This window comes from Bacillus massiliglaciei (assembly GCF_900098925.1).
Taxonomy (GTDB): domain Bacteria; phylum Bacillota; class Bacilli; order Bacillales; family DSM-1321; genus Peribacillus; species Peribacillus massiliglaciei.
The window spans coordinates 1-57,671 of sequence record NZ_LT622344.1 but is presented as its reverse complement, the minus strand read 5'-3'; the positions used below and the strand labels follow the sequence as shown (position 1 = coordinate 57,671).

The window sequence follows — 57,671 nt, the reverse complement described above, 5'->3', positions numbered from 1 at the left end:
TCTCCGTCTCTCCGGGTCCGGACAGTCAGCGGCAGGCTGACCAGCTGGGCGGGTATATCGAAAGAATCATTGCCTCCGGTATTGGGGCTTTCTTCTTTCATATAGTGTGCTTTAATTTTATATCCATTCGGAAGAAAAGTCTCACCGGGTATTTGTATACTTAGGGAATATTTCAGGGGTTGTTGTCTGGAAAATCGAAAAATGCAAGTTTGATAAGATTTTCCTGCAATTAACCCTTCCGGAAGATGCAATTCAGCAGATGGTTGAGGATTAATAAATAAAGCAGCTAGCTGTTCAATATGAATTGCTGAAAGTGATGAAGGTCTCTTAGGATAAAGATAGTTTAATATTAGTTGAATCGCCCGTCTTTGTAAAGGCTTTGGCATCTCCAGAAGGGCATCAATCTTAACACTGGAAACGTCAGGGCTTTTTTCTAACCAAATTCCTTCCATCTTTTTAGCGGCGGCTTCCTGCAGGTAATCCTCATCCTCCTGCAGTTCCTCGCTGAAACGCTGAAAATGCTCATGAACTCTTCTGTTTTCCTGTTTCAGAAAAGGGAGAACCTCATGTCGGAAGCGGTTCCTCATATAATCGTTCTTTTCATTGCTGGGATCCAGCCTTGGCGTTAAATGATGCTGCCTGTTATAGGCTTCAATATCCTGTTTCGTTACAGCAAGAAATGGACGGATAATCTGCCCAGAATGAAAAGGTCTCTTCAGCGGAATGCCGGCTCTTGCTTTGCCCGATGCCCCTCTTGTCAGGCGCATGAGAATTGTTTCGATTTGATCATCTCCATGGTGGCCGAGGACCAGTGTATCCATTTCGTACTCATCCATGAGCTCCTTATAGAAGTCATATCGGACTTTCCTCGCTGCCGTCTGGCTGCTCATCCCAGTCTGCTCCATATACGCAGGAACATCTGCTCTTCTCGCACTAAACGGAATTCCCCATTTCTCACAGATTTTTTCTGCAAATATAAGATCTTGATAGGATTCCTCACCGCGAAACATATGATCAACATGGGCTGCATGCAGCTCATATTGAAAAATCGGCTGCACTTCCTTAAGGAAATGCAGGAGAGCCAGTGAATCAGGCCCGCCAGAAACGCCGACGAGCAGCCTGGAATGGCCTTTGATCAATCCATGGCCCTCAATAATCCGGAGAACGGTTTCTTTTAACATATCGCTTCATTCTTTCTTTGTTTATGTCAGGCTGTCTTTTCTGTTTTTTACATTAGCCCATACTCTTATCATAACAGTTGTTCATAAATATAAAAAACATATAACAGCGAGATCACAGCCACGACAACAAAAGTTTCTGCAAAACTGCCTTTCCTTGTTGTTTTTTGATGAGTCTGAGCGTGCCGGCTTTGCCTTGTTTGGGGGGACTTTGCCGAAGTGCCCGCCTTGCTCACCGTCTGCCTGGCTGTTTTTTTATCACTTATAATTCCCGCCAGCTCAGTCTGCATATCAGCAGCAGACTGATAGGCACCCCGCAGAGCATTTTCCAGCAGCTTTTGATATGGATCCAGGGTACTCGCTGCATGAATTTTATCGCTAATTTGCTTATACCCCTCCCCGTTTTTGGAAAAACGTGCCGGATAGGCTGAATTTACAATAATCATCGCTAAAGCAAACAGGTCATACTGCGGGTCTGCTTTCCTTGAACCAAGTCCCCAATAACCTCGGTCAAAAAACTCCGTATACTCCTTAACCGACCTCCCGATTAAAGTAGTTCCTCCCACATCGACACAGCGGATCTTATATTCAGGGAGCGTAACGATCAGGTTATCTGGCTTTAAGTCCCCGAAAACCCACCCGTGGGAGTGAAGATCAGCCAGGCTGCCCAGCAGCTGAAGCATCAGCACGCCGATCCAGGCTTCCCCTTTTTTTCGGAGAAAATCTACAAGACTCTCTCCTTTTATGTATTCCATCACATAGAAAGGAAACGTACTCCCCCCAGCCGTATAATCATCTGCTTCCAAAAAAGAAGGTCCAAGGGCAGACCCCTGGACCTTGGAAAAGGATTTAAGAATGTTCATTTCCGAAATGATCGATGTCCCATTGTCACTGAGCTTCAAGGCATATTGCCGATGCATGTGCTCGACAAGATAGACAATGCCGTTCGCGCCATATCCCAATTCCTTCACCATTCTGTACTGGTTTCCGTTCCATTTTCCAGTTATTAAAGTGCCGGGGGCAATCTTACATTGATTCCTCAAAGTATTGTTCATCATCGTTTGATAACAATCCCTTCAAAGAGCGATTTTTCTTGAATGCACTCAGAGCTTCCCGTAATGCAGGCCCGGTTGGAGTTAATCCCCCGGTCGTCAGTTTCGGGAAAATTTTTGTCAAGGCTTCAAGTTTCGGGGTCCAATCCAGGATTTTTTCCACTTCGTTTCTTTTCCCGGGAAATACAAAAACAGAAAATTGATTGTCCCCCATTCTCGCATTCATGCTCAGGGAAAGATCAAGCAAGGAGTCCTTTACGGTAGGGAGCTTTTGTGTCATGCTTGCACTGCAGTCCACTAAAACCAGGATTTCAAGTCTGCTGACTTCGCTGATTTCGTCAACCACCTCCATTACTTCCCCCCGTTTGTCAGGCGGAAGATCCTCCATTGTTTTGGCATCGCCTAATATTTGCTGTAGCTCACGATTGATAACGCCCTGTATCGTTTGGGTCATGGCTTTTTGGGTAACCATCTGGACAGTTTGAGAAAGCTGCTGTGCATAGACGATTTGGCTGACGCCTCCGCCGGATACCGCAATCGCTTCAATTTCCTTCAGTCCCCTTTCATCAATCGTATCGTTTTCCATAACGCCGATGACATTAACGGAAATCCCCTGTTCTCGCGCAAGGGCCGCCATGGCAGCCGGATCCTCTCCGTGATTGGAGCAGCCATCTGTTATTAGTAAAATCTGACGTAAAGTTCCTGCCTTCATTTAGATGTCTCCCTTCCTTTCAATCTGTTACCATCGTTGACTGAAAGGAAGGATTTTATACGTTCCTTTGTCTTCTCTCCTCTCCGTTTACTGGGCCTTTCTCTGTCTTGGCTTAACCGGGATCGAAGCCCATTTCGGCATATTATGATCAATTTTCGCTGTTACGATCGTCATATCGTCATCAATGGCACCGCGAGCCCTGACCGCCTCTTCTAAGATCAGATCTGAAATCTCCTGCGGATCATCGGTCTGCAGCTCCTTAATCTTTCGTTTTAACCAAAATTCTATATTTTCAACATGGCCCGGGCCATCGAAAATTCCATCACTCATCATGATCAAGATATCACCCGCTCTGAGTTCTTCCGATACAACATCGACATCGAAATCATTTATGATGCCCATCGGCAGGTTGCTTGATTCGATTTTAATAATCTTATCTCCTCTCTTTATAAAACTTGGGATAGAACAAATTTTTAAAAACTTGGCCTTTGCATCCTGGAGATCTATCATCACTAAATCAAGGGTAGAGAAGATTTCATCCGTCGTTCGGAGCGACAAAACGGAATTGACCGATTTAATGGCGATCTTTTCTTCAATCCCTGATTGTAGGAACTTTTTCAACAGTTTTAGCGTTTCCGTGCTTTCAAAATGGGCTCTTTCCCCATTTCCCATGCCGTCACTGATGGCGATGGCGTACTTGCCGCACCCAATCTCCATCGTTGTATAACTGTCTCCTGAAACAAGCCCTCCTCCTTTTGCCGCGTGGGCGACACCCGTCTCCACAACAAATTTCTTTGCCGACCGGAAAGTCACCTCACATGGTCCGTCCGGAAAGTCAGATCCTTCCTCTGAATGGACAATAACCGATTCGCCCAGGATGTCTGAGAGCATCGGAGCAATTAATTTTTCACATTCTCCGCTCCCTCTCGCATAGGGAACGGTCATCTCGATATCTACACTCCCCTGCTCCAGACTGTAAATTTCTACATTTCCAATTTGGAGACCGAACTCCTGGATTGCTTCCATGATCATTTCCTCATGCTGGTGATGGCTTTGGCGTTCCCGCTGTATTTCTTTTGCAAAATCATCCATAACAGCTGAAACGCCTTTTAACTGATCGGCTACTAATTTCCTGCTTTCTTTCACTTGCTTTTTCAGTTTTTTATTCGCTTCAAAGTAAGTCAGTTCCTGATTCATAGCGTTTACGACTTGTTGAGAACGGGTGCAATATTTCCCCCACTCTCTTGCCGTGCTTTGGGAGAGCTGTCCATTATGATCGCTTAGTTCCACCATCAAATCCTGCATGCCTTCATAGGTCGTATGAAAGTTCTTTGCCCAGCATTGTTCTTTCTTAAAGCAAAGCTGGCATGTCTTTTCTGTTACGTTGCTGAGGAAATAGTCAAATTCCTTTTCCTCCTCCTCCATCCTTCCTCTTTCATCCATTTGGGCAAAGCTATTGGATAAGGCCTGAAAGACTGTGGAAAATTGCTCTACCCTTTGTGCTGTAATATCCCGTACCTTACGGGCATACTGCTGCTGCTCATCGGAATATTCAGCTGTCCCCGGAATATGCTTCGCCACTTTTAAAATAATAGAGGTGGGCGTCAGCAAGAACAGAATAACCGCAGCCAGTGATTCATATATTGTAATGGAGATATTTGATGTACCCTCTCCATAAAGGCCAATTAAAAGAGTCGCAATGAGCAGGCCAACCGCCACGCCCACTTTCTTCCCTTCTTTAAGCAGCCCTCCAAGCAGGCCGGCAAAAGCAAGCAGACTCATTTGATAGAGGCTTGTAATACTCGCCAAACTGAAAATCAGCCCGGTGACAACCCCCACCGTGGAGCCAATGGCCGCACCGCCCGCCAATCCAAACAGCAGGACAAGATAACGGGAAAAGATATGGTCAACGGATAAATCGTAGACCACCCATCCAATTGTGCCTGTCATCACAGACGCCAACAATATAATCATACTGACAATTTCTTCAGTGCTTAACACCTGCGTTTTTTTCCTGACCGTCAGAATCGGAATGGATTGGATAAATATAAGTGTTAAAATCATGGCTAAACCTGATTCAACCCCGAACATCATCAGATCATACAGCTGAATTGAACGAAAAATCATATATTGTTCGGCGAGATTTACCAAGAACATGGAGGCAAATACATAGACGGCCATCACTTTAAATTGAGCTTCCGGACTCGGCCTTTTAATCTTATGAAATAACAGGAACAAAAACGCAGTGGCAAAAACGGTAATGCTATTCGAATAATGAATGGTAAAGCTCCCTGCAACCACTCCAAGCAAAGCAAGCGGTGCCCGGTCGCGTTTCATCAGGAATACAGCGGCGAAAAACGGCAAAGCAAACGGAGACAGCTGGGAAAGAATCAAGGCTCTTCCTAGTAAAAAGCCAATAAGCGCCAAAGCCAGGCCTTTTTTCAAGAAAAGAGTCTCTGCTTTCATCTGTAATAGGTTAAACCAGTCAAGGGCTTCAGTTTTCGCTTCCCTCAATTGGACTTCAGCAATCGGATCATATAGATTTCCTTCCATCTTTCCCATTTCAACACTCCCCATCCAATATTGATGAGTTTTATTATAGACAAGCTTTAATCAATAATTTGTCAGAATTTTATAAAAACAAAAAGAAAAGTTCGACGGAATTCCTTGTAAATATTCATACACATACAGAATCCTGTTCTCAAAAATCAAAAATGAAACGTATGTGCTGTCTTTAAAGAGAAAATCACTGGTTTTTTAGCTTTTTTTCGCAATAAATAAAGTGAATAGATGTAAAATAAAAAAGAAACGACATTTCCCGATATTTGTATTGACAAAAAATCGCCCGCTGGGTATGATATATCTTGTGCTTGAAATAGTAATTATGGCGGTGTAGCTCAGCTGGCTAGAGCGTACGGTTCATACCCGTGAGGTCGGGGGTTCGATCCCCTCCGCCGCTACCATTTTTACGGCCCATTGGTCAAGCGGTTAAGACACCGCCCTTTCACGGCGGTAACACGGGTTCGAATCCCGTATGGGTCATTATACATGTGTAAGGTTGCTTACACCGAAAAAAGAATCCCCTCTGGAAGTTTTATACTTCAGGAGGGGATTTTTCTTTTTGAAATTTGGGCAAAGGCCGCTGGGACTTGGAATCGTCTTTCATTCCAACGCTCTTTTGTCAAAAACCTCATACAAAAAGACAGGCTTATACAGCCTGCCTATCTATATCATTATGAATGATTTCACAGAATATATTGCTAGAAAAGAGTCTTTCAGCAGCAGTTATCCGCGTCTTCCTCCTCTGCCTCCCCGTTTTGTTTCGGTATTGCGTTTGAGGGAAGTTAAGCGGTCTTCACTATCTTTCAAGAAACGAGCCATTTTTTGTTCAAAATTCTCTTTGGGTTTGAAAGAATCTTTTGAACGGAAGTCTTTGGAACGGTTATCGTTTCCTCTTCCTTGGCGCGGGCGCTGAGAATAGGATGATTGTCCTTCAGGACGGTCTTTCGCTTTCTTAATGGATAAGCCGATCTTGCCATCTTTCTCTACATTGATGACCTTTACTTCAACGGAATCTCCGACCTTCAGGTGATCGTTGATATCTTTGACATAGTTGTCGGCTACCTCACTAATATGAACAAGACCAGTCGATCCTTCCGGCAATTCTACAAACGCACCAAAATTAGTAATGCCTGTTACTTTACCCTGTAACTTGCTGCCTACTTCGATTGACATAAAAAAAATGTTCCTCCTTAGAAATGTTAAAAATCACTTCACTCTATATTATAACGAAAGTAAAAAAACAGTGTCAATATTAGTCACTGCCTTCTTTATCACTTTTAGGAAGATTAAAGATGATCTCCCCGTCTTCGGACAGAAAATAATCTCTCCGCGCCAGCTTCGCAATATAGTCATCATCGTTCAGCATAACGATTTCTTCCCGCAAGAGCGTCTCTTTCTTTTGCAGCTCCGAAAGCTTTGTTTCCATCTTGGCCTTTTCCTTTTGTTTCGCCTCTAGGGCTGAATGCTGCGCCAGAATTGTAGAGACTGACAAGATAGCAAAAAGGAGGGCGCAGGCTGCATACAAAGTCAGCCGGCGTACTAAAGCACGCTTCTTCTTATCATAACGTTCTGCTTTGGCTTCTTGCTGTTCTACAAAAGGATTTTCCATTTTTGCAACATTCTTTTTCCGCAGGCTTCCCATAATTATCACCCCTTACTCCTTTTTCTTTCTCCATTTCAGCAACAGACTCTTAATACTTTTCTGGACTCGTTGGATAATACCTTTGATTTTATTATAAAACTTCTCGACATATTTAGTAATAGGTTCCGGTGTTTTTTTCCATATATTGATAAACAGCCACCCAAACGGTTTCCATAGGATACGCAAAATCGAGAAAATCAGTTTCGCACACCATTTAATGATCAGGTACAGACCCTTCAGCAAGCCAAAGGAAATAGAAAACAAACTGATCGCTATCCATTTTATCGGGTGAAAAACAAGAATCTTAATGGATTTGCTAATAAATTGCAACAAATGGACAACAAATGAAATCAGCCATTCTAAAATCTTCAGATACAGGCCTTTAAAAAGAGCCTGGTAGGCCGCGAAACCGCAGAAGAGGGCTAAAAATAAATACAACCTGAACTCCCCTTCATTAACGAGGAATAACACATAAAAAATGACAAGGCCCTGCAAAACCCAAAATAGGAAATCATGGATGAAAACAATCCAGCGCCGCCGCTTCGAACGCATCAGAAAACGATTATACGTATCGAGGGCAGCACCGAAGCAGCTGCCCATCCCGATCATCGATATCAGCGTATAAAATTGGACTGTCAGTGTCATTTAAACAGCTTGCCAAAGAATCCTTTAGCTTTCTCCCCTGATTGCTGATCCAAATAGACAAGATCAAAAATCTTACCCTTGATGGAGACAATGCCCTTATCGACATCCAAATTCTTCATCTGCAGATTTTGTCCTCGGATCGAAAGGAAGCCCATCACGGTTTCTAGAAGGAATTCCTCATTATCAAAACTTTCTACATGCTTGACGCCGCTGATATCCAAAAGCCGGCGCCCTCTCATGGTTACATCGTGTTCCTGACTGGGGCCTTTATTATAAGCTGAATTCGGGTCAACATATTGGCTCATTTTCATCCCTCACAATAACACTATTTTGATATCAGTGTATGTCCATGTTCAGGATATTAGAACAAGCCCCGCCTCGTTCTTATTGATCAGAGACCTTCTCTTCCTTCAGAATCGTATACATTTCTGCAGCCGCATCCTTCTTTGTCGTCTCTTGGATTTTATCAATTCGGACTGTGACGATCTTCTGGCCGAATTGGACAGCAAGTTCGTCCCCTTCCTTTACATTAGAGCTTGCTTTTGCCTGAAGGCCGTTTATCGTGATCCTTCCTTTATCGGCAACCTCTTTCGCCAAGGTCCGGCGTTTAATCAATCTGGAAACCTTCAGAAATTTATCCAATCTCATTGACATCATGCATCCCCCTCTTACAATCCTTTTTCTTTTGCTTCATTCCAAAAGCGGTCAAGCTCTTCCAGGGAATAATCGGAAAACTTCTTATTCTCCTTTTTTACGCAATCCTCAATGTATGTAAACCGGCGATAGAACTTTTCGTTTGCCCCGTATACCGCTTCTTCCGGAGGAATGCCGTAGAATCTGGCAATATTAACAACTGCAATAAACAGATCGCCAAGCTCCGATTTCATCCGTTCCAGATCAAAATCTGGGTGCTTCATTTCCTCTTCGACTTCTTGTATTTCTTCTTTAACCTTAATCCACGCCTCGGAAACTTCTTCCCAGTCAAAACCTGCTTTAGCTGCCCGTTTTTGATATTCTTCAGCGCGCATTAATTGAGGAAATGAGGCTTCTACACCGTCAAGCAGCGAGCTTTTTTCATCACAGCCGCCCCTTTCCTCTTCCTTGATTTTCTGCCAATTGACGAGAACTTCTTCTTCTCCTTCTACCTGTGCGTTTCCGAACACATGAGGATGACGCCGGACCATTTTAGCTGAGATCGATTCGATAACATCATCAATCGAAAACATCCCTTCATCCTCGCCGATTTGCGCATGAAGCATAACCTGGAGCAGCACGTCCCCTAATTCTGCTGTCATTTCATCTTCATCCTGCCGGTCTATTGCATCAATTAATTCATAGGCTTCTTCAATGACATACTTTTTCAGACTCTCATGCGTCTGTTTTTTATCCCACGGACAGCCATCCGGCCCCCGAAGCACGCGGATAATTTCCCGCAGTTTGGAAAACTCCTTATACAATAGTTCGTCTTCCAAGACAGGCGGTACATAAACACTGGTCAGATTGCTCAATTCCATCTGTCTGTCCAGCTCATAAAGCGGAACTTTCTTTACCGTCTCTTCCCTGCTGCCTGCAGCGGTTACAATATATACTGCATAATCATCCGGCAGCTTCTCCATCAAGGTCAGCTTCACATCGGAAGCAACCATTGAATCATACACCTGGCCGATAAATACATGCTGCCTGATCTGTATATCCTCCAGGTTCAAAGCCGTACCGTCCAATAGCTGGAACCCGTCAATTGGATCAATCCGGACAGCCTGGAATAAGGCATCCAGGAAACTCTGCCCTCCCTCAAGGTGAATCTCTATGTTTTGTGCAGGTGCTTTTTCTAACAGCAGCTGAACGGTCTTTTCTGCTACCATCGGATGTCCGGGCACTGCATATAGGATCGATTCTGCCTGAGCCTTTTCCAACAGAACATTGGATATTTCCTCATATACGGCATCAAATTGATCATGTTTTTCGTAAACAGCATCAAAACTGGTAAATTCGATGCCTTCTCCCGCTAATTCCCCGATGACGGGATGATCCATCGTCCTGACGTAACAGGAAGATACCTGCTTCAATTTACGATAGATCCCAAATGGAAGCTGGTCCAGATCTCCCGCCCCAAGACCAATAATAGTAATGTTATTTGCCATATTTTCTATTGCTCCTATCCATGAAGAGTACTAATTTATGCGCATAGGGAACAGCGCCCAGCTCTTCTTTATTGAATAACCCTGCCTTTAAAACAAAAAGGAGATATGCCCCAGCGCCAATAGCGACACCGAACAGCGCCTGAAAGCTTGCTGCCAGACGGCTCTCTGTCTCAAAAAAGAATAAATTCAAACCATTCCAGACACACAGAGAAAGCCCCATTAACAGATTGCCGGCTAGTATGACAGACAGGCTCTTCCAACGAATCAAAGGCTCCCCGATCTCCCTGTGCAGCACAGTATAAAATAAAACGCAGATAACCAGCAGCGCCAGTACCGTCGACAGACTTGCCCCAGTGATGCCGAACAGCGGAACGAAATGTTCATTCAGCATCCACTTCACCCAAATACCGATCATGATAATAGATATTGTCCAAACAGGATGCCCAAGGCTCTGAACAACAGCGGCCAACACCATAATCAGGGAAGCAAAAACGATAGCCATGGAAAAAACGGCCAAAGCGACAGACCCCTTTTCATCCGTAAAAAGCATCCGGTTCACAGGCCTGATCAGAAAGATCAGTCCCGCTGCGGCCGCCGTTCCGATCATTAGGCTTACCCGAACTGCCAACTCCGTCTTTTTGTACAGGGCTTTTTTATTTTTCACTTTGATATAACCTGTAATAAATGGCACGAGAGAAAGTGCCAAGGAACCCGCAATCGTGGTTCCTAGCTGCAAAAGCGGCTGGCCGCGGTCATAGACTCCTTTCCATGCCTTTGCATCTGTATCGCCCATCCCTCCCTGCATCAGCAGAGAAAATACATTCCAGGAATCCACAAACTGAAGAAGGACAAGGAACAGGCTCGTTATACAAAAGACAAGGCCTTGAAATAAGACCGTTTTCGCCGCCTTCGCCATGTTTCGCATCCGGAGTCCGGTCAGCTCCTGATGCAGGTTCTCCTTCCGGACAAACCAAAAGACCAGCAGCATGAGGGCCCCTGCGAATCCGCCGGTGAGCGAGCCAAAAACCGCCCCTTTCCCTGCGCCATACAAAGAATGTCCTGTATTCAGGAGATAAAAAGTCAGTAATAAAATGGTCGCCACCCGGATAAACTGTTCAGCCAGCTGGGAGGCCGCACTGGGCACCATATCATTTTTCCCGTGAAAATATCCTCTCCATACAGAAGTCAGCGGCATGATCAAATAGGAAAACGCGATGATTCTCAACAATCCGGCAAGACCGGGATCTTTCATTTTTTCAGCTATCCAGTCTGCACTGAAGAATAGGCCAAAAAACAGGAACAGCCCGATAAATCCCAGTGTCAGAGCCGAAGCAGCGAGGACTTCCTTTAGTTCTCTCTCATTGCCGGCTTCCTTTTTCTCGGCAACAAGCTTCGAAATAATAAGCGGGAACCCCGCTGTCGAAAGAATCAATGCCACCCCATAAAAGGGATAGACCTGCTGATAGATATAAAATCCGATATCTCCGGCAATATTTTGAAAAGGGATGCGGTACACCGCGCTTAATATTTTGACAATGATCGCTGCCATGCTCAGAACGAGGACTCCCTTTAAAAACTCCCCATTCCCTTTTTTAGGCCTTTCGACCATGTGATTCCCCTCTTTGCTGTATACTTGATAGTCATTATAGCATATTTTAAAAGCCAAAAAGAAAAGGGCAGCGACCCGCTGCCCCTTTGTTGATTCTACGGTGAAAATTTTTCTGGTTACTGCTCCATTTGGCGTGCAAGAAAGCTCGCAGCCGTTTCGACTGATTTCTGCTCCACATCGCCTAAGCTTCCTTCTTTTGAGAAAATAATGACTGCACCGATTGGGTCTCCATTTGCAATAATCGGAGCTCCGGCATAAGAATTGACTTCTTCCTCGTTGGAATCGACAAAGCTGATTGAACCATTCGGAGATTCCAGAACGGAATTACGGTCCTCCATCATCTTTTCTACCAGATCACTGATACTTTTATTCAAGTATTCCTTTTTCGAACCGCCGGCAACCGCAATATACGTATCCCGGTCACAAATCAGAACCGGATTGCCCAGACTGTCATAGATCGCTTCCGCGTACTCTTTTGCAAAGTCGCTTAATTCACTGATTGGAGAGTATTTCTTCAGAATAACTTCTCCATCTCGGTCCACAAAGATTTCCAGCGGATCTCCTTCACGGATACGAAGAGTCCTTCTAATTTCTTTCGGAATAACAACCCTTCCTAAATCATCAATTCGGCGAACAATACCCGTTGCTTTCATCTTATGTTGCCTCACTTTCATCTAAATAGATTTTGATAAAACCTTTTAGCTAAAAATCTTGAATTATTCCCGCTATTGCACTTAGTATTTTTTTTAATGGAAAGTTCTATGCACAATGAACAAATTTTTCTTCAAAATCCTTCACAAATGTCAAATGCGGGTAGAGGCTGCCCTGCAATTACTTTGTCACCTGAATATCCTTTTGGACATTCTGAAGTCCTTTGACCATCTCGAATAAAATATTCAGCCACTTGGATTGATCTGTGCCCTTCGTATGAAGGACCAGCTTCATCTGATTTCCGTCCATTCCGAAACCGATCATACGTCCGTAGCTCGAGCCAAGCTTAAACACTTTCTGGCCATCGATATTGCTGCTGACCTTTTCCGAGAGCAGGATTGTGATATCCTGCTTCAATTGCTTAATGCTCGCAGCTCCTGCTTTCATGCCGTACACTTTCATTTCGGCAATGAGGAAGAGACGGGAAACTTCGTCCGGATATTCCCCAAAACGATCCAGCATCTCATCTTGCAGCTCTTCAACTTCTTCCAGTGATGTAATGCCTCTGAATCGTTTATACATTTCAATCTTCTGGTGGCCGTCTGCAATATAGGCATCCGGTATATAAGCATCCACCTCAAGATCTATTTCCAATGATGGTTTTTCTTCTGCCGGCTGGTCACTGCGTTTAGCTTCTACTGCTTCTTTCAGCATTTGCGAATACAGATCAAAACCGACAGAGTCGATAAATCCATGCTGCTGCGCTCCAAGAAGGTTGCCTGCTCCCCTAATCGACAGGTCGCGCATCGCAATTTTGAAGCCCGATCCCAGTTCGGTAAATTCCTTGATTGATTGAAGCCGCTTTTCCGCGACCTCAGTCAGCACTTTATCCTTCCGATACGTAAAGAAAGCATAGGCGACCCGATTTGATCTCCCCACACGGCCGCGGAGCTGATAAAGCTGAGACAGTCCCATCTTGTCAGCGTCATGTACAATCAAGGTATTGACGTTCGGGATATCAACGCCTGTCTCAATGATGGTTGTACTTACCAGCACATCGTATTCGCCATCAAGGAAACCGAACATGACGGATTCCAATTCTTGCTCCGTCATTTTGCCGTGTGCAAACGTTACTCGTGCATCCGGTACTAAAATGGAAATTTCTTCTGCCATTCTTGCTATATCCTCTACCCGGTTGTATAGGAAATAAACCTGGCCGTCCCTTGCCAGTTCCCTTTCAATGGCCTCTTTCACCAATCCGCCATTATACTCCATTACATATGTTTGGATTGGAAAGCGATTTTCTGGGGGTGTTTCAATAACTGACAAATCCCTGACCCCGAGCATCGACATATGGAGCGTCCGCGGAATTGGCGTTGCCGTCAGCGTCAGCACGTCAACATTGGTCTTCAATTGCTTGATTTTCTCTTTATGCGTCACGCCAAAGCGCTGCTCTTCATCAATGATAAGCAGGCCCAGATCACGATATTGAATATCTTTGGACAAAATCCTGTGTGTGCCGACCACAATATCGACCGTACCTGCTTTTAAGCCTTTAAGCGTTTCTGTCTGCTGCTTTTTTGTCCGGAACCGGCTCATTAAGCCAATGGAAATCGGATAATCTTGGAATCGCTCCCTCAGCGTTTCATAATGCTGCTGCGCCAAAATGGTCGTCGGTACTAAAAAAGCCACCTGCTTTCCATCCATGATTGCTTTGAATGCGGCACGGATAGCCACTTCTGTTTTTCCATATCCTACATCTCCGCACAATAGCCGGTCCATCGGCCTTTCCTTTTCCATATCTTTTTTAATTTCAACAATGGATCGAATCTGGTCCTCTGTCTCGTTATAAGGAAACGATAGTTCGAACTCCCTCTGCATATCACCGTCAGGCGAAAAGGCATAGCCTTTGGCCGCTTCCCGTTCCGCATACAGCTTGATTAAATCATCGGCTATGTTTTGAACAGAAGATTGGACCTTATTCTTAACCCTCTTCCACTCTGTTCCGCCGAGTTTGTATAATTTTGGTTCTTTTCCTTCAGAACCGACATACTTCTGCACTAAATCGATCTGATCCACTGGTACGTACAGCTTATCGTCTGCCTGATAGCGGATATGAAGATAGTCTTTATGCACTCCATTGATGGTAAGCGTCTCAATGCCCATATACTTACCGATACCATGATTGACATGAACGACATAATCGCCCGTTTTAAGCTCAGAATAGCTCTTAATTCTTTCAGCATTGGACAGTTTTTGCCTGCGTATAGATTTCTTCGCTTTCTTGTTGAACAGTTCTGTTTCCGTGATCACAGCAAATTTCTGCATCGGCAGTTCAAATCCGCTGTTCAGGCCGCCCCTTATAATCTGTACCTTTCCAGGCAGAAACTTTTTCGAATCTTTCACCTCAGGGGCTTCTATGTCATAGTCAGCAAGCACGCCGTGGAGCTTCTTCACCCGCTCCTCATCCGCCGCCAATATGAACACCGTAAACCGGCCCTTTTTCCACCTCTCCAGCTCAGCTTTGAACAAATTCATCTGCCCATGGAAATTCTGCATCTGCTTCGATGTGAAATTGAGGATATTCTGCGGATTTGTATGAGGGACATGCCGCAGGAACAGATTCAAGTAGATGAACGGTTTTTTCGAACCGGAAATTAAATCAGGAAGACGGTGAGCGAGCTGGATATCATGGATAATCTGCCCGCTGCTAAGCAAGTCTGTGTACCACTCGGCCTCTTCCTTTTCAAGCGATTCATTCAGCTCCTGGATCCTGCTGATCTCGTCCAGAACAACCAGCCCATTGGCCGGAAGATAATCTATCAGACTAGCTGGCTGATCATAAGCAAGGCTTAAATACTTAAAAATCTGGTCAGGTCTTTCTCCTGCCTTCAGCAGTTCAAGTTCTGCTCCCACTGACTGCAGAAGCCGCTCCTTGGCATTTTCGTCTTTAAGCTTCTTTAAACTTTTGCTTAAACCCGCCTCAAGACGTTCAATCATCCGTTGTATATGTTCGGGCTCCAGCAGCGCCTCACTGACAGGCCCTATGGTCACTGTCTTCAATTTATCGATCGAGCGCTGATCTTCAATGGAAAAGGAACGGATGGAATCTACCTCCGTATCAAACAGTTCAATCCGGACCGGGTCATTTTCTGTTATTGGATAGACATCGATAATCCCGCCCCGAATGCTGAATTCACCTGGAGATGACACCATATCAGCACGGTGGTATCCCATGGATACGAAATGATTCAGTGTCTGTCCTAAATCAATATCATTCCCCAATTTAAATGTAAGCTGGAAATTCTTCCAAACTTTCTTAGGGGGCAGTAATTTACGCATACCCGCAATCGGTACAATGACGATTCCCTTTTTTCCGCTTGCCCAATAATTCAGGACTTCCACCCTTTGGGCCCTTAATTCAGGACTGGCAACGCTCAGTTCAGCTGCCATCAATTCATTTGCCGGATAAATGAATAAATCCTCTTCCGGCACCAGGCCCGCCAAATCTTCCTGGAATTTTTGCGCATGCAAAAGGTTATGCGTCACTAATAGTATAGGACGCTTTGCTTTCTCATAGACAGATGCCAGCAGCATCGATCTTGAAGAGCCCGTCAATCCGGATACTAGCTGCTCCCGCAATCCTTCGTCAATTCCCGATAATAGGGATTGAATATCATCATGTTCCGAAAATATTTTCTTCAGCCCTTCCACAGCCGGCTCCTCCTCTCTCCAACTTCACTGTAAAATTTATCTATCTTTCTGTTTCCCTAAAAGTCAAACAAACGGAAAAATGCCTTGGATTTTTCCAAAGCCTTCCGCTCAATGAATAATATAATCATTTTGATACAGTTCCGGATTCCTCTGCAGCGATTCATGGCAGTCTTCGCAAATAGCCTTCACATGAATATCGCCTGAAGAATCGTATTCGATCATTTCCTGCCGATCGGTGTCAGTGAGCTGATGGAACCCGAGCTCTTCCGAACTGAGCCGCTGATCTTCAAGCGTCCCGAGTTTGGTCCCGCAGTGCCGGCAATGATAATGGAGAGCCATATCATAACCCCCTCTTGTAAGATATCACTAGTATAAGCAAATAGAGAGGAGGTTTATTCATGTCATAAAGAAGATTGTTTCAATTTACCGGATTATGACTGATTATATTCATTCATCACTTGTAAATAGGGCTTATCCAGCCACGCTTCGCATGCAGCTGCGCTTTTTTGGACCGCCTGCGCAATTTCTTTCCATTCCTCTGCTGTAAAACGGCCCAGTACATAATCCGTGATAGGTATCCTGCCGGCAGGACGCCCAATGCCAATCCTAATACGGTTAAAATCTGATGTGCCAAGATGGGCAATGGTCGACTTGATTCCGTTATGACCGCCGGCACTTCCTTTTTGGCGCAAACGAATCTTTCCTGTTGGCAAATCAAGGTCATCGTATAATACGACAACATCTTCAATCTCTGCTTTGTAAAAATCCATCACAGCAGCAATCGATTCGCCCGACAGGTTCATATATGTGAGGGGCTTCAGCAAAATCACTTTTTCACCGTTTACCACCCCGGTGCCGTAAATCCCTTTATGTTTGGCCTGATCCAAAGAAATGGACCATTTTTGAGCCAATTCATCTATCACTTCGAAGCCTACATTATGTCTGGTTTTTTCATATTGTTTACCAGGGTTCCCTAACCCTATGATTATCTTCATGCTTACACTCCGCCATTCATTTAATATTTCCTGGATTACTCAAAGACGAAGATTCTCTGGATTTTTTACAAATCCTAGAAAATATTATCTCATTTGTCAAATACCATCTCAAGCGGCTCTAGACCTATTTCCAACAAACTCTTCAAACAGGACCGCCGGATGTTCTCAAAATAAATGGACGTAACCCATATAAGTTACGTCCATTATATCATGTATGAATCGTTCTTTTCACTTAATGGTTAAAGCCTGATCAGCTTGTCACTCTTCTGGGGCCTCTGTCTCTCTGCCTTCCACATTTTCTGGGATTCCGCCATCCTGCTGTTCTCCTGTACTGATTTCTTCTTCAACACGCGGAGCCAGAACGGAGGCAACAACTTCTTCCCCTTCATGTTCAACCGTAATGCTTCCTGACAGTTTCAGATCAGATACATAGAGTGTATCGCCCACTTGAAGTTCTGTGATATCTACATCGATCACTTCTGGGATATCGTTAGGTTTTGCACTCACTGTTACTTCATGCAGCGATTGCTGAATCACACCGCCGTCTTTTACGCCTTTAGAATCACCAACAAGGTTAATTCGAACCTGCGCCTGCAATTCTGTATCCATATTTACAACTAAAAAATCTACATGATAAATATCCCGTTTTAACGGATCCACCTGATAGTCGGTCAGCATCACATTTTTCGCAGAACCATTTACATCTAACGAGATAATGCCATTTCGCCCTACTTCTTTGATGGTCCGGATTAATTCTCCATTATTGACGGTAATGGACTGAGTCCCATTTTGATTTCCGTATACAACGGCCGGAATTTCCCCTCTTTCACGTAAAGCTCTCAAAGTAGAATTCTTAAATTCTGATCTTTCTTTTGCAGCTAGTACATTACTCATATCTATCTTCCGCCTTTCTACAGAAAAATGAACATCTATTTTCTTTTATAGTTTTCCCTTCTTGAATCTTATATAAACGTTAAAATTCGCATATTACGGATATTCCTGGAGCAGATTCACTTTGACTGTCCGCTGCCCCTGAATGCGCCAGCAGTCCTTAGTTTGTTTGAAAGGACCGCCCCCTTCCATTTCCAATATCCGTCTCAACACGGTGAATATAAACGGTTTCTTATAAAATTTCACAAAAGGTTATACCGGGAAAAGACTATAAAAATGACAGCAGGCATATGCCTGCTGTCTTTGTAAACTGCCTGCGGAATATAACGGAATCAGTCGAATAATGTGCTGACAGATTGTTCTTCATGAACACGGATAATTGCTTCTGCAATCAATGGTGCTACAGACAATTCCGTAATTTTGTCGATTTTCTTCTCTTCAGCCAGATCAATGGAATTGGTTACCACCAATTCTCTGATCTTAGAATTTTGGATTCTTTCAATAGCCGGACCTGAAAGAACAGGGTGAGAACAGCAAGCATACACTTCTGTTGCCCCATTTTCTACTAAAGCATTGGCAGCAAGTGTAATTGTTCCCGCTGTATCAATGATGTCATCAATCAGGATAGCTGTTTTTCCTTCAATATTCCCGATAATATTCATAACTTCCGCCACATTCGGTCTTGGACGGCGTTTGTCGATAATGGCAATCGGCGCTTTTAGACGGTCAGCCATCTTACGGGCGCGGGTTACACCGCCATGGTCAGGAGATACAATGACAATATCATTCAAATTCTTGCCTTTGAAGTAATCAGCCAAAATCGGAACAGCGACAAGATGGTCAATCAAGATATCGAAGAAACCTTGAATTTGCGGAGCATGCAAATCCAACGTAATGACCCGGTCTGCTCCCGCTGTTTCAAGCAAATTCGCTACAAGCTTAGCTGTAATTGGCTCACGGGCGCGGGCTTTACGATCTTGCCGAGCATATCCATAATACGGCATAACGATATTGATTGTTTTGGCAGAAGCACGCTTCAGCGCATCAATCATAATTAAAAGTTCCATAAGGTTCTCGTTAACCGGCTGGCTTGTTGACTGGATCACAAACACATCGCAGCCCCTGATGCTTTCTTCGATATTAATTTGGATTTCTCCGTCACTGAAGCTAGTTACCGTACACTTTCCCAGTTCCACACCGATAGCCCCTGCAATCTCTTTTGCTAAGCCAAGGTTCGAATTCAAAGAAAAGACTTTTAAATTAGGATCTAAATACTGATTTGACATGATGACCTCCAAAGGTTAATTGTTAAATTTTAATTTTTTGACGTAATCCTCTTTATTCACTTGTCTGGCACGTGCAACGGATAATGCTTCGGCTGGTACATCCTGGGTGATGGTTGAGCCGGCTGCAACATATGCCCCTTTGGCGATCGTAACAGGCGCTACTAAATTAGAATTACATCCGATAAAGACATCATCTTCTATTTTCGTCAAATGCTTCTTCTTGCCGTCATAATTCACCGTAATTGATCCGCAGCCGATATTTACATTTTGTCCCACTTCCGCGTCCCCGATGTAACTTAGATGGGAAGCTTTACTTCCTTTTCCGAATACAGCCTTTTTAATTTCGACAAAGTTGCCGATTTTCACTTCATCCTGAATATCTGACTCAGGACGGATATGGGCGAATGGCCCTATTTGCACATCGCTGCCAATCTGGCTGTCATAAGCAGCAGACTGGCGGATCGCCGTTCCTGATCCTATTTCACAGCTGCTTATTTCCGTATTGGGTCCTATCAGGCAATCTTCGCCGATCACACTCTGGCCTTTTATCATAGATCCCGGCTGAATGATTGAATCCCGGCCGATGATCACATCCGCCTCAATATAAGTAGATGAAGGGTCGATGATTGTTACCCCGTTTCTCATATGCGCTTCATTGATGCGTTTCTTCATGATTTGTTCCGCCTGGGATAAAGCAACACGGTCATTCACGCCTAATGTTTCTTCAAAATCCTCCGTTTGGAACGCTGTCACGATTTCTCCTTCAGCTTTCAAAATCTCAATCACATCAGGAAGATAATATTCATTTTGGGCATTTTCATTCGATACCTTTTTCAGCGCAGCAAATAAAGCCTCATTATCAAAACAATACGTGCCTGTATTGATTTCTTTTACAGCTCTTTCTTCAGCACTTGCATCCTTATGCTCAACAATTTTCTCCACATTGCCCTGTTCGTTTCTCAGCACCCGGCCGTACCCGGCAGGATTTTCTGCATGTGCTGTTAAGATCGTTGCCTTCGCCTTGCTGTCCTCGTGAAGCGAGAGAAGCGCTTCCATCGTTTCAGCTTTAATCAATGGCGTATCTCCGCAAATAACAAGCGTTGTGCCTTTTTTAGAAACTAAAGCTCCCTCTGCTTGCATAACAGCATGCGCTGTTCCCAATTGCTGTTCCTGCAGAACGTACTCACAGGAATCTCCGAGCACTTCCTGCACCTTTTCCGCACCATGGCCGATAACGGTCACAATTTCTTCTATCTTCAATTCTTTCACGTGATCTATAACATGCTGCACCATCGGTTTTCCGCACACAGGATGCAATACCTTATAAAGCTTGGATTTCATTCTGGTACCTTGTCCAGCAGCCAGTATTACTGCAAAGCGATTATTCATGACAGGCCTCCAATTTTACCTTTTTATCCATTAAAAATATTATCTTAAATATCGCTTCATTTCAAGATAACATTGAAAAGTACATATTATTAACATACTATAGGAATATTTTAGGGATTTTTCAGAAATAGAAGAGAGATGGGTTTGAAGTTTTAAAAAGCGGGGAATAAAAAAACCATTAGAAAAGAGCCTTACTGTTGAAGTAGGCTCTCAGATGCTGACTTTTTTTCTTAGGAAGCCCCTGCTCCTGCTTCCTCTAATTCTGTTTCCAGCTCTCCTAAACGATGATATTCAGTCAAAACAGCTTCCTGAATTTTTCCACGAGTAGAGGAGTTGATTGGATGAGCAATGTCACGGAATTCTCCGTCAGGTGTCCTTTTGCTTGGCATAGCTACAAATAAACCATTATTCCCATCAATTACACGGATATCATGTACAACAAACTCATTATCCAATGTAATGGATGCAATCGCTCTCATGCGTCCATCCGTATTTACGCGTCGCAATCTTACGTCAGTTACTTCCATTAATTTCACCATCCCTTTTTTTTATAAAAACTTACACTACATATTCCACAAAATAACTCAAACTCCTTCTATTTGATTTGATTTTTTTCAGAATCTTCTACCTTATTCAAAATGAATAAGATTCTATGCTTCTGTTAGGCTTACAGCTGCCTGAAAACAATGATATTCAAGGAAACCGCTTGCCCTAAAATAACGACCACCCGTGGTAACGGGTGGTTTTCTCTGCGGCTGAAAGCCTTTGTTGCTGACCAGGCCCTCAAGGGCCTCTGAATGGTTCGCCAACTGTACTACTTCCACTGGCCAGACCTCAAAGGTCTTTCACTTACTTTCGTTTCTTTTTCTTTACCTCCTCACCTGTGAACGGATCAATATATTCCATCATACTTAATTGTTCTGCGACTATATCATCTTGTATCTGATTTCGTATGTATTCTTCGATTACCTTTTTGTTTCTTCCCACTGTATCTACATAATATCCCGTACACCAAAACTTGCGATTTCCATACTTGTATTTCAAATGGGCGTGACGATCAAATATCATCAAGCTACTTTTCCCTTTTAAATACCCTACAAATGAAGAGACACTTATTTTGGGTGGAATACTCACCAGCATATGTACGTGGTCTTTACACGCCGTGGCTTCAATGATTTCTACGCCTTTCCTTTCACATAGCGTTCTCAGTATTTGACCGATATCTTTTTTTATCTTTCCATAGATCACTTGTCTTCTATACTTGGGTGCAAATACGATATGATACTTACAATTCCAGGTGGTGTGTGCTAAACTATTAGTGTCTTTTGACATCAAAACTCCTCCGTGATGCTGATATTTTGGTTTGGCGAACCAAAAATATTTTAGCACCATGGAAGAGTTTTTTTAATACCACGCTGAAAGCTTTTCGGAACCCTAGGCCTAGCCTAGGGTTTTCTTTTCCACAAAATAAAAAGGTGCCCGTTTAAAACGGACACCACTTCCTAATTCGCACTTGCCAAATAAAAAACAGGTACCAAGACATGTCTCCCAGAACCTGTTTTAGCCGCCGAAACGGCTCATTATTATTTAACGAGTGCAATGACTTCAATTTCCACAAGGACATCTTTTGGCAGACGGGCTGCCTCTACGCAGGAACGGGCTGGCTTATGGTCTCCAAAGTATCCTCCGTAAATTTCATTGATTTGAGCAAAGTCGTCCATGTTTTTAATAAAAACAGTGGCTTTTACAACCGTTTCTAAAGAAGCTCCTGCTTCTTCGAGCACAGCTTTAAGATTAGAAAATACTTGGTGCGTTTGTTCTTTTACACCGCCTGTGACAAGTTCTCCTGATGCTGTAAGCGGAATTTGTCCTGAGCAGAAAAAAAGGTTATTTACAGTGATCCCTTGAGAATATGGGCCAATGGCTGCTGGCGCTTTATCTGTATGTATCGCTTTCATAATCATTCCTCTTTTCAATTAGTATTGGTAAAGTAATTTCCTCGGTTGACGCTGATTTTCCTGTCGCGTTCATCTACCTCTGACAATTTAATCAATGAAATATAATTGTCTACAAGCCGCTCATCAGGATGCTCTGCTTCTACTAAAACCGTGATACCTGCTACTTTGGCATTGAATTCCTCAAGCAAACTGACCATCCCTTTCATCGTGCCTCCCGCTTTCATGAAGTCATCCACGATTAGGACATTGGCTCCTTCCACAAGGCTCCGTTTTGAAAGGACCATCGTCTGGATTCGCTTAGAAGAACCGGATACATAGTTGATACTGACCGTAGAGCCTTCTGTTACCTTATTATCACGCCTTACAATCACGACCGGGACATTTAGGTAGTTGGCGACCGCATAGGCCAGGGAAATCCCCTTGGTTGCCATCGTCATAATAACAGATACTTTCTTATCAGCATACTTGGCAGCAATGATGCGCCCCACTCGATTAACGATCTGCGGCTGTCCAAGAATATCTGTCATAAACAAATAGCCCCCTGGAAGAAGCCGTTCAGGGCTTGCCATTGTTTCACACAGACCATCAATAAAGGAAGCTGCCTCCTCCTCCTTAATGGATACAAGGTACTTGACCCCGCCAGCCGCTCCGGGAACGGTAATCAGCGATCCAATGCCGCGCTGTTCAAACGTTTCTTTTATAATGGTAAGATCTTCACTGATGGAAGATTTAGCGGAGCTGTACCTTTCTGCAAAAAACGTCAGGGATACTAATTCACCGGGATGCTCTAACAGAAAATTTGTCATATCTACAAGCCTCTCGCTGCGTCTGAATTTCATCGAAACACCCCCTCGCTCAATTTCCGAATATTATACAGTAACTATATCACTATCGTACGTGTTATATCAAGACGGATTCTGATCGCCTAATAAGCGCACTGCATAAACCTGGTCACAAAAGCCTCGCAGGCCGTTATATACCCGCTGCATCCTTGATTCATGTTCCACAAGCCCAAACACCGTTGGCCCGCTTCCGCTCATAAGCACAGCATCCGCTCCAAAGGTTTTCATCTGGTCTTTAAGGTTGGCAACCTCTGGATATAGCTCCAGTGTCACATTTTCAAGAATATTGCCAAGCCCGCTGCACACCTTTTCATAGCTGTCTTCTTTAATTGCCTCTATCATTTGCTGAACACTCGGATGTTCCGCATCAGTAAGGCGAAGGCGTTTGTAAATATCAGCAGTGGAAACGCCAATCGTAGGTTTCGCCAAAATGACCCAGCATTTCGGCGGGGTCGGCAAATGGGTGATGATTTCTCCCCGTCCTTTTGCAAGAGCTGTTCCTCCATATACACAAAAAGAAACATCAGAGCCGATCTCTGCCCCTATTTCAGCAAGCTCATCCAAAGACAGACCCAGATTCCAGAGTCTGTTCAGACCTCGCAATGCCGCAGCTGCATCACTGCTTCCGCCTGCAAGCCCTGCAGCAACCGGAATATTTTTCTCTATTAAAATGGAAACACCTTTTTTGATATTGAAACGTTCTTTTAATATGAAGGCCGCCTGATAGGCGAGATTCCGGTGATCATCCGGAACAAACCGGTTATGAGAAAGAATCTGAATACGGTCTCCTTCAATTTCCTTTAATTCTAATCTATCAGCAAGGTCCACGGTCGTCATAATCATTTCGACCTCATGGTACCCGTCCGGCCGCTTGTAAAGCACATCTAAAGCAAGATTGATTTTAGCTGGTGCTTTCTCCATGAGCTTCAATAATTCCACCTACTTTAACGTTCTTGAAAGTTCTTGTCCTATTCTACCATATTTGACGCCATTCTAAAGTTTTTTTCCATAAAAACGAAAAGCCCCTGATTTTTCACCTATATAAAAAGAAAAAGCCAGACTTCATTATCTACAATGTAAGCATAAACCGCTTATGCTATACATTGAGTTGAAGTCTGGCTTTTTTAGTGATCAGCGCGTTTTAGTAAGTCTGTTTAATCAGCCTTTATCAGCCATCTGCCGCTGTGCCTTCTCTATGGCCAGCTTTACCAAGTTCCCGGCATCACGTGCTCGGATGCCGCCCCAGCCCTCTGTTTGAACAACATCATAAAAGCCAAGTTCTTTAGCGAGCTCTTCTTTTAAGCCTTCTGACATGATTCCCTTTCGTCTGCCCAAACGAAACAACCCCTTTCACACGCTGTCACACTATTAGAGTCTACGGAAAAGGACGTTTTATGAATCCCTATTTGTGGAACAAATTAAAAAGCAGCAAACTAACGTTCACTGCCCGCTCTAAGTTACATTTCTTGTTGTTTGTTTAAAAACGTTAATTGTACGGTCTCCGTTAATACATCTGCATAGCTGTAAGACACGCGCTCGAAAGCATTTTCGTCCTGATCCAGTTCAATTACAAAAACCGCCGGATACGTTTCTGCCAACGTTCCAAAACGCTCTACAGTCTTTCTTCTTCCGCCATTTGCCTTTAAAAGCAACCTTTTACCAAGGTTTGAATCAAGTGCATGTTTAATATCAGCTAAAGTTTTTGGCATTTTCGGTCCACCTCACTAAATATAGTATAGCACAATTAACGATAAACTGCAAATAAAATAATAAATTATATCAGCAATTAAAATTGTTTGTCAACGATTTTTATGCCCCTTACATCAAAAAACCGTTATTTTTATTATGTGGCAACTCTCACAAAATTATGTAAAGTTTTCTTTTACATTTTAAGCATAGCAGCACAGCCGGCAGCTTCCTGATACGTATTTGCGTATTTGCCGGCCATGAATATGCCTTTAATCATTTTGAAGTGGTTTATAGGGCAGTCCGGTCCTTAATACTCCCCGGGTTTCAATCCCGCCCATTCCCTTGTCACCTGTCAGGGTATTTTTCAGGACATCCCATACATGGATATGCTCCCTAAAAGGAGTAAAACTGATCTTTCCAACAATATATACAGGATCTAATGCATGGATATTAACGCGCGAAGGGGAACTTGCAAAGTTAGCCCCCGCTTGAACCAGGGACTCAAAATGGGACTGACAGGCCCCGGCAAAAATAATCAACTGATCTAAATGGGGAACTTTTTTACGGGCCGCCTGAACGGTCTGCACAAATTCACGGGAATGGCGGTAAGCTGTTAAATCATTCATATCTCCTTTTGCTTTAGAATAGGCATCATGGCCGGTAATCACTAATATGTCCGGACGATAGTGATCCAACAATGCTCCAATTCTGCTGGGCATATCTTTCTCGTTACAATATACCCCGTGTACCGGTATCCCAAACTTTCCATATAAATCAAGACATTTCCTTAAATAGGAAGCATCCCCGTCCAAGTGCAGCACCCTGCCCGGAATTTGAAAATAATTGCCGGTATACCGATAGCCATCGCTTGATTCAAAGCTGTTTTTTTGCTGCTGCAATTCAAGGTCCTGTGTCAGGAGACGGTAAGATTGATCTTGCAATTGCTCATTCGATTTTTCGCGATAGCTTCTCTCTTCTTCGTTGATCTTCACTAAGTCTTCCAGGGGAGCATCCGCAATTAATCGAATATTTTCCCCAAATAAAACCGCAGTCTTTCCGTCATTTGTATCACGGAGTGCAATCACTCTGAACAGCACATCACTCCCATATGATTTCCGGCCGACAATATCATTCACTTCTAATTTCATGGTCTCACCCCATGAGAAAAATTACTGTTTCTATTCATACCCAGCGGACGCTGCAGAAGTCTGCCGCCCGTGACTGGTAGTTGCTTTAAAAACCTGCCAATAAGAAATATTCGGTAATCGAATGATTACTTTTCTATGGTATGCACCTATACAGATTTGGTGAGTCAGCATCCGGGCTTAAAATAAAAAAACGCCGGAGTCCATCAACCGGCGTTTTTGCATATTATTTAAAATGAGGAAGCAAAGCATCACTCAGTCGGCCAAACTCTTCAATGCTCAGCGTTTCTCCCCGTCTTCCAGGATCAACGCCGGCCAATTCAAGCGCCTGCAAAATCTGTTCTTTTTTTGACTTGCCATCTTGCAGCTGGCTCGTTAAATTATTTAAAATGGTTTTTCGTCTTTGAGCAAAGCTGGCCCTCGTTATTTGGAACAGAAATTCTTCATCTTTCACTTCTACAGGAGGGGTTTCTCTCCTGATCAATCGGATGACAGCTGAATCTACATTCGGCTGGGGCATGAAAACCGTTTTTGGCACAACCATAACTGTCTCTGCCGTTGTATAGTATTGGATTGCAATCGAGAGCGAACCATATTCCTTCGTTCCCGGCTGAGCGGAAATCCGTTCTGCAACTTCCTTCTGAAGCATACAGACAATACCGCGTATCGGTAAATTTTCGGAAAGCAGCTTCAAAATAATCGGCGTTGTCACATAGTAAGGCAGGTTAGCGACGACCATTAAATCCTCAATTCCCTGAAATTCCTCCCCAATCACCTGTTTGACGTCCGCCTTAAGGATATCCTCATGAATGATATTAACATTGTTGTATGGAGACAGCGTATCTGCCAAAATCGGCAGCAGACGCTGGTCAATTTCAAAGGCTGTCACTTTTTTGCTGTTTTTGGCTAATTGCTCAGTTAAAGCCCCTATTCCAGGTCCAATTTCAATGGCTCCGCTTTCTGCCGAAAGACCGGCGAAGTCGACAATTCGGTTTAAAATGTTCGTATCAATTAAAAAGTTCTGACCGAGACTCTTTTTAAAAGAGAAGCCGTACTTTTTCAATATCTCTTTTGTCCTGACCGGTGTTGCAATATCTTTATTCATTCATATCCTCCTGATCTATTTTCGCTGCTGCTTCCTGAAATGCAGCCTTTGATATCCGAAACATTTTCAATCGGTTGTATAACTGCTTTCCATTAGTATAGCCGATCTTCAAATCGATCCCCAGCTTTTCACGACGTTCACTTGAGTCTGCCTGGCCAATCAGTCCTGCATCGATTAAATCCTGTTTAGAAATCTCTTCAGGTGCTTCTTCATCCATAAATTGAGCATCCTTCAATGCTTTCCTGATGGCTGCAGGGGAAGCATGCTCCACACCGATTCCTCTTCCTGACTTTGGCAGCGCTTCTTTCTTGGTAACGAAGGCATGCTTACAGCCCGGTACCTGATCGGAAACAGTCTGGCGAATTTTTTGACCGGGGAAATCAGGATCTGTCAGGATAATTACCCCCCGCGTTTCCTGTGCAAGCTTTACTCGGGATATAACGGAGGCATCTACAGCCGAACCGTTTGTTTCAATTGTATCCGCATCAACTGCCCGCTTCACGGCAACTGTATCATCTTTTCCTTCAACGACAATGATTTCTTTTATTTTCTTCATGATTTCCTCCATATGAATGGATCTATCCACGTTCTGCACGTTTAGCTTTCCATAACAATCTATCCTCTATTAAAGCAGGTTTGCCTGCTTATTTACAACTTGGCAACCAAACCATTTTACCATGTTCACCTGCAAAATAATGATCTGTTTCTAAGAATGGAGAAAATTTATCCTGTTAATACAAGAAAAAGCAGGGGATTCGCATCCCCTGCTCATCACAATCAGTCCACAATTTGCACTTTGACCCGTTTGACACCCCAGCGGTAAGCATCCGACTTAGAGGAGAAGAACACATCGATCTTGTTCCCTTTGATCGCGCCTCCTTTGTCAGCTGCGACCGCATATCCGTATCCCTCTACATAGACTTTTGAACCAAGAGGTATTACACTCGGATCAACAGCAATGACTTTTGCATGCGGATTATCCTTTAAATTCATCCCGGTTGTTGTAACCCCTGAACATCCGCTGCAGCTGGCTGTATAGGCAGTAGAAGACACATAAATCTCTTTGCCGCCCTTGTCGGAAGAAGCGCTCACTGGAACAGCATGGACTTCTTCAGGTTTTGAAGCGGCCTCTGCTTTAGCCCCAACAGCTACTACTTGATTCTGTTCTTTTTTCACTACCTTTTCAGAAAGCAGCTGCCGTTTTACTTCCTTGCCATCTTCTTTGACAACTTCATATTGTCTTGAAATCAAACCTTTTCTGCCTTCTTTTACAACTTCTTCCTGTCCCTTTGGAATCGATTTGTCTTCTTTTTTCTCGACAGAATAGTCGACGGTTTCTTCCACTACATCGGTGACCTTTTCAACACGAGTAACAATAACTGTGTCCTTAGCCGTTACTTTTTCATCTAAATCTGGCTTTACACGGTCATGCTCGTTCAGTACGATTCCTTGTTGCTTTAAAAAGTCAGCGACCGTAGTCGAAGTGGACCAAACCTGCTTCTTTTCTCCGCCTGCTGTCAGGTGAAGCGGAAAAGCTTTCTCAATGGAAATTTCCATGTTTTTTTCGATTTTGGCATCTTTCTTCGGATGCAGGCTGTCGTTTTTCGTTACCTTGATGCCCTGTTCCTGCAGAAGTTCTCCGACCGTATCTTTGGTTGTCCGGAATTTCTGAGTTTTACCGTCTACGTTCACTTCTATTTCCCGTGCCGGTTCCCAGGTGATTTCCGTATTTTCCGTGACTGGACTATCAATGGATGGGGTGACAGAATCTTCTGCCTGAACCTCAACACCCATCTCATTAAACATATCTTTGACAGTAGCAGAATGCGATCTGACTACCTGTTCCTTGCCGTCTAACTTAAGGGTTACTGTATGTTTAGTCCCTTGATAAAACAGTATATCCCCTGCCAAAGCACCCACGAAGATCAAGCAGATGGCGAGGGTCATTCTCATTTTCCCAAAAGACTTGGGATTCAGGTTTTTCATATGACTTATAAAAATGAAAAACTCCTCCTTCCTCTCGGTGATTGATTATATAGATAGATGAATCGAGATGTCAAATCAAATGCAAAACAGGAAAAATAGGAAATTATCACCTATTATGACTATCCTTGTTTAAAAAGAAAAGAATGACTTCTCGACACTCCATCCCACCTAAAGAGCAAGATCTGCCGAATCTTAGGGGAACTTTGGCGGATGGGACATTGTTTTGTCATATCAGACAGCATTCACTATCAGGATATGCCGAATAGTTTTTTTGCATTTGCTGTTGTAGCCTCTGCCACTTCTTCTAAGGACATCTGTTTAATTTCTGCGATTTTTTCAGCAACCAGTTTCACATAGGCAGGCTCATTCCGCTTGCCCCTGTATGGATGCGGTGCTAAATAAGGGCAGTCTGTCTCGATCAGCAGGCGGTCCATCGGAACAGCCTCTGCCACTTCCTTCGGTTTCTTTGCATTTTTGAATGTTACCGGTCCCCCAAGGGATATGTAAAAATTCATCTCCAGGCATTCCTTCGCTGTTTCCGCACTGCCGCTGAAGCAATGCATAATGCCTCCTACTTCCTCCGCCCCTTCTTCCTTCAGGATTTCGATGACGTCAGAAGTTGCCTCCCGATTATGAATGATGATAGGCAGCTTAACACGCTTTGCCAGCCTGATCTGCTTTCGGAATACTACTTTTTGAATCTCTTTAGGGGACTTGTCCCAATGATAGTCGAGGCCCATTTCGCCGATTGCCACCACTTTAGGATGAGAGGAAAGCTCTTCGATCCACTCCAAGTCTGCTTCCGTCATGTCTATAGCATCTACCGGATGCCAGCCGACAGCCGCATACATGAATTCATTTTCCTCCGCCAATTCCATGGCTCTCGTGATGGTAGGACGGTCAAAGCCAACGACAACAACATGGGAAACTCCAGCGTCGCCCATTCTTTCGATGACTTCGTTTAAATCTTCGTCAAATTGTTCCGCATTTAGATGTACATGAGTATCAAATAACATGGTATAGTTCCTTCCTCTCTAGTTTATTATGAAAAAGCCAGCTTGTGTTTCTCATTTATATAACAAAAATATTACAAAACTTTTCACAGCAGCTGTAAAGAAAAAAACATAAAAACGTTTCAGAGGAAACATCTTTATGTTTTTCAAAAAGCAGCGCTTCTAAAAAATGGCCGGCGGAACCCATAGGGATTCCGCCAAGAAAGTCATGTGACAGAAAGGTTTCTTTTTTATTTTACTTTTGAGCCGTTCGGAAGTGATGCATCAACCGTTGCCACAGATAAAACGCCATCTTGGCTTCCGGCAAGAATCATTCCTTGTGAAAGTTCACCGCGCAGTTTCACAGGTTTCAGATTCGTCACGCAAATCACTTTTTTGCCGACAAGCTCTTCTGGTTTATAGTATTGGGCAATTCCGGATACAACCTGACGTTTCTCGTAGCCTAAGTCCAGCTGAAGCTTCAGCAGCTTATCCGCTTTTTTCACCGGCTCGACTTCCAGTACCTGGGCGACCCGAAGTTCTACCTTCATAAAGTCATCAATTGTAATTTCATCAACTTCAGGAATTTCTGTGACAGCAGCAGGTTTCTTCTTTTCTTCCTCTTTCGGTGCACTTCCCTGCATTTGTTCTTTAATGTATTGGATTTCATCATCCATTTCCAAGCGAGGGAAGACAGGATTGCCTTTTATTACTTGCGTTCCGGCTGGAATTTGGCCGAACTGCTCCAGGCTGTCCCATCCCTTAAGCTCTTCTTTATCAATATTTAGCTGGGCGAAAATCTTTTCAGGCGTTTGAGTCAGGAACGGCTTAAGCAAGATGGAAATACGGCGGAGCGATTCAGCCAAATGAACCATAACTCCGGCCAATTCTTCCCTTTTGCTCTCTTCTTTTGCCAATGTCCAAGGCTGTGTTTCATCAATGAATTTATTCGTTCTGCTGACCAGCTGCCATACATTCGATAAGGCAACCGAGAACTCCATATTTTCCATTGCTTCTTCGTATTTAATGACTGTATCTTGATTCATTTGCAGCAGCGCTTTTTCGAACTCCCGCTCTGATTCGGAGTATTCAGGAATGATTCCGTCAAAATATTTGTTAATCATCGCAACCGTCCGGTTAAGAAGATTGCCCAGATCATTCGCCAAATCAAAATTGATTCGTTCAATGAATCCTTCTGGTGTGAAGACCCCGTCCGATCCAAATGGAACTTCACGAAGCAGGTAATAACGCACAGCATCCAGGCCGTAACGGTCAATCAGGGTAACCGGATCCACCACATTCCCCTTCGATTTCGACATTTTCCCATCTTTCATCAGCAGCCATCCGTGCGCAAACACTTTCTTCGGAAGAGGAATATCCAATGCCATCAGCATGATCGGCCAGTAAATCGTATGAAAACGCACGATTTCCTTTCCGACTAAATGCACATTGGCCGGCCAGTAGTTCAAATAGTTGCCGTCATCATCTGTTCCATAACCTAACGCTGTGATGTAATTGGATAAAGCATCAATCCATACATAGATGACATGCTTTGGATCTCCCGGAACCTTAACTCCCCAGTCAAATGTTGTCCGGGAAACAGCCAAATCCTCCAGCCCCGGCTTAATGAAATTATTGATCATTTCATTCTTCCTGGATTCCGGCTGGATGAATTGAGGATGCTCTTCATAGAATTGCAGCAGGCGGTCAGCATATTTGCTCATCCGGAAGAAATAAGACTCTTCCTTGACCTTTTCGACAGGCCGTCCGCAGTCAGGGCACTTGCCGTTGCTTTCTTCTACCTGCCGTTCTGTAAAGAAAGATTCGCAAGGAGTACAGTACAGACCTTCATATTGATCCAAGTAGATATCTCCTTGATCCAAAAGCTTCTTGAAAATTTTCTCTACAACGACCTTATGTCTGTCCTGTGTCGTCCTGATAAAGTCATCATAAGAGATATCCAGCTTTCTCCAAAGATCCTGAATCCCTTCGGCCATTTTATCGACATACTCCTGCGGGGTAAGTCCCTCTTCCGCTGCCTTACGCTGAATCTTCTGTCCGTGCTCATCCGTGCCTGTCAGATACCGAACATCAAACCCGCGCATCCGTTTATAGCGGGCCATCGCATCACCGGCAACCGTGGTATAGGCATGCCCAATATGTAAATTCCCACTTGGATAATAAATCGGCGTGGTAATATAGAATGTTTTTAATTTTTCCTTCATAAAAAAAGCGTCCTCCTTATGGTTAAAAACTGAACCTGCCGGCAGGGGTCAGCCACTTTCACATACTGCCATCCTGCAGAAAAAGATAAAATCTGACAATCCCAGCATATATACTTCCATTTTAACGCTATATGTCAAGTTATGCGACTGTTAACCTAAAAAAACTAAAAAGGCTCCCGAAGAGTTTTCCCTCTTCTAATTTCTCCCTATTCTCCTCCTCTCTATACCATCTTACCTATTTTTTACTATACGCTCTTAATTCAGGACTTTTTATTTGAAACTATCTTAAGTGCAATCGTATAATAAGATAGCAGGAAAGGAAAATACTCCTAAAAAAGTATACAGATGTCGAAAACCATCGAATTCCTCTGTCCTAATCAGCCTAATCTCTCCGTTCCTTTTTTCCTCACATGCCTATATCTAACAATTGGAAAAAATAGTATAGGTAAAATCATTGACGTTTTTGGGAAAGCCTGGTATTATTAGTTTATTAAAAAACTTGTCGAAAATTGACGAAAAAATAGATATAGCAGAAGCTAGTGTTATTGAGAGGGGATAATTAAATAATGAAATCTACAGGAATCGTACGTAAAGTTGACGAATTGGGACGCGTGGTTATTCCAATCGAACTTCGCCGTACATTAGGAATCGCTGAAAAAGATGCTCTTGAAATCTATGTGGATGATGAGCGCATCATCTTAAAGAAATACAAGCCAAACATGACTTGCCAAGTAACGGGCGAGGTATCTGATGACAATCTTTCTCTTGCAGGCGGCAAACTAATTCTTAGCCGTGAAGGTGCAGATATCCTAATCAAAGAAATCCAAGAAAGTCTAGCACTTTCTAAATAAGATAAAAAGAGTTCCAGCTGAGACTGGAACTCTTTTTTTACTCCTGATCGATATGATAAGACTGATATACTTCTCTCTTATGAAGGCCGCGCTCTTTTGCCACTTGTTTGATGGCCTCCTTAGACGTAAGTTCACCATTCGACATATAATGCTCTACATGCTTGGCAATATCCAGTTCTGCCCACCACAGATTATCCGTTTCCGCTTCTTCCTCTGCGGCCCCTTCAATAATGAGACAGAATTCACCTCGTATTTCCGATTCATTTGCCCATTGCACCGCATCGCCAACTGTACCGCGTATAAATTCTTCAAACTTCTTAGTCAGCTCTCTGCAGAGAACGATCCGGCGCTCTCCTAAAATTTCATGCATGGATTTCAGTGTATCCTTCAGCCGATGGGGCGACTCATAAATAATCCAGGTTGCATTCATTTTCTTCAGTTTCTCCAGTTCCCGCTTCTTTTCTTTCGCGCTTCTTTGCAGGAAGCCATAGAAATAGAACGGCTGCGGATTGATTCCCGAAGCAATTAAAGCCGTAAGAGCGGCATTCGCACCTGGAAGCGGAATCACCTTGTAATGTTCTTCAATGGCGTCCTGCACTAATTCATAACCAGGATCTGAAATGGTTGGCAGTCCGGCATCGCTCACTAAAGCAATTGTTTGGCCGGCCCTCAGTCTATCCAGCATCTTTTTGCCGCTATATTCCTTATTATGTTCATGATAGCTGACAATTGGCGTCGGGATCTCAAAGTAATTACATAATTTTTTCGTATTTCTGGTATCTTCAGCGGCAATGACATCCGCTTCTTTTAAGATTCTGAGCGCGCGAAAACTGATATCCTCCAAATTCCCAATCGGCGTGGGAACTAAATAAAGGACCGGTTCCGTTCCCTCTCTTTCAAAGCTCTTCTGCTGCCACATTCTTGGATCTCTCCTTTTCCATCCATTGTTCCTTTTTTTTTCGTGTAAACTGCTTAAAGCGATATTCCATCTGCATGGCCTCTGTCTTGGTTGGGTAGGCAGCAGCATATAGGAGGGTTACAGGACCTCGGCCCCGCGTATATTTTGCTCCCCTCCCTTCATTGTGCTGGTTCAGCCGTCTCCCAAGGTCATTGGTATATCCTGCATAATAACTCCCATCCCGGCATTTCAAAACATAGAAGTAATGACTATTCTTCTCCATATAAAATCTTTCTGATTTCAGGATTATATTCATTTTGATTATTATATACGACAAGAGGCGGCAGAATTTTCAAATCCGGACTCCCATCCTTTATCCCCTCGACAAGAATGGTATTGGCTTCTTTCGTATTTTTAGGATAAACCAATTGCAGCCGCTTTGGTTCCAAGCGGTACTTTCTCATTAAGCTCAGCAAGTCCATCAGTCTCCCCGGCCGGTGAACAAAGGCAGCTTTTCCTCCCTGCTTTAGCAGCTGGCTGCTTACCTTGATGACGTCATCAAGCGTACACATGATTTCATGCCTGGCAATCGCATAATGCTCATTCTTATTCCGTTCCTCTGCTGACGGTGTTGGAAAATAGGGGGGATTGCATGTAACCACATCAAATTTCCCCCTGCCCAGCTGCTCCGGGGATTGCTTCAAATCTCCATGAATCATGCTGATTTGATCAGCAAGGCGGTTGTATTCCACGCTTCTGCAGGCCATATCAAAGAGCCGTTCCTGTATTTCCACCCCTGTAATCAGCGCTTTTGTCCGCGTGCTTAATAACAAGGGAATGATTCCATTTCCTGAACATAAATCGATAATCTTTCCTTTTTGGATAGGCACATTCACAAACTTAGCAAGCAGCACCGCATCCAATGAAAAGGAAAAAACGGATGGACTTTGAATGATCCTTAAATTCTCTGCCAGCAGATAATCCAGGCGCTCATCCCCAATCAGATTCACCATATTCATTCTCTCCTCCAAGTGCGAAAACATTAACATCCTTTCATTATAACAGGGGACTCCGAACACTTCATCATACAAAAAGGGCCTGACTACATAAAGTGTCAGACCCTATTGCTTATGTTTATTCATTCTTAAAAGAAGGCGATCTTGTCTCTCTTTCTCATTTCTTATTCAGAAAAGATAAGCAAAACAAGCAATCTCCTTCTTTTCGAAGACTTCCAAAATGAAGGTTGCAGATATGAAATCCCTCTTGATAAATTCGGGCAAGATTATCATAGCCTTCACCGATATCCATGGCCTTCTCAGCCGTATGATTTTTGACAATGCTCTTTTTATTCTTATTTTTTGGCCGGGATTCCGCCGTTTTAGGGGTGATTCGCCGTCTCAAATGTTCATTTTCCAGCTTCAGTGACTGGTTTTCTTCCAGAATTTCAGCCAGATGCTGTTTTAGTTCGCCTAACTGGGTATATAATTGCCCAATCTGCGTCTCCATATTGGTAACCGACTCAAAAATCTCTTTCTTATCCACGCTCTCCCCACCTTGTTAATCTGTGGCTTGAATTGAAACGGCTCCCTCTTTTAGAATCTCATCCAAAGTATATTCCAATACTCGTTTTTCTTGTTCGATCAATTCAATTTGAAGTACGCGTTCCAGAATATTAAGCCCTACTACCTTGCCTTTGCCGCTTGGCGTTTTAATCATTTCCCCGATATCCGGAAGAAGTTCCTTCGCACTTTCATACTCATCGTTCTCATATTTCAGGCAGCACATCAAACGGCCGCATAAACCTGAAATCTTAGTAGGATTTAATGAAAGATTCTGGTCCTTTGCCATCTTGATAGAAACGGGTTCAAAATCACCTAGGAAAGTGGAGCAGCAAAGCATCCTGCCGCAGGGCCCGATTCCTCCCAGCATTTTTGCCTCATCACGGACGCCAATTTGCCGGAGTTCGATCCTTGTGCGGAAAATGGCAGCTAAATCCTTGACCAAGTCACGGAAATCCACACGTCCATCAGCTGTAAAATAAAAAACCACTTTATTTCGGTCAAACGTATATTCCACGTCGACCAATTTCATATCGAGTTTATGGTCCTCCACCTTTTGATTGCATATATGATAAGCTTCCTTGGCAGCTGCTTTATTTTCCTCGACAATCAGCCGATCCTTTGCATCTGCTATCCGAAGCACTTTCTTTAACGGCAGCACAACATCATTATCATCTACTTTTTTCCGGGCAGTAACGACCTTCCCGAATTCTACACCGCGTGCTGTTTCTACGATGACGAACTCATCTTTAGGAATAAGGATCTCACCTGGTTCAAAGTAGTAAATTTTGCCCGCTTTTTTAAAACGAACACCTACAACCTCATACAATTATGATCCCTCCTGCAACTTCAGCACAAGCTGCTCCATAAGCAGCTGTGGATTTGTATTGGACATCAGCTTCCTTTTCGCTTCCAAAATATGTCCCATTTGTTCTGCCAGGCGTTTCTGGGAAAGATGAAGAGCGTGTGATTCATATTCCTCCAGCAAATTTCGGAAAACAACCGAGGAGGGCCTGTCCAATTGAATGTATAGTAAATCCTTAAAAATAAGTAATAATAAATCGAGACCTCTGTCCAACTGCTCTCTCTCTTTGAAATGCGGAAACCACTCCATCTGGAGGCTGACTAACGCCTTCATGGAATCCTGTTTCAGCACTCTATACAATTTTACCACTATTTTTTGTGCTTGTACAAACCATTCATCGCTGCTTAAACGCAATCCTTCTTCCAAATTATGTGTTAAGAGGGAAATCAATGAGGATGTAGTAGGGTCGGCTCCTTCTTCTGCGAGCCGGTCTTTTAAGATAGCCGGCGGAAGCGGTTTAAAGGTGATAACCTGGCACCTTGAGAGGATTGTCGGCAGCATTCGCTGCAATTGCTCCGTCATCAATATGGCTACTGTATCGGTGGAAGGCTCTTCTAAAAACTTCAGCAGACTGTTGGCTGCACTGACAGACATCTTGTCCGCATCCGCTATTAAATAAATTTTTCGATTTCCTTCGACACTTTTCTTCGTAAACTCTCCTTGCAGGTTTTTAATCTGCTCTTTTTTAATGGAAAGTCCTTCTTTTTCTATATAATGCACATCCGGGTGATTGCCGCTTGAAATTCTTTTACAATTTCTGCACTCTTCACAAGGCTTAGCCCCCTCAATGGGATTCTCGCATAAAAGGCTTTTGGCAAAGCTTATACCTGCATCATGTTTGCCTGTTCCCTTTTCTCCTTCAAATAAATACGCATGGGCCACCCGCTGCTTCACTATGGCATTCTGAAGCATGATCATAACTTGAGGCTGTATGCTGCTTAATTCCTGCCATGTTTTACTCACTCATATCAACTCACTTATTGAAATTCCAACCTTAGTTTTTCGCATTTAGGGCACTTATAAACATGTTGCACTTCCTTGAATTTTTACAGCTATTCAAAAAAATCCAGCCTTGCCTAAACAGGGCTGGCAATCACCGTTCTGTCTCCTTTAAAATTGGACGAAATGCTCGATTGGCAGCACGAAGATCGTTGCTCCTCCCACTTGAACCTCCACAGGATATGGAATATATGAATCCGCATTGCCGCCCATCGGAGAAGAAGGCGTAATCACCTGCTGTCTGGACTGGCAGCTTTCCTTAATGATTTGAATGGCATGCTCAACCCGCACATCATCCGCACCGATCAGAAAAGTCGTGTTGCCTGATTTCAAAAACCCTCCCGTACTGGCAAGTTTAGTTGCCCGAAAGTTTTGTTCCACAAGCTCATCAAGAAGACGCTGGCTATCTTTATCCTGAACGACAGCTACGATCATTTTCATTCCGCTCATTCCTTCCATACCTGAATTTTTGGAACCATATACACTACTTTACGACTTATTATATCAATAATCCTGCTTTCTTTCAGTTAGATGTCATTTTATAAAACAGCTTTCTCTTACAGAAGAAAGACTTTACTTATTATTTACCCTTTTTTCAGCAAAGAACTCCACCAGCGCCTGCTTGGACTGTTCAAACACTTTCTCAATAGGCTGGCCGGCGTCAATGACCGTAAAGCGCTCCTTCCATCTCTCCATGATGAGATCATAGCCTTCTTTCACTTTTTCATGAAACTGGAGTTCCTCCAAATCAAGACGATTTACTTCTCTTTCTCCATTTGCACGAATTCGCTTCAATCCTTCAGCTGGGTCGATATCAAAATAAAGAGTCCGATCCGGCATAAGACCGTTGATGGCAAACTCATTAATCTGGTAGATTTCTTCCATATCAAGGCCTCTGGCATATCCTTGGTAGGCTAGAGAACTGTCGACAAAACGGTCACAAAGGACAATAGTTCCTTCTTTCAACGCCGGAATCACTTTTTGAACCAAATGCTGGCGCCTGGCCGCTGCATATAATAAAGCCTCTGTCCTGGAATCCATCTCTGTATGATCTTTATCTAAAATGACTTCTCTGATTTTTTCTGCAATAGGGATCCCGCCCGGTTCTCTTGTCAGAAGAACTTGATATCCGTCCTGTGCAAGCTCCTTAGCCAACATGTGGACAATGGTTGTTTTGCCGGCCCCCTCCGGTCCTTCCATGGTAATGAATAATCCTCGCTTCATGCTTGTACCTCCAGCCTGTTGTTTATCGATTAAGTATATCATGATAGTCCGTCAGAATCTTTTTCATAAATAGCAATTTTTCTCTCTGCGAGGCTGTCTCCTCCCTGAAATCTTGCGCCATCTTTCAGAAGCCGCTGCAAGGTATCCATTCGTTCACCGGTGATTATTTCCCCGGACATAATAAGAGGGATTCCTGGCGGATAGGGAATGATCATTTCAGCTGCTATTTCATGCATCGCTTTCTCAAACGGGACTATTTTTTTCCTTGCCGTTTTCATTTTGGAGAAGGAAAGCTTCAATTCAGAAATCCCTTCCCCCCTGTTCAAAGAGAACGAGCTGAGGTTTTCTTTATCTATTTGTTCTGAAACCGCCGCTTTTTCAATGAGACGTACCGTTTCACCAAAATCATAGTCATCTTCCTTCTTTAGGAGAGGCAGCACGAATAATACCTGATAACTGTCCGCCAATTCTGTATAAATGCCCGCTTCCTCCAGCTTTTCCTGCAAACGGAAGCCGCTCAGCCCCTTGACGGAACGGATGGACACCTTTAAAGGATCACTGGCAGCTCCCTGAGGCGGGTCAAGCACCTCAATTCCGTCAATCCATTGTAAGCTTTTTCGAAAGGCATTTATCCTTTTTATCAAAGCCTCACAGTCCTCCTTTGTAAAGGAAGCTATATAGCTTCTCGCTAAATCCAGGGAGGCCATAATTGGATAGGAAGGACTGCTCGACTGCAGCATTTGCAAATAGAATCGTACTTTCTCTTCATTTATGTAAGAACTATCATGTAGATGCAGGTACGACCCCATGGTCATAGCAGGAAGCGTCTTGTGGGCGGAATGGACGACTGCATCTGCGCCTGCTGATAATGCAGACATAGGGAAAGGGGCTCCTGCGGCGAAATGGGCTCCATGCGCCTCATCCACTAACACAGGAATTCCCTTTTTATGTGCGAGCTGTATAATTTCCTGGATATCCTGTCCAAGTCCATAATAATTAGGATAGGTGAGCACGAGTGCCTTACTCTCGGGATATAAGGAGAAGGCCTTCTCGACTATATCCGCCTGTATCCCTCCAGCTATGCCCCATTCCTCATGTATCATCGGATGCAGAAAGACCGGACGTACGTTCGCAAGCATCAAACCATGCAATATTGATTTGTGGCAATTCCTCTGGACTAATACTGTATCTCCTTCTCCGCAGGCAGCCAGGATCATGGCTATATTTCCTGCCGTCGAACCATTGACAAGGAAAAAGCTTTCTTTGGCTCCATAAAAATCAGCCAGCAGGGACTGCGCCTCCCTGATGGGCCCTTCTGGTGCATGAAGATCATCAAGGCCCGTAATCTCGGTAGCATCTATCGACAATATGGACTGATATAAGATTTTTCCCTTTTCCATAAAAAGCCGTCCATTTTTATGGCCGGGTACGTGATATGAAACAGGACTATTCTGCCTGTGGTTTACTAATGCCTCGAATAAGGGCGTCTTTGACTGATCCATGTCCACTCTTCTTTCAATCATTTTATGTTGGTATCTACATTTTAACAAATTTCATAAAAAAGAGAATCAAGACACTGATTTCGCTTGTGTGCTTGGTTCTCTTAAACTGTAACATATTGTTTTTTATGAGTAGATTCCTGGGTTTTTAATCTTCCTCAGTTTCTTCAAATAATACACATAGCGCTCGTCACTCGTTTGGGCTGCGATTAATTCTCTTTCACATTCTTCACATAAAAAAGCCGTATTTACATGGATTCCAGATACTTTGTGCTGTTCACAAATCACACATTCTTCCCCTGTCGAATTTTTGGTCACTGCTGGTCCCACAATCTCCACCTCCATACCTTCATTCTCTCCGCTTTCATGGCAAACTATACATCTATTTTATAGTTTAAGAGAGAACCCGGGCTGCTTCTTCCAATGTATGTGCCATGTGCCCAGTAGGTGTATGTCTTAATAAAAACTTTGTTTGTAATTCCTTTAAAAAGGGAGGAGAAGGGAATTTTCGCTTCAGGGGGTTCGCTTTCCGCGGGCTGTCAGGAAGCCTTTCTCGTCGCAGCTTCGCGCTCCTGCGGGGTCTTCCTTTGACGCGCTATTCCCGCAGGAGTCTCCCCCCTTCCGCTCCAATCCACATAGCTGTCAAATGATCCTTCGTTTCACATACAACAGAATAGCGGATCATATTACAACTGAATCCGTTACAGCTATAGGAAAATAAAAGGGAAAGTGATTTTGTCCTATTTAGATGAAAGAGCTGTTCTTACTAGGCACCATCTTGCGAGGTGTACTTATATCGAAAAATTAATAGATCTCAAAAAAGACCAGCTCTTCAGCTGATCTTCGGAAGTTATACAGTAACTGGAGTTAATCATTTTGCACCCCTTGCTAGGTACGTTTTTTAGTATCTTTTTAGACCTGCATTCTTTATCATATAAAAAAGACCAGCACTCGGCTGATCTTTCAACTGCTTGGCAGCGTCCTACTCTCACAGGGGGAACCCCCCAACTACCATCGGCGCTGAAGAGCTTAACTTCCGTGTTCGGAATGGGAACGGGTGTGACNAATCCGAACTGAGAATGGCTTTATGAGATTTGCTAGCCCTCGCGGGTTTGCTGCTCTTTGTACCATCCATTGTAGCACGTGTGTAGCCCAGGTCATAAGGGGCATGATGATTTGACGTCATCCCCACCTTCCTCCGGTTTGTCACCGGCAGTCACCTTAGAGTGCCCAACTGAATGCTGGCAACTAAGATCAAGGGTTGCGCTCGTTGCGGGACTTAACCCAACATCTCACGACACGAGCTGACGACAACCATGCACCACCTGTCACTCTGTCCCCCGAAGGGGAACGTCCTATCTCTAGGAGTGTCAGAGGATGTCAAGACCTGGTAAGGTTCTTCGCGTTGCTTCGAATTAAACCACATGCTCCACCGCTTGTGCGGGCCCCCGTCAATTCCTTTGAGTTTCAGCCTTGCGGCCGTACTCCCCAGGCGGAGTGCTTAATGCGTTAGCTGCAGCACTAAAGGGCGGAAACCCTCTAACACTTAGCACTCATCGTTTACGGCGTGGACTACCAGGGTATCTAATCCTGTTCGCTCCCCACGCTTTCGCGCCTCAGCGTCAGTTACAGACCAGAGAGTCGCCTTCGCCACTGGTGTTCCTCCACATCTCTACGCATTTCACCGCTACACGTGGAATTCCACTCTCCTCTTCTGCACTCAAGTCCCCCAGTTTCCAATGACCCTCCACGGTTGAGCCGTGGGCTTTCACATCAGACTTAAAGGACCGCCTGCGCGCGCTTTACGCCCAATAATTCCGGACAACGCTTGCCACCTACGTATTACCGCGGCTGCTGGCACGTAGTTAGCCGTGGCTTTCTGGTCAGGTACCGTCAAGGTGCCAGCAGTTACTCTGGCACTTGTTCTTCCCTGACAACAGAGCTTTACGACCCGAAGGCCTTCATCGCTCACGCGGCGTTGCTCCGTCAGACTTTCGTCCATTGCGGAAGATTCCCTACTGCTGCCTCCCGTAGGAGTCTGGGCCGTGTCTCAGTCCCAGTGTGGCCGATCACCCTCTCAGGTCGGCTACGCATCGTCGCCTTGGTGAGCCGTTACCTCACCAACTAGCTAATGCGCCGCGGGCCCATCTGTAAGTGACAGCCGAGACCGTCTTTCCATCTTCCCTCATGAGAGGGAAGAAACTATCCGGTATTAGCTCCGGTTTCCCGAAGTTATCCCAGTCTCACAGGCAGGTTGCCCACGTGTTACTCACCCGTCCGCCGCTAATCTCCGGGAGCAAGCTCCCTTTGATTCGCTCGACTTGCATGTATTAGGCACGCCGCCAGCGTTCGTCCTGAGCCAGGATCAAACTCTCCGAAGAATGTTTGACTTGCTCATAGAAGTGCTGGCATTGACATATGTCAATGGTCAACATTACTTTTTTTGAATAGTGTTAGTTCACTATATATCGTACGCTTACGCTTTGTTTTGTTCAGTTTTCAAAGAGCAATTTTAATGCCGTTTCTTTCGGAAGCGACTTTATTAATATATCATTTATTCATCTTATAGTCAAGAACTTTTTTAAAAAAAGAAAATGAAGCGATGAATGTTTTTAATCGTTTATTTGACGACCTAGATAATAATATCAGCTGCAGACCCTTTCGTCAAGAGTATGCTGTAAGTTTTTTAAATTAGTTTAGAAAGTCCAATAAAATCAATAGCAGCAAAGGGATTAGCATCTCCACACTCAATGGTATAACACGATCATCCTGTCAGGAACATTTCTTTTTAAGACAGCTATGAATAAGACAAAAAGAAAGAACCCAGTCCTCAACCAGGTTCTCCTCTATACAAGCCAATAATCGATGGCGGCTAATGCCGCTACTCCCGGTATGCCAAGTAAACCGGCAACCCCTGTTGTAACCAAATTAATTGGGACGTGTATACCCACTTGATTGCCCACAGTATTCAAGAAGAACAGAAACACCGCTCCAATGATCAGCTTAACGATTCCTTGTCCAAGAAGACGCATAGGCTTTAACGGGGCTCCTAAAATCAACAGCAGCAAAATCAATCCTCCAATAACAGCAACAAAAACAATCGGCTGCATTCGCATCCCTCTCCTTTAGCTTGTACTACACTACTATGAGGGCGAACTGCTTTTAAGAACCCAATGGGGCAAATACTTGATGAAAATGATATAAAAAGACGGCTGTGAGAACGTGCTCACAGCCGCCGGCATTTTCACTTTCTTCCCATACTTACTTGTCTTGCTTTTGCTTCTTTATATAAATAGATGTATTTTAATTCTGCCAGCTTAGACTGAGCGATCACCTCTTCTGATGGATCCACACTCAGTTCTAACAGGGACTTTTGGTTAAGCCAATTCATCTTCAATTGTTCGATCTGCATGATTAGCTGTTGATCGTATTCGTTTTTAAGTCTGCCTTTTCGACGAAAGAACATGCCGAGCCCCTCCCAGTTGTTATATTTCTCTTCTGCCTTCGATAGCCTTCGACAAAGTCACTTCATCTGCATATTCTAAATCACCGCCGACCGGCAGGCCGTGAGCAATTCTCGTAATGCGGATGCCCGATGGCTTAAGGAGCCGGGAAATATACATGGCTGTGGCTTCTCCTTCGATATTCGGGTTTGTTGCAAGAATGACTTCCTGTACAGTCTCATCCTGAAGACGCTTCAGCAAATCCGGAATATTGATATCCTCCGGCCCTATTCCGTCCATCGGCGAGATACTTCCATGCAGTACATGATACAGTCCGGTGAATTCTCTCATTTTCTCCATGGCGATGACGTCTTTTGATTCTTGAACCACACAGATCAAACTGCGGTCCCTGTGCTGATCTGCACAGATATAACAGGGATCCTGATCTGTGATATGACCGCAGACTGAACAATAGGAAAGATTCCTCTTGGCATTGACCAAGGCTTTCGCAAAATCCAAAACAGTGTCTTCTTTCATGTCCAAAACAAAAAAGGCAAGCCTTGCTGCCGTTTTGGGTCCTATGCCCGGCAATTTCATAAAGCTGTCAATCAGCTTGGAAATAGGTTCTGGATAGTGCATCTAATACCTCCTAAATTACATAAAAGAAACCCCATGAAGGAGTTTCTTTTATCGATTCCATTCCTTAGAACATACCTGGAAGGTTCATTCCTTTTGTGAATTGTCCCATTGTCTGGTTCGTCAATTCATCCGCTTTTTTCAGAGCGTCATTGGTAGCAGCCAGCACAAGATCCTGAAGCATTTCAACATCTTCCGGATCAACGACTTCTTCTTTAATATTAACTTCTACGATTTCTTTATGACCTGTTACAACAACAGTTACCATTCCGCCGCCGGCTGTGCCTTCAATTTTCTTTTCGCCTAATTCTTCTTGAGCCTCAGCCATTTTCTTTTGCATTTTCTGCATTTGTTTCATCATGTTCTGCATGTTTCCCATTCCGCCACGCATACCCATTTCACATACCTCCGATTATTCATTAATTTCAAGTAAATCATCTCCAGCAATCTTCCTGGCTTCTGTGATGAAGGGATCCTCTTCTTTTTGGGGTTCTTCCTCCATTGATCCATCATGCTGCTGAGTTGAAATAAAGTCTTCCCTGATTTGCTGCCACTGGCTTTCCGGAACACCGGCCATCTCCGTTCTTCGTCCTGTCAGCTGCTGAAGGATAGAAGCAATAACTTGAAGAAAGCGGCTGTTCTCCATCGCCATTTGACAATGTATATCATACTTGAATTTTATCACAAAAGCATCCGGTGAGGCAGCAACTGGTTCCGCTTCTGTTAATAAAGCAGCCAGCGATTTCATATTTTGAGCTCCCAGCTGCTCGAGCACCTCGCCCCATTTGCTCTTCACAGCCTGCAAGTTCTGTTTGGTCGCTGATCGCAGAACTTGATTGATTTTCCCAACAGGCGCTTTATAGCTTTTCTTCTGTACCCGCTGTGATTTTTTCGGCACAGCGGCCGTTTCTGCCGGTGCAGCGACTAATCCATTTTGCTGAATTTGCTGCAATTGCTTTTCCAGTTCCTCAATTTTTTGCAGCAGCTGTTCAACCTGCAGCTGATTTCCTTGGGAAGCCCGCTCGATTTGGCACATTTTCACTAAAGCTACTTCTAGAAAAATCCGCGGATGGTTTGTCCATTTCATATCCTGCTGAGTTTGATTGAAGTTCTCGATAATTTCATAAATGACCGGAGCTGGAATTTCACCGGCCAATTCTTTAAACTTCGAATCAATCAGCACTTGCTCAAATGAATCTGCAAGCCCAGGTGCTGTCTGATACAGCAGCATGTCCCTGAAGTAAAAGATCATGTCCTCTATAAACCGGGACGGATCCTTTCCCATTGCCAGCAATTCATCTAGCACCTGAAGAGCTTCCGCTACTTCTTTTTCATAAATTGCTTTTGCCAGCCTGCTGAGAAATGTCTGGGACACAGACCCTGTAACAGTCAGTGCATCTTCCACTGTCACACTTTCACTGCTGAAAGAGATTGCCTGATCAAGGAGGCTCAGTGCATCCCGCATGCCCCCCTCTGCCGCACGCGCAATAATATGGAGGGCCTTGTCATCGCAGGCTGTCCCTGTTTCAGAAACAATCTGCGACATCCTTCCCACAATATCTTCCGGCTGTATCCGTTTAAAATCAAAACGCTGACAGCGCGAAATGATCGTCAGCGGAATTTTATGCGGTTCCGTAGTGGCAAGAATAAAGATGACATGTTTGGGCGGTTCTTCCAACGTTTTCAAAAGGGCATTGAAGGCGCCCTGTGAGAGCATATGCACCTCATCGATAATATACACTTTATAAGTAACAGCATTCGGAGCATACTTCACCTTGTCCCGAATATCCCTGATTTCCTCAACGCCATTATTGGATGCCGCATCGATTTCAATTACATCCGAAATAGAGCCATCCGTAATTCCGCGGCATGCCGCACATTGATTACAAGGTTCCTTCGTTGGGGCCTGCTCACAGTTTACCGTTTTCGCTAAGATTTTGGCAGCACTAGTCTTCCCTGTCCCCCGCGGGCCGGAAAATAAATAGGCGTGGGAAACTTTTTGGCTGATTAATGCATTTTGCAATGTTTTTGTAACGTGTTCCTGACCGACGACATCGATGAATTGCTGCGGTCTCCAAACACGGTATAAAGCCTGATAGCCCACGGTAATTCCTCCTTTATTTTCTCATTTCTATTATAACGTACACCCTGCAGATTCCAAAACATGCAGAAGAAAAGTTTTAAACTTTGTTCTACAAAAAAACTCATCCATTAGTAAGGATGAGTTGTCGTTTATGTAATAAATGCCGTGCACCTTCTGTCGATTAACACCCATAAGCGTTACTCAAGCAGTTAGCTCGGCCCAGGCAACCCTGCGGCACATGAGAGCTTCCACTTAATGCTGCTTCCTTCCGGACCTGACATGGTTCATGGATTCTCATTGCGCAGGACCCAGGCGTCAACGCCACTTACTTGAGGCAGACCCTACAGAATGCTAACCTCGAGAAGGAGTTCAACCTCGCTGGAGCGGATTGCGAGTACAGGGCACCGCTACCTCCCCGTCTAGCACGGCAAATTTTATTATACTTAAATTAAGCAGAAAAAGCAATCCCTATTGAATTTCATTTCTTTCCAGCTTCCTGGATCGCTGCTCCTGCCGCTGTGCTTTTTTCTTTTCCCTCAATTGTCGAAAAAAAACCGTTAAGATCATTCCGCATTCTTCTTCCATAACACCGCTTGCCACTTCGCATTGGTGATTGAAACGCGAATCCTGCAGCAGGTTCATAAATGTACCGGCACAGCCGCCCTTCGGATCATGAGCCCCAAACACGACTCTTTTCACCCTGGATTGGAGAATAGCGCCTGCACACATTGGGCAAGGTTCAAGCGTTACATATAAGACAGCCTCTTCCAGTCTCCACGAACCGACTTTCCTGCAGGCAGCGTCTATTGCCAGCAGTTCTGCATGCGCGGTGGCATTTTGCTCTGTTTCCCGCAGATTATGGGCACTGGCGATGACTTCACCGTCCAGCACAATAACTGCCCCGATAGGCACTTCTCCCATTTCTCCTGCCTTCTCAGCCTCTTTCAGGGCAAGCTGCATATAAAATTGATCCTTCATGTTTCACCCTCCTTCTATTTAGGAGTAAATCGCTCCGAACAAGCCAAACTAATCCTATATTAAACGAATCGTACCCCATCACACGAACAAAAGGCAAGCCCATTCGGTTTATCCAATCGTTGAGAAAACTCTTTTCCCGCTTGAAAGAAGACCGCCCCTATCCCTGACGAATACTCCGCCTTCTTCCATATAAAACTATCACGCCTTCTTTCCACTCTGTGTTACAATAACTGTTGGCTAAAAAGCTAAAATCTTATAATAAATTGTCGAATTATAAAAGCGGCTTCCGCTTTTAAGGAGGATAGATTGGATGAATCCCACCCCATTCATCACTGTGGAAGGACCGATCGGTATAGGAAAAACGTCGCTGGCCAAGGCCATCTCCCTTCATTTCCGCTATTCTTTATTAAAAGAAATTGTAGATGAAAACCCCTTTCTTGGGAAATTCTATGACAACATCGAAGAATGGAGTTTCCAAACCGAAATGTTCTTCCTCTGCAACCGTTATAAGCAATTAGAGGATATAGATACAGAGTATCTTTCTAAGGGACAGGCGGTTGTGGCCGATTACCATATTTTTAAGAACCTCATTTTTGCTGAGCGCACTCTCAAGCGCGGGCAATATGATAAATATCTTCAGATTTACGATATTCTCACTCAGGATATGCCAAAACCCAATATGGTTATTTACTTAAATGCCAGCCTTGAGACACTCGTCGCAAGGATTAAGAAACGGGGAAGAGATTTCGAAAAGAACATCAGTCTGGATTACCTGCAACAACTGTCCGGAGACTATGAGGTCTTTATGACATCTTTTCAAAAAAAGCATCCTGAGATTCCTGTCCTGACATTTAACGGAGATGAACTGAACTTCGTAGAGAATGAACAAGATTTAAAGGACATGCTCACACAAATTGAAAATGCCTTGCAAAAAGGAGTATATACGAATGAACCTGCGAACAAAATATAACATTCCGAATGATGCCGTCATTACGATTGCCGGTACAGTCGGAGTCGGAAAATCTACCATGACAAATGCTTTGGCGAAAGCCTTGGATTTCAGGACTTCTTTTGAAAAAGTAGATACAAATCCATACCTCGATAAGTTTTACAGCGACTTTGACCGCTGGAGTTTCCACCTGCAAATCTATTTCCTTGCTGAACGCTTCAAGGAGCAGAAAAAAATCTTCGAATATGGCGGCGGATTTGTTCAAGACCGATCTATTTATGAGGACACCGGCATTTTCGCAAAAATGCATTACGAAAAAGGAACCATGAATCCAGTTGATTACGAGACGTACACAAACCTGTTCAACGCTATGGTCATGACTCCCTATTTCCCGCACCCAGATCTTCTTATTTATTTAGAAGGGTCTGTTGACGATATCATCGGCAGAATCAAAGAGCGGGGCCGCCCAATGGAACAGCAGACTCCTCTTGATTATTGGACAGAGATGCATAAACGATATGAAAGCTGGATTGATCAGTTCAATGCCTGTCCGGTTCTTCGTCTGAATATTAACGATTATGACTTAGTAAACGATGAAGAAGCATCTGTAGAACAAATCGTAAAACGTATTTCCAAATTCACAAGCCTGACAAAAAATTTAACCAAAATATAAAAACCATCGGCAGGATTTTTTCTGCCGATGGTTTTTTACTATAATAAATTAAAAGACCCGCTGCATGACTGCAACGGGTTTATGTATGAATCTTATTTATGCACTTTTAGTTGTATAAATAAAAATGGAGGAGGTAGAGGGATTCGAACCCCCGCGGGGTTTGACCCCCCTGTCGGTTTTCAAGACCGATCCCTTCAGCCAGACTTGGGTATACCTCCGTATCAACATTAACTATAATAACCTGCACAAAAAGGAAAGTCAATACCCTCTCAAACTATTTTTCAAAAATAATTCATAAGAGAAAAAAAGCCACGGACACCCTCGGGTGAACCGAGTTGCCCGCAGCCAATTCAATCTAAAAAACAAATATCTGTTTATGATTACTTAATCACTTCAGCATTACGCATATAGGGACGCAGCACTTCAGGAATAATGACTGAGCCGTCTTCCTGCTGGTAATTTTCCAAAATTGCGGCTACGGTTCTGCCGATAGCAAGGCCTGATCCATTTAGAGTATGCACATATTCCGGTTTGCCCTTTGCATCACGGCGGAAACGGATATTAGCACGTCTTGCCTGGAAGGCTTCAAAGTTGCTGCAAGAAGAAATTTCTCGATAGCTGCCATAGCTTGGCATCCATACTTCAAGATCATACTTCTTAGCAGCTGTAAATCCTAAATCAGCTGTGCACATGCTTAACACACGATATGGAAGTCCAAGAAGCTGAAGAACCTTCTCTGCATTGCCTGTCAGTTTTTCCAGCTCCTCATAAGAATCCTCCGGCTTTACGAATTTAACCAGTTCCACTTTATTAAACTGATGCTGTCGAATCAATCCCCGGGTATCCCGGCCTGCTGATCCGGCTTCAGAACGGAAACACGCTGTATGTGTCACATAGTTCAGCGGAAGGTTCTCACCGCTTAGAATATCATCACGGTGGTAATTGGTCACAGGCACCTCACCAGTCGGGATTAAGAAGTAATCTTCACTTTCAATCCGGAAGGCATCCTCTTCAAACTTAGGAAGCTGCCCTGTTCCGGTCATGCTTGCACGATTGACCATCAACGGTGTCATCAATTCCTGATACCCGTGCTCTTCCACATGAAGATCTAGCATGAAGCTAATCAAAGCCCGTTCCAGCCGTGCCCCTAATCCTTTATAGAAAACAAAGCGGCTTCCTGTTACTTTTGCCGCGCGTTCGAAATCAAGAATCTCTAAATCGGTGGCGATATCCCAGTGCGGCTTTGCTTCAAACCCGAACTCTTTAATTTCTCCCCATTTTCGAGTTTCCACATTATCATCTTCTGTCGCGCCGATTGGCACACTTTCATGCGGAATATTCGGAATAGACATCATCAATTGATCAAGTTCAGCCTCTACTTCGCGAAGCTCCTCATCTAAGGATTTGATCTTCTCACCCACTTCACGCATTTCGGCAATCAGCTCATCTGCATCCTTTTTTTCACGTTTTAAAACCGCAACTTGCTGAGATACCTCGTTCCTCTTGCTCTTAAGCTGCTCTGTCTCAGCAATTAATGTTCTCCTTCTGATGTCAAGGTCTTCAAATTTACCTAAATCAGTCAGATCTTCTCCCCTGTATTGCAGGACGTTTTTCACTTCTTCGAAATTATTGCGCAGATACTTTAAATCCAGCATGCTTATTCCTCCTCTGTAATCAATCAGCAGTAGCACAGGTCTCTTTTTCAGAAACGCAAAAAACTCCCGTCCCCTTGAAAGGGACGAGAGTTAACCCGCGTTGCCACCCTAGTTAAAGACTAATAGCCTTTCACTCATCAAGATAACGGTTTGAACCGAAAGTGGTTACTTGCACAAATAGCGTTCCCCACTTCACTCCAGGATGGATTCACAAGGTTTTTGCACCGGTTCTCACCAGCCACCGGCTCTCTAAAGCAAATAATTCCTGCTACTAATTCCTGTCACTGCTTTAATGAATTCTTTTCCATAATGTACTATAATTTTGCCCTTGCTGCAACCGTTTTATACGGGGTCACAGCAAATGATTAAAACCAGCCTTTAACAGCAGCTGCTGTACTTCCCCATACATCAGCGAAGAATCCGCCGACCGCCCGCATAGTTAATACAAACCAATTGGACTTTTCTACGGTCTCAGCTGCGACCAAATCAACCGCACCTGCTTTTTCAGCTGCTCCATTGATATAGCCGTAGTTCTCGCCGTTCTTTGTTTCAACAGTGATATAGCCGACTTTCTCACCCTTTTTAATAGGTGCCTCTAATTCGCCGTCTTTGTTCAGTTTCTTTTTATCAATAACTACTTTTGCTTTGTAATTATCCTTCTGATCTTTTGGAATGACTAGATCGAGCGCTTTATTAGATTCTACCTTTACAGCGTCCTCTTTACCTTTCGTTACCGGAAGGCTATCTTTGCCCTTGACTTGATAGTGAGCCGGAAGAACTTCTTCCTTCTCAAACGACCCATACGCATAGTTCATCAGCTTCGTCGTATCAGTAAAACGCTCATTTTTAGAAGTTGATTTCATAACAACTGTAATGTAACGCTGTCCATCTCGGATGACAGTTCCTGTATTTGCGTAACCGGCAAATTCAGTTGAACCTGTTTTAAGTCCGTCCACGCCCTCATATTCAAAAATTAATCCTGGCAGCATCCAGTTGTAATTCGGATATTCCTTGCCATCACGGAACTTAAGCTTTGAAATTTTCGCATGGCCCAAAACTTCTGGGTAATCATTGATCAAACGATACGCAAGCTGTGCTGTATCTCTGGCTGTCATGACATTTTCATCGTCTTCTGTACCAGCCGGATATTTCCCTAACAGGTCCTTATTGCTCAGCCCTGTGGAATTGACGAATTTATAGTTTTTCAACCCTAACTCATTCGCTTTTTTATTCATCAATTTGATGAAATTCTCTTCACTGCCAGAAACCAATTCAGCCAATGCAACCGTTGCAGCATTTCCTGAATGGACGGCCATCGCTTCATACAATTCTTTTACTGTATAATCTTCTCCCTGAGTCAGCCCAACATTGGATAGGTTGGCTGCCTTCGATAGATTATGTACATATTCATTAATCTTTACTTTTTGATCCCACGTAATTTTACCTGATTTGATAGATTCCATTACAATATATTCAGTCATCATCTTAGACATAGAAGCAATCCCTAAGACTTTGTCTGCATTTTTTTCATATATGATTTGACCTGTTTCACCATCGATTATAATGGCTGCTTCTGCTTTTAAACCTAAATCAGATTCAGCTTTAGCTTCCCCCGGTTGATAGGCAAATTGCGACATGACAAGAACGAAAACGAACGAGAAAATCAGGGTAATCTTGCTGATTCTTTTCACTTTTTTACTACCTCCAACTTTTATGCTTCTGTCTTAAGACAATCTAGTAATTTCACAAAGAATTTACACCTCGTCTAGTTTATCATAGAAAATCCAAAAAAAATAGACGGAGATAAAGGCGTCCCCGTCTATTTTTTGATTACATTTTGATTACATTTTTATTGTGATTCCAAACTTATAAAGAATAGTTTGGCGCTTCTTTTGTAATTTGAACATCGTGCGGATGGCTTTCCCTTAATCCGGCACCTGACATCTTCACAAATTGAGCTTCATTTCGCAGAGTCTCCAAGTCTGGTGCACCGCAATAGCCCATTCCTGACTTGATGCCGCCGACTAACTGGTAAATCGTATCAGACAATGGTCCTTTATAAGGAAGGCGTCCTTCAATACCTTCAGGGACAAATTTCTTGTTGTCTTCTTGGAAATACCGGTCCTTAGAACCCTTTTCCATTGCAGCTACAGATCCCATGCCGCGGTATACTTTAAAACGGCGTCCTTGGAAGATTTCTGTTTCTCCCGGGCTTTCTGTAACACCAGCAAGCATACTGCCCAGCATAACGGCATGTCCGCCTGCAGCAAGCGCCTTGACGATGTCTCCAGAGTATTTGATTCCGCCGTCTGCAATGATTGTCTTGCCATGTTTGCGGGCTTCAGTCGCACAATCATAAACTGCTGTGATTTGCGGAACACCTACACCAGCAACAACCCGTGTTGTACAGATGGATCCAGGTCCGATTCCCACTTTTACAATATCAGCTCCTGCTTCAATCAAAGACTTTGTTCCTTCAGCAGTAGCAACATTTCCTGCAATGATCGTCAGCTCAGGATATTCGGAGCGAATCTGACGAACCATATCCAATACGCCTGCAGAGTGACCATGAGCCGTATCCAGAACAATAACATCCACTTGAGATTTCACGAGCATTTCAACTCGCTTCATGGTATCCTTCGTAACGCCAACTGCCGCACCGACAATCAGTCTTCCTTGACTGTCTTTCGCAGAATTCGGGAATTCAATAACCTTTTCAATGTCTTTAATCGTGATTAGCCCTTTAAGCACACCGTTGTCATCCACGAGCGGAAGCTTTTCTATCTTATGTTTTTGCAGAATTTTACCAGCCTGCTCCAACGTTGTTCCTACAGAGGCAGTTACAAGATTTTCTTCAGTCATTACATCCGCAATTTTAAGAGAAAAGTCGGACATAAAACGAAGATCACGGTTTGTAATGATACCGACTAACTTTTGATCTGTTTCATTATTTACAATTGGCACACCGGAAATACGGTATTTGCCCATAAGGTGCTCCGCATCAAAAACTTGATGATCCGGGGTCAGGAAAAATGGATCAGTAATAACGCCGCTTTCTGAACGCTTGACCTTATCCACTTGATCAGCCTGTGCTTCAATCGACATATTTTTATGAATGATGCCGAGTCCGCCTTGGCGAGCCATCGCTATGGCCATATCAGCTTCTGTTACTGTATCCATTCCGGCACTGATAATAGGAAGATTAAGCTTGATATTCTCCGCTAATGTAACCTGCATATTAACTTGATTCGGTAAGACTTCAGACTTAGCAGGGATTAATAAAACATCATCAAAAGTTAATCCCTCTTTTACAAACTTATTTTCCCACATATTGACCCCTCCTGCTTAAAAATATTATTTGTAGGTTATCAACTGGACATAATACTGTCAAGAACGATTAAAAATGTTTGATTTTTCTATTAATTTAAAGGGGTTGCTATTTTGCTTGAAAATAGAGAGAGTTTCAAGAGTTTTCTTCCTTTTCTTTCCGCTTCTGCCTCTCAAAATTTTTTATTGAAATGCTATCGCGCAAGCTCTTTTACAGAGGCTGAACAATTGAGTTATCAAAACAGCTATCCATTTATGTATTATCTGGAATACGCGCAAACTTATTACGAACAAGCTGAGCTTTCACCAATTTCCATAAAACCCACCTTGACCTTCTACGGCTTCACCCAGCTATTGAAGGCATGCCTTCTTACTGTGGAACCAAATTACCCGGAATCGACCTCAGAATTGGCTCATGGGGTCACAGCAAGGAAAAGAAAGAAACAGCAATATGAATTTTTGAAAGATGAAGTAAAAATTCAGCGAAACGGACTTTTTTCATCGCTTTCTGAAAAAGTGTTTCACATGAAACATTTAGAAGGAGAAAAATTCTCTATGAGCAATTTGCTCAACGAGATACCTGAAATGGAATCGATTGCTCTAATGGGGAAACCAGCTCATTTTTTTAGGTTTTATCCGTGCGCAAACGGTTTCTGTATTGCTCCGGAAATTCTGGATCGGTTTAAGATGACCCTCTCACGGTTTGAAGATTTTTTGACAGGAAAGCTGGGACAAAAAGTTATACTGCAAAACAAAGAAACTGAAATTCATACAGGGGTGGAAAGAGTGTTCAGTATGAATGCTTCTGCTCCCATTCGATATAACAGTATGTCAGGGCACTTTGCCCTTTCTGCCAATAAAGATTCCAAAAACTACAAGATGCCGGAGCTTCTCCTTCACTACCTTGTTTTATATAACCTCAGTATGATTGCAAGGTATGAAACAGAATGGTGGGCGGAACTTTTGAAAATGATGCCGGGAGATGATTACCCTCATATCGTTCATTTCCTTCACATCCATCAAAGGAAGGCTCCCTTATTAGTTTTAGAATGGCTGACTAAGGATAGATTTGATAACCGGTTTATATAGGTTTAGATCGTGTTTGAGGGGGATTTTCGCTTCAGGGATTCGCTTTCCGCTCCAATCCACATAGCTGTCAAATGATCCTTCGTTTCACATACAACAGAATAGCGGATCATAGAAGAGCTTAATCGTTTACTGCTAAACAAAGAAGATGAATGAGAAAGCGATCCTGTCCTATTCAGATGATAGAGCTGTTCTTACTAGGCACCATGTTGCGAGGTGTACTTATATCGAAAAAGTAATAGATCTCAAAAAAGACCAGCTCTTCAGCTGATCTTCGGAAGTTATACAGTAACTGGAGTTAATCATTTTGCACCCCTTGCTAGTTACGTTTTTTTAGTATCTTTTTAGACCTGCACTCTTTATCATATAAAAAAGACCAGTACACTCGGCTGGTCTTTCATCTGCTTGGCAGCGTCCTACTCTCACAGGGGGAAACCCCCAACTACTATCGGCGCTCGAGCTTATCTTCCGTGTTCGAAATCCGAAACGGCGATGGACGGCGAATCTCTGCGTCAGCTTCCTCCGCTCCGGTCCTCATGTACGCTGTACACTCCGCTCCTCGCTCCCCTGCTTCCTTGATCTTCTTGCCCCTCCCCATTCCGAGTGAGACGTTTAAACACTAGTCTTGCAGACCTTCGGTCTTTTCTATACAATCGAGTAGGAGGGGGTGATTAACCCCCGACCTCTCACACCACCGTACGTACCGTTCGGTATACGGCGGTTCCATTAAGTTTGACGCAGAAATTCATATCGATTATATAAACTTTTCAACCCTCGGTGACTCCAATACAAGTTATTGAGGGTTTTGTGTAAGATTGGACTACAGGCTATTCTCCAATATTTCTTTCTGGAGTTTCCCCATTCATATGCCTTTTGGTCAGGGACACCTAGACCTTTGAGTTTTCTTACTCTTGTCCTCGGTTTCTTCCATTGTTTCCATTCAAGCATACGGAGTCTCCGTCTAATCCACTCATCAAATTCTTTAAATTTACTTGGTGTATCAGCCAATGCAAAATATCCACACCATCCCGTTAGATATTGATTTAGTTTCTCGATTCTAACTTCCATAGGAATTTGTTTAGAACGGGAGGTTAACTCCCGTATTTTAGCCTTAAGCCTTTTAATACTTTCATTGGCTATTCGAACCTTCGGTTTCTTATTGACCGTAAAGCTAAAGCCAAGAAACTTTCGTTTCCACGGGCGATCAACTGCTGACTTTTCTCTATTTACTTTGAGCTTTAATTTCTGCTCAATAAAGCATGTAATTGAGTTCATCACTCGTTCTCCAGCTTTCTTCGATTTCATGTAAATATTACAATCATCGGCGTAGCGGACAAACTTGTGACCTCTCCTTTCTAACTCTTTATCAAGTTTATCCAAAAGGATATTCGAAAGAAGGGGGCTCAGTGGACCTCCTTGTGGTGTTCCTTCTTCTGCATCATAGACTACACCATTCATCATAATTCCTGCTTGGAGATATTTCCGTATAAGTTTCAAGACCTGCCGGTCTTGGATTCTACTTGCTAATATCCCCATTAACTTATCATGATTGACTCTATCAAAGAATTTCTCCAAGTCCATGTCAATCACCCATCTATAACCTTCACTTATATATTCCCTTGCTTTACGAACCGCATCATGACCTCTTCTATTTGGTCTAAACCCATAACTATGTTCTGAGAAGGTTGGGTCAAGAAGTGGGGTTAGAACTTGGGCGATAGCCTGTTGAATGAACCGGTCTGTCACGGTAGGTATTCCTAGTAATCTTACTCCACCGTTCGGTTTCGGGATTTCGACTCGACGGACTGGGTTAGGTTGATAGGTACCTTCCCTTAATGAATCACAAAGAGTTTCCCAGTTCTCATAGAGATGTCTTCGTAGGGATTTTACGGACATTCCATCTATGCCGTGACTCCCTTTGTTCTTCTCCACACGTTTAAGTGCTTCTATTAAGTTTTCCCGTGACAGAATCAGATCCATTAACATGTGATATTTCCTTTCGACGTGAACGTAGAAATCTAATTATGTTATTCCTGCTCCACCCTCATGAAGTCCCCTGTGGAATTCACCACTTCCTCCTTCAAGTAAGTCCTTTCGGATTGTCTGCTTCTATACAGGAATTATATGCCTAGTTCTCGTTCTTCCTAATAGTTCAGTCCTTCCCATTCCATCTCGAGTTGGAATGGTACTATGACCTCGGCTGACTTCTGATTGTTCAGCTGTCCATCGCTGGATAGGTTACCAAGGGAACTTGGCGTTCCAATCAGACCTCCCCGGGTAAGAGTACAGTCTTTCCCTCCATCTATCTGCTTCATTTACTCTGTACCACCTTCGGCAGTAAGGACTTCGTTTTGTTGTGCAAACTCATCCAATGGTACCTAGCCTTATATGAAGTTCGTGTTCCTCAGACCGGAGGTTTGCCGCTCGCTTCCTTCAGATTCTGCGTCACCACAGACACCCTTGCGTTAAGCTAACCATTACTACTGCCTTCATGGTTCGGGACTCTCACCCTATAGACTGCACCCATGCCGGGCGCA

The 57,671-nt window shown here is 43.7% G+C and carries 56 protein-coding genes, 3 tRNA genes, 1 other RNA gene and 2 other annotated features (1 of these 62 running past the window's edge); of the genes, 6 read left to right on the top strand and 54 right to left on the bottom strand.

Annotation, left to right across the window (positions count from 1 at the left end; translation table 11 throughout):
- From tilS to spoIIE, 4 genes are all read right to left on the bottom strand, one after another.
- Nucleotides 1-1,181, bottom strand: partial view of a tRNA lysidine(34) synthetase TilS gene (gene tilS / locus BQ4305_RS01100; RefSeq protein WP_110926098.1) — the 5' portion only. 214 nt of this gene lie to the left of the window's left edge; the window shows 1,181 of its 1,395 coding nt (coding positions 1-1,181); the start codon lies at nt 1,179-1,181; its stop codon lies beyond the left edge, outside the window.
- A 68-nt stretch (nt 1,182-1,249) separates the two neighbouring features.
- Nucleotides 1,250-2,236: a serine/threonine protein kinase gene (locus tag BQ4305_RS01095; protein ID WP_110926097.1), complete on the bottom strand. Its 987-nt coding sequence runs from the start codon at nt 2,234-2,236 to the stop codon at nt 1,250-1,252.
- The gene (locus tag BQ4305_RS01090) at nt 2,205-2,942 is read right to left on the bottom strand and encodes a vWA domain-containing protein (RefSeq protein WP_110926096.1); all 738 of its coding nucleotides are present in this window, start codon (nt 2,940-2,942) and stop codon (nt 2,205-2,207) included. Before BQ4305_RS01090 ends, BQ4305_RS01095 begins: the two co-directional genes overlap by 32 nt.
- Nucleotides 2,943-3,029: 87 nt before the next feature.
- Nucleotides 3,030-5,504 (bottom strand): stage II sporulation protein E, encoded by a 2,475-nt coding sequence (spoIIE, locus tag BQ4305_RS01085; RefSeq protein WP_110926095.1) that lies wholly within the window; start codon nt 5,502-5,504, stop codon nt 3,030-3,032.
- Between the two features lie 324 nt (nt 5,505-5,828).
- On the opposite strand from spoIIE, the gene BQ4305_RS01080 reads away from it, so the two are divergent.
- Together BQ4305_RS01080 and BQ4305_RS01075 are read left to right on the top strand one after the other, a co-directional pair.
- Nucleotides 5,829-5,905, top strand: a tRNA-Met gene (locus BQ4305_RS01080).
- Nucleotides 5,906-5,912: 7 nt separating this feature from the next.
- A tRNA-Glu gene (locus BQ4305_RS01075) sits at nt 5,913-5,984 on the top strand.
- 243 nt (nt 5,985-6,227) lie between these two features.
- Here BQ4305_RS01075 and BQ4305_RS01065 read toward each other — a convergent pair.
- From BQ4305_RS01065 to metG, 27 genes are all read right to left on the bottom strand, one after another.
- Nucleotides 6,228-6,677: a S1 domain-containing RNA-binding protein gene (locus BQ4305_RS01065; RefSeq protein ID WP_110926093.1), complete on the bottom strand. Its 450-nt coding sequence runs from the start codon at nt 6,675-6,677 to the stop codon at nt 6,228-6,230.
- Nucleotides 6,678-6,756: 79 nt separating this feature from the next.
- Nucleotides 6,757-7,146: an FtsB family cell division protein gene (locus BQ4305_RS01060; protein ID WP_110926092.1), complete on the bottom strand. Its 390-nt coding sequence runs from the start codon at nt 7,144-7,146 to the stop codon at nt 6,757-6,759.
- Nucleotides 7,147-7,158: 12 nt separating this feature from the next.
- The gene (gene yabQ, locus BQ4305_RS01055) at nt 7,159-7,791 is read right to left on the bottom strand and encodes a spore cortex biosynthesis protein YabQ (protein ID WP_110926091.1); all 633 of its coding nucleotides are present in this window, start codon (nt 7,789-7,791) and stop codon (nt 7,159-7,161) included.
- The gene (gene yabP / locus BQ4305_RS01050; protein WP_110926090.1) at nt 7,788-8,096 is read right to left on the bottom strand and encodes a sporulation protein YabP; all 309 of its coding nucleotides are present in this window, start codon (nt 8,094-8,096) and stop codon (nt 7,788-7,790) included. The genes yabQ and yabP overlap by 4 nt, the downstream gene beginning before the upstream one ends.
- 79 nt (nt 8,097-8,175) lie before the next feature.
- On the bottom strand, nt 8,176-8,439 hold the full coding sequence (locus BQ4305_RS01045; protein ID WP_110926111.1) for an RNA-binding S4 domain-containing protein: 264 nt from the start codon (nt 8,437-8,439) through the stop codon (nt 8,176-8,178).
- Between the two features lie 20 nt (nt 8,440-8,459).
- A complete protein-coding gene (gene yabN / locus BQ4305_RS01040) occupies nt 8,460-9,932 on the bottom strand; it encodes a bifunctional methyltransferase/pyrophosphohydrolase YabN (protein WP_110926089.1) in 1,473 nt (490 codons plus the stop codon).
- Nucleotides 9,922-11,541 carry a putative polysaccharide biosynthesis protein gene (locus tag BQ4305_RS01035; protein ID WP_110926088.1) on the bottom strand — a complete coding sequence of 540 codons (1,620 nt, stop codon included), beginning with the start codon at nt 11,539-11,541 and terminating at the stop codon, nt 9,922-9,924. The genes yabN and BQ4305_RS01035 overlap by 11 nt, the downstream gene beginning before the upstream one ends.
- A gap of 116 nt (nt 11,542-11,657) precedes the next feature.
- On the bottom strand, nt 11,658-12,194 hold the full coding sequence (spoVT, locus tag BQ4305_RS01030) for a stage V sporulation protein T (protein ID WP_110926087.1): 537 nt from the start codon (nt 12,192-12,194) through the stop codon (nt 11,658-11,660).
- Nucleotides 12,195-12,372: 178 nt separating this feature from the next.
- Nucleotides 12,373-15,906, bottom strand: coding sequence for a transcription-repair coupling factor (gene mfd, locus BQ4305_RS01025; protein ID WP_110926086.1), 3,534 nt, complete (start codon nt 15,904-15,906; stop codon nt 12,373-12,375).
- Nucleotides 15,907-16,014: 108 nt separating this feature from the next.
- Nucleotides 16,015-16,245: an anti-sigma-F factor Fin gene (locus BQ4305_RS01020; RefSeq protein ID WP_110926085.1), complete on the bottom strand. Its 231-nt coding sequence runs from the start codon at nt 16,243-16,245 to the stop codon at nt 16,015-16,017.
- A 92-nt stretch (nt 16,246-16,337) separates the two neighbouring features.
- Nucleotides 16,338-16,901 (bottom strand): aminoacyl-tRNA hydrolase, encoded by a 564-nt coding sequence (pth, locus tag BQ4305_RS01015; RefSeq protein WP_110926084.1) that lies wholly within the window; start codon nt 16,899-16,901, stop codon nt 16,338-16,340.
- Between the two features lie 258 nt (nt 16,902-17,159).
- Nucleotides 17,160-17,795: a 50S ribosomal protein L25/general stress protein Ctc gene (locus tag BQ4305_RS01010; RefSeq protein ID WP_110926083.1), complete on the bottom strand. Its 636-nt coding sequence runs from the start codon at nt 17,793-17,795 to the stop codon at nt 17,160-17,162.
- 329 nt (nt 17,796-18,124) lie between these two features.
- The gene (locus tag BQ4305_RS01005) at nt 18,125-19,078 is read right to left on the bottom strand and encodes a ribose-phosphate diphosphokinase (protein WP_110926082.1); all 954 of its coding nucleotides are present in this window, start codon (nt 19,076-19,078) and stop codon (nt 18,125-18,127) included.
- Nucleotides 19,079-19,093: 15 nt separating this feature from the next.
- A complete protein-coding gene (gene glmU / locus BQ4305_RS01000) occupies nt 19,094-20,467 on the bottom strand; it encodes a bifunctional UDP-N-acetylglucosamine diphosphorylase/glucosamine-1-phosphate N-acetyltransferase GlmU (protein ID WP_110926081.1) in 1,374 nt (457 codons plus the stop codon).
- A 230-nt stretch (nt 20,468-20,697) separates the two neighbouring features.
- Nucleotides 20,698-20,994: a septation regulator SpoVG gene (gene spoVG / locus BQ4305_RS00995; protein ID WP_034316332.1), complete on the bottom strand. Its 297-nt coding sequence runs from the start codon at nt 20,992-20,994 to the stop codon at nt 20,698-20,700.
- Between the two features lie 322 nt (nt 20,995-21,316).
- The gene (tnpA, locus tag BQ4305_RS00990) at nt 21,317-21,799 is read right to left on the bottom strand and encodes an IS200/IS605 family transposase (RefSeq protein WP_110926080.1); all 483 of its coding nucleotides are present in this window, start codon (nt 21,797-21,799) and stop codon (nt 21,317-21,319) included.
- A 251-nt stretch (nt 21,800-22,050) separates the two neighbouring features.
- A complete protein-coding gene (locus tag BQ4305_RS00985) occupies nt 22,051-22,428 on the bottom strand; it encodes a RidA family protein (RefSeq protein WP_199880503.1) in 378 nt (125 codons plus the stop codon).
- A gap of 11 nt (nt 22,429-22,439) precedes the next feature.
- A complete protein-coding gene (purR, locus tag BQ4305_RS00980; protein WP_110926078.1) occupies nt 22,440-23,264 on the bottom strand; it encodes a pur operon repressor in 825 nt (274 codons plus the stop codon).
- 66 nt (nt 23,265-23,330) lie between these two features.
- The gene (ispE, locus tag BQ4305_RS00975) at nt 23,331-24,197 is read right to left on the bottom strand and encodes a 4-(cytidine 5'-diphospho)-2-C-methyl-D-erythritol kinase (RefSeq protein ID WP_110926077.1); all 867 of its coding nucleotides are present in this window, start codon (nt 24,195-24,197) and stop codon (nt 23,331-23,333) included.
- A 228-nt stretch (nt 24,198-24,425) separates the two neighbouring features.
- The gene (locus BQ4305_RS00970) at nt 24,426-24,602 is read right to left on the bottom strand and encodes a protein sspF (RefSeq protein ID WP_110926076.1); all 177 of its coding nucleotides are present in this window, start codon (nt 24,600-24,602) and stop codon (nt 24,426-24,428) included.
- Between the two features lie 122 nt (nt 24,603-24,724).
- Nucleotides 24,725-24,976: a biofilm formation stimulator Veg gene (gene veg / locus BQ4305_RS00965; RefSeq protein ID WP_071353029.1), complete on the bottom strand. Its 252-nt coding sequence runs from the start codon at nt 24,974-24,976 to the stop codon at nt 24,725-24,727.
- 249 nt (nt 24,977-25,225) lie between these two features.
- On the bottom strand, nt 25,226-26,104 hold the full coding sequence (yabG, locus tag BQ4305_RS00960) for a sporulation peptidase YabG (protein ID WP_110926075.1): 879 nt from the start codon (nt 26,102-26,104) through the stop codon (nt 25,226-25,228).
- A 223-nt stretch (nt 26,105-26,327) separates the two neighbouring features.
- A complete protein-coding gene (gene rsmA / locus BQ4305_RS00955) occupies nt 26,328-27,206 on the bottom strand; it encodes a 16S rRNA (adenine(1518)-N(6)/adenine(1519)-N(6))-dimethyltransferase RsmA (protein ID WP_110926074.1) in 879 nt (292 codons plus the stop codon).
- A complete protein-coding gene (gene rnmV / locus BQ4305_RS00950; RefSeq protein WP_110926073.1) occupies nt 27,199-27,762 on the bottom strand; it encodes a ribonuclease M5 in 564 nt (187 codons plus the stop codon). The genes rsmA and rnmV overlap by 8 nt, the downstream gene beginning before the upstream one ends.
- A gap of 221 nt (nt 27,763-27,983) precedes the next feature.
- Nucleotides 27,984-29,153 (bottom strand): G5 and 3D domain-containing protein, encoded by a 1,170-nt coding sequence (locus BQ4305_RS00945; RefSeq protein ID WP_234396840.1) that lies wholly within the window; start codon nt 29,151-29,153, stop codon nt 27,984-27,986.
- 287 nt (nt 29,154-29,440) lie between these two features.
- Nucleotides 29,441-30,208, bottom strand: coding sequence for a TatD family hydrolase (locus tag BQ4305_RS00940; protein WP_110926071.1), 768 nt, complete (start codon nt 30,206-30,208; stop codon nt 29,441-29,443).
- 227 nt (nt 30,209-30,435) lie between these two features.
- Nucleotides 30,436-32,409 carry a methionine--tRNA ligase gene (gene metG, locus BQ4305_RS00935; protein ID WP_110926070.1) on the bottom strand — a complete coding sequence of 658 codons (1,974 nt, stop codon included), beginning with the start codon at nt 32,407-32,409 and terminating at the stop codon, nt 30,436-30,438.
- Nucleotides 32,410-32,975: 566 nt separating this feature from the next.
- Here metG and BQ4305_RS00930 point away from each other — a divergent pair.
- Nucleotides 32,976-33,260, top strand: coding sequence for an AbrB/MazE/SpoVT family DNA-binding domain-containing protein (locus BQ4305_RS00930; RefSeq protein ID WP_110926069.1), 285 nt, complete (start codon nt 32,976-32,978; stop codon nt 33,258-33,260).
- 37 nt (nt 33,261-33,297) lie between these two features.
- Here the strand turns inward: BQ4305_RS00930 and rsmI are convergent, their stop codons facing one another.
- From rsmI to tadA, 17 genes are all read right to left on the bottom strand, one after another.
- Complete coding sequence (rsmI, locus tag BQ4305_RS00925) at nt 33,298-34,179, bottom strand: 16S rRNA (cytidine(1402)-2'-O)-methyltransferase (RefSeq protein ID WP_110926068.1); 882 nt, start codon at nt 34,177-34,179, stop codon at nt 33,298-33,300.
- On the bottom strand, nt 34,157-34,441 hold the full coding sequence (locus tag BQ4305_RS00920; RefSeq protein ID WP_110926067.1) for a GIY-YIG nuclease family protein: 285 nt from the start codon (nt 34,439-34,441) through the stop codon (nt 34,157-34,159). Before BQ4305_RS00920 ends, rsmI begins: the two co-directional genes overlap by 23 nt.
- Nucleotides 34,428-35,171 carry a tRNA1(Val) (adenine(37)-N6)-methyltransferase gene (locus BQ4305_RS00915; RefSeq protein ID WP_110926066.1) on the bottom strand — a complete coding sequence of 248 codons (744 nt, stop codon included), beginning with the start codon at nt 35,169-35,171 and terminating at the stop codon, nt 34,428-34,430. The genes BQ4305_RS00920 and BQ4305_RS00915 overlap by 14 nt, the downstream gene beginning before the upstream one ends.
- A gap of 160 nt (nt 35,172-35,331) precedes the next feature.
- Nucleotides 35,332-35,700, bottom strand: a complete 369-nt coding sequence (gene yabA, locus BQ4305_RS00910; RefSeq protein ID WP_110926065.1) for a DNA replication initiation control protein YabA — start codon at nt 35,698-35,700, stop codon at nt 35,332-35,334.
- Nucleotides 35,701-35,715: 15 nt separating this feature from the next.
- Nucleotides 35,716-36,546: a PSP1 domain-containing protein gene (locus BQ4305_RS00905; protein WP_110926064.1), complete on the bottom strand. Its 831-nt coding sequence runs from the start codon at nt 36,544-36,546 to the stop codon at nt 35,716-35,718.
- On the bottom strand, nt 36,547-37,545 hold the full coding sequence (gene holB, locus BQ4305_RS00900) for a DNA polymerase III subunit delta' (protein ID WP_110926063.1): 999 nt from the start codon (nt 37,543-37,545) through the stop codon (nt 36,547-36,549).
- 147 nt (nt 37,546-37,692) lie between these two features.
- Nucleotides 37,693-38,022, bottom strand: coding sequence for a cyclic-di-AMP receptor (locus BQ4305_RS00895; protein ID WP_110926062.1), 330 nt, complete (start codon nt 38,020-38,022; stop codon nt 37,693-37,695).
- A gap of 132 nt (nt 38,023-38,154) precedes the next feature.
- Entirely contained in the window at nt 38,155-38,805 is a 651-nt protein-coding gene (gene tmk, locus BQ4305_RS00890) for a dTMP kinase (protein WP_110926061.1), read from the bottom strand.
- Nucleotides 38,806-38,843: 38 nt separating this feature from the next.
- Entirely contained in the window at nt 38,844-40,307 is a 1,464-nt protein-coding gene (locus BQ4305_RS00885) for an aminotransferase class I/II-fold pyridoxal phosphate-dependent enzyme (RefSeq protein ID WP_110926060.1), read from the bottom strand.
- A 123-nt stretch (nt 40,308-40,430) separates the two neighbouring features.
- The gene (locus tag BQ4305_RS00880; RefSeq protein ID WP_110926059.1) at nt 40,431-40,649 is read right to left on the bottom strand and encodes a sigma factor G inhibitor Gin; all 219 of its coding nucleotides are present in this window, start codon (nt 40,647-40,649) and stop codon (nt 40,431-40,433) included.
- Between the two features lie 582 nt (nt 40,650-41,231).
- Nucleotides 41,232-42,685: a sequence feature (most likely nonfunctional fraction of RNA operon), on the bottom strand.
- A 465-nt stretch (nt 42,686-43,150) separates the two neighbouring features.
- Nucleotides 43,151-43,414, bottom strand: coding sequence for a pro-sigmaK processing inhibitor BofA family protein (locus tag BQ4305_RS00865; RefSeq protein WP_110926058.1), 264 nt, complete (start codon nt 43,412-43,414; stop codon nt 43,151-43,153).
- Nucleotides 43,415-43,548: 134 nt separating this feature from the next.
- Nucleotides 43,549-43,770 (bottom strand): YaaL family protein, encoded by a 222-nt coding sequence (locus tag BQ4305_RS00860; protein WP_110926057.1) that lies wholly within the window; start codon nt 43,768-43,770, stop codon nt 43,549-43,551.
- 19 nt (nt 43,771-43,789) lie between these two features.
- Entirely contained in the window at nt 43,790-44,386 is a 597-nt protein-coding gene (gene recR / locus BQ4305_RS00855) for a recombination mediator RecR (RefSeq protein WP_110926056.1), read from the bottom strand.
- A gap of 64 nt (nt 44,387-44,450) precedes the next feature.
- The gene (locus BQ4305_RS00850; protein WP_110926110.1) at nt 44,451-44,774 is read right to left on the bottom strand and encodes a YbaB/EbfC family nucleoid-associated protein; all 324 of its coding nucleotides are present in this window, start codon (nt 44,772-44,774) and stop codon (nt 44,451-44,453) included.
- A 21-nt stretch (nt 44,775-44,795) separates the two neighbouring features.
- Nucleotides 44,796-46,487: a DNA polymerase III subunit gamma/tau gene (gene dnaX / locus BQ4305_RS00845; RefSeq protein WP_110926055.1), complete on the bottom strand. Its 1,692-nt coding sequence runs from the start codon at nt 46,485-46,487 to the stop codon at nt 44,796-44,798.
- A gap of 142 nt (nt 46,488-46,629) precedes the next feature.
- An RNA gene (ffs, locus tag BQ4305_RS00840) (signal recognition particle sRNA large type) lies at nt 46,630-46,894 on the bottom strand.
- A gap of 40 nt (nt 46,895-46,934) precedes the next feature.
- A complete protein-coding gene (gene tadA / locus BQ4305_RS00835) occupies nt 46,935-47,444 on the bottom strand; it encodes a tRNA adenosine(34) deaminase TadA (RefSeq protein WP_110926054.1) in 510 nt (169 codons plus the stop codon).
- Between the two features lie 310 nt (nt 47,445-47,754).
- Between tadA and BQ4305_RS00830 the strand changes: the two genes are divergently transcribed.
- Both BQ4305_RS00830 and BQ4305_RS00825 read left to right on the top strand, forming a co-directional pair.
- Nucleotides 47,755-48,414 (top strand): deoxynucleoside kinase, encoded by a 660-nt coding sequence (locus tag BQ4305_RS00830; protein WP_110926053.1) that lies wholly within the window; start codon nt 47,755-47,757, stop codon nt 48,412-48,414.
- Nucleotides 48,392-49,066: a deoxynucleoside kinase gene (locus BQ4305_RS00825; protein ID WP_110926052.1), complete on the top strand. Its 675-nt coding sequence runs from the start codon at nt 48,392-48,394 to the stop codon at nt 49,064-49,066. Before BQ4305_RS00830 ends, BQ4305_RS00825 begins: the two co-directional genes overlap by 23 nt.
- A gap of 125 nt (nt 49,067-49,191) precedes the next feature.
- On the opposite strand, the gene BQ4305_RS00820 is transcribed toward BQ4305_RS00825, so the two are convergent.
- The 4 genes from BQ4305_RS00820 to guaB form a co-directional block, all read right to left on the bottom strand.
- Nucleotides 49,192-49,284, bottom strand: a tRNA-Ser gene (locus tag BQ4305_RS00820).
- Between the two features lie 162 nt (nt 49,285-49,446).
- Nucleotides 49,447-50,721, bottom strand: a complete 1,275-nt coding sequence (gene serS, locus BQ4305_RS00815) for a serine--tRNA ligase (RefSeq protein WP_110926051.1) — start codon at nt 50,719-50,721, stop codon at nt 49,447-49,449.
- 76 nt (nt 50,722-50,797) lie between these two features.
- Nucleotides 50,798-51,015, bottom strand: a binding site (T-box leader).
- Nucleotides 51,016-51,086: 71 nt separating this feature from the next.
- Nucleotides 51,087-52,412 (bottom strand): D-alanyl-D-alanine carboxypeptidase family protein, encoded by a 1,326-nt coding sequence (locus BQ4305_RS00810; protein WP_110926050.1) that lies wholly within the window; start codon nt 52,410-52,412, stop codon nt 51,087-51,089.
- A 175-nt stretch (nt 52,413-52,587) separates the two neighbouring features.
- Nucleotides 52,588-54,051 carry an IMP dehydrogenase gene (gene guaB, locus BQ4305_RS00805; protein WP_110926049.1) on the bottom strand — a complete coding sequence of 488 codons (1,464 nt, stop codon included), beginning with the start codon at nt 54,049-54,051 and terminating at the stop codon, nt 52,588-52,590.
- 111 nt (nt 54,052-54,162) lie between these two features.
- Between guaB and BQ4305_RS00800 the strand changes: the two genes are divergently transcribed.
- Nucleotides 54,163-55,137 (top strand): YaaC family protein, encoded by a 975-nt coding sequence (locus tag BQ4305_RS00800; RefSeq protein WP_110926048.1) that lies wholly within the window; start codon nt 54,163-54,165, stop codon nt 55,135-55,137.
- Between the two features lie 723 nt (nt 55,138-55,860).
- On the opposite strand, the gene ltrA is transcribed toward BQ4305_RS00800, so the two are convergent.
- Both ltrA and BQ4305_RS21185 read right to left on the bottom strand, forming a co-directional pair.
- Nucleotides 55,861-57,120, bottom strand: coding sequence for a group II intron reverse transcriptase/maturase (gene ltrA, locus BQ4305_RS00795; protein WP_110926047.1), 1,260 nt, complete (start codon nt 57,118-57,120; stop codon nt 55,861-55,863).
- 158 nt (nt 57,121-57,278) lie between these two features.
- Nucleotides 57,279-57,449: a hypothetical protein gene (locus tag BQ4305_RS21185; RefSeq protein WP_199880500.1), complete on the bottom strand. Its 171-nt coding sequence runs from the start codon at nt 57,447-57,449 to the stop codon at nt 57,279-57,281.
- Between the last annotated feature and the right edge of the window lie 222 nt (nt 57,450-57,671).

Coding starts and splice junctions, on each gene's coding strand:
- BQ4305_RS01095 (WP_110926097.1), bottom strand. CDS start 2,236: ATGATGAACAATACTTTGAGGAATCAATGTAAGATTGCCCCCGGCACT.
- BQ4305_RS00915 (WP_110926066.1), bottom strand. CDS start 35,171: ATGGTGAATCTGATTGGGGATGAGCGCCTGGATTATCTGCTGGCAGAG.
- BQ4305_RS00850 (WP_110926110.1), bottom strand. CDS start 44,774: ATGCGTGGCGGAATGGGAAACATGCAGAACATGATGAAACAAATGCAG.
- spoVG (WP_034316332.1), bottom strand. CDS start 20,994: ATGGAAGTAACTGACGTAAGATTGCGACGCGTAAATACGGATGGACGC.
- BQ4305_RS01005 (WP_110926082.1), bottom strand. CDS start 19,078: ATGTCAAATCAGTATTTAGATCCTAATTTAAAAGTCTTTTCTTTGAAT.
- tmk (WP_110926061.1), bottom strand. CDS start 38,805: ATGAAGCGAGGATTATTCATTACCATGGAAGGACCGGAGGGGGCCGGC.
- veg (WP_071353029.1), bottom strand. CDS start 24,976: ATGCCAAAAACTTTAGCTGATATTAAACATGCACTTGATTCAAACCTT.
- BQ4305_RS01020 (WP_110926085.1), bottom strand. CDS start 16,245: ATGGCTCTCCATTATCATTGCCGGCACTGCGGGACCAAACTCGGGACG.
- rsmI (WP_110926068.1), bottom strand. CDS start 34,179: ATGTGGCAGCAGAAGAGCTTTGAAAGAGAGGGAACGGAACCGGTCCTT.
- rsmA (WP_110926074.1), bottom strand. CDS start 27,206: ATGAATAAAGATATTGCAACACCGGTCAGGACAAAAGAGATATTGAAA.
- BQ4305_RS21185 (WP_199880500.1), bottom strand. CDS start 57,449: ATGAAGCAGATAGATGGAGGGAAAGACTGTACTCTTACCCGGGGAGGT.
- guaB (WP_110926049.1), bottom strand. CDS start 54,051: ATGTGGGAAAATAAGTTTGTAAAAGAGGGATTAACTTTTGATGATGTT.
- spoVT (WP_110926087.1), bottom strand. CDS start 12,194: ATGAAAGCAACGGGTATTGTTCGCCGAATTGATGATTTAGGAAGGGTT.
- glmU (WP_110926081.1), bottom strand. CDS start 20,467: ATGAATAATCGCTTTGCAGTAATACTGGCTGCTGGACAAGGTACCAGA.
- BQ4305_RS01065 (WP_110926093.1), bottom strand. CDS start 6,677: ATGTCAATCGAAGTAGGCAGCAAGTTACAGGGTAAAGTAACAGGCATT.
- BQ4305_RS00860 (WP_110926057.1), bottom strand. CDS start 43,770: ATGTTCTTTCGTCGAAAAGGCAGACTTAAAAACGAATACGATCAACAG.
- pth (WP_110926084.1), bottom strand. CDS start 16,901: ATGAAGATAATCATAGGGTTAGGGAACCCTGGTAAACAATATGAAAAA.
- metG (WP_110926070.1), bottom strand. CDS start 32,409: ATGAAGGAAAAATTAAAAACATTCTATATTACCACGCCGATTTATTAT.
- BQ4305_RS00895 (WP_110926062.1), bottom strand. CDS start 38,022: ATGAAAATGATCGTAGCTGTCGTTCAGGATAAAGATAGCCAGCGTCTT.
- BQ4305_RS01045 (WP_110926111.1), bottom strand. CDS start 8,439: ATGAGATTGGATAAATTTCTGAAGGTTTCCAGATTGATTAAACGCCGG.
- yabN (WP_110926089.1), bottom strand. CDS start 9,932: ATGGCAAATAACATTACTATTATTGGTCTTGGGGCGGGAGATCTGGAC.
- BQ4305_RS01035 (WP_110926088.1), bottom strand. CDS start 11,541: ATGGTCGAAAGGCCTAAAAAAGGGAATGGGGAGTTTTTAAAGGGAGTC.
- BQ4305_RS00945 (WP_234396840.1), bottom strand. CDS start 29,153: ATGACCCTCGCCATCTGCTTGATCTTCGTGGGTGCTTTGGCAGGGGAT.
- BQ4305_RS00825 (WP_110926052.1), top strand. CDS start 48,392: ATGAACCTGCGAACAAAATATAACATTCCGAATGATGCCGTCATTACG.
- spoIIE (WP_110926095.1), bottom strand. CDS start 5,504: ATGGGAAAGATGGAAGGAAATCTATATGATCCGATTGCTGAAGTCCAA.
- serS (WP_110926051.1), bottom strand. CDS start 50,721: ATGCTGGATTTAAAGTATCTGCGCAATAATTTCGAAGAAGTGAAAAAC.
- BQ4305_RS00880 (WP_110926059.1), bottom strand. CDS start 40,649: ATGGAGGTGGAGATTGTGGGACCAGCAGTGACCAAAAATTCGACAGGG.
- yabQ (WP_110926091.1), bottom strand. CDS start 7,791: ATGACACTGACAGTCCAATTTTATACGCTGATATCGATGATCGGGATG.
- purR (WP_110926078.1), bottom strand. CDS start 23,264: ATGAAATTCAGACGCAGCGAGAGGCTTGTAGATATGACAAATTTTCTG.
- BQ4305_RS00920 (WP_110926067.1), bottom strand. CDS start 34,441: ATGGAGAAGAATAGTCATTACTTCTATGTTTTGAAATGCCGGGATGGG.
- rnmV (WP_110926073.1), bottom strand. CDS start 27,762: ATGAAGAAAATAAAAGAAATCATTGTCGTTGAAGGAAAAGATGATACA.
- BQ4305_RS01090 (WP_110926096.1), bottom strand. CDS start 2,942: ATGAAGGCAGGAACTTTACGTCAGATTTTACTAATAACAGATGGCTGC.
- yabG (WP_110926075.1), bottom strand. CDS start 26,104: ATGAAATTAGAAGTGAATGATATTGTCGGCCGGAAATCATATGGGAGT.
- yabP (WP_110926090.1), bottom strand. CDS start 8,096: ATGAGCCAATATGTTGACCCGAATTCAGCTTATAATAAAGGCCCCAGT.
- tadA (WP_110926054.1), bottom strand. CDS start 47,444: ATGAAGGATCAATTTTATATGCAGCTTGCCCTGAAAGAGGCTGAGAAG.
- BQ4305_RS01060 (WP_110926092.1), bottom strand. CDS start 7,146: ATGGGAAGCCTGCGGAAAAAGAATGTTGCAAAAATGGAAAATCCTTTT.
- tnpA (WP_110926080.1), bottom strand. CDS start 21,799: ATGTCAAAAGACACTAATAGTTTAGCACACACCACCTGGAATTGTAAG.
- BQ4305_RS00885 (WP_110926060.1), bottom strand. CDS start 40,307: ATGGATCAGTCAAAGACGCCCTTATTCGAGGCATTAGTAAACCACAGG.
- BQ4305_RS00865 (WP_110926058.1), bottom strand. CDS start 43,414: ATGCAGCCGATTGTTTTTGTTGCTGTTATTGGAGGATTGATTTTGCTG.
- recR (WP_110926056.1), bottom strand. CDS start 44,386: ATGCACTATCCAGAACCTATTTCCAAGCTGATTGACAGCTTTATGAAA.
- BQ4305_RS00940 (WP_110926071.1), bottom strand. CDS start 30,208: ATGTTATTTGATACTCATGTACATCTAAATGCGGAACAATTTGACGAA.
- BQ4305_RS01010 (WP_110926083.1), bottom strand. CDS start 17,795: ATGAGTAATGTACTAGCTGCAAAAGAAAGATCAGAATTTAAGAATTCT.
- BQ4305_RS00830 (WP_110926053.1), top strand. CDS start 47,755: ATGAATCCCACCCCATTCATCACTGTGGAAGGACCGATCGGTATAGGA.
- ltrA (WP_110926047.1), bottom strand. CDS start 57,120: ATGTTAATGGATCTGATTCTGTCACGGGAAAACTTAATAGAAGCACTT.
- BQ4305_RS00930 (WP_110926069.1), top strand. CDS start 32,976: ATGAAATCTACAGGAATCGTACGTAAAGTTGACGAATTGGGACGCGTG.